Below are 56,631 nucleotides of genomic sequence, written 5' to 3' on the forward strand. Positions count from 1 at the left end.
CGAGACCCAACGAAAACCAATAGTGAATCCTATCTACCCTTTGCGCAGCAGCTCTACCAATGGATCATGGGCGGCATTGATGCTGAATTGCAAAATCGAGGCATTAATACACTGGTTTTTGCCCTTGATCAGGGGTTGCGGAGTGTGCCGATCGCTGCTCTGCACACGGGGTCAAATCTTATTTCCTCGACGGTCAGCGATAGTCCAATCGGTCGTCGTAATGGTCAGTTTCTAGTGGAACGCTATAATCTGGGTCTCATTCCCAGTATCAACTTGGTGGATACCCGCTACCAGCCGTTGCAAAATGCTTCTGTACTGGCAATGGGTGCCTCTCAGTTCACAAAGCAAAGTCCTTTGCCAGCGGTTCCCATCGAGCTGCAAACCATTACGCAACTGGTAGGACGAGGGCAAGTATTCCTCAATGAAGCTTTTACGGTCTCAAACTTGCAAACCCAGCGGCGGCGCAGTCTCTACCCTATCCTACACTTAGCGACCCATGGTGAATTTAATGCGGGTAAGCCACAAAATTCCTATATTCAGTTTTGGGATAGCCAGCTTTCAATGGCTCAAGTGCGGCAGTTGCACTTATTCCGGCCACCCACAGAGCTAATGACGCTGAGTGCCTGTCGTACAGCGGTAGGAGATACCAATGCAGAACTTGGGTTTGCTGGACTGTCACTCCAAGCGGGTGTAAAGAGTTCCGTTGCTAGCCTTTGGTATGTCAGTGATGAAGGGACACTGGCTTTGATGACGGCATTTTATGGACAGTTGAGAACTGCTCCGATTAAAGCAGAGGCCTTGCGACAGGCGCAGCTTGCCCTGATCCATCAGCAGGTTGTGATTGAAGAGAATCACCTGCGCAGTGCTGGGGTGCGGGGAGGGCTTTCAATTCCTTTGCCCCAAGAAGTTCAAACTGGGGGTGGGCGTCAACTTTCCCATCCCTATTTTTGGGCAGGATTTACGATGATTGGCAGCCCTTGGTAGCCCTAGGAAGCAATTTCTGCTTCACCATTTGGATTACCCATCAGCGAGAACGGGGGTACTGGGGCTGAGTTTGGCTGTGGGTGGATTGATGCTGCTGGGCAGGGTTTGCATCAGGTTTGCCATTTCGAGGGCATTGAGGGCATATTCCCAACCTTTATTGCTTTTAATGCCAGCGCGCTCAAGGGCCTGTTGCATCGTGTCGGTGGTAAGAATGCCGTAGATAATGGGCACACCCGTTTGCATAGAGGCCGTGGCAATGCCTTTGGTGACTTCAGCAGCCACATAGTCAAAGTGGGGGGTTTGGCCACGGATGACTGCCCCGAGACAAATAATGGCAGCATAGCGACGACTGGCTGCCAGTTGAGCCGCCACAAGGGGAATTTCAAAGCTACCGGGAACCCAGGCGTAGTCCACCTGAGAACCATGGGGATTGGGATCAACACCATGGCGGCGCAGACAATCTTGGCAGCCCTCTAGCAGCTTGGTGGTAACCAAGTCATTGAAGCGGGAAATCACAATCCCAAAGCGAGGCGTTCCCAGAACGTGATAGGTGCCTTCAAAAACAGCCATAGGTGGAGGTGCCAAATCTTACCCAAAAGAGTATAACCTGCAATGGCCTAGGAGGAGCGATCGCCCTGCTCCACGAGGAAGTCTTGGGACTGCCACTGCTGCACAATACTAGTTAACTTGGTAACAAATGGGTCAGACGCTAAATCAGGGTGAAATTCACTAATTTTTGTATTGGTAGGTGTCTCTGAAAGGCCAGAGGGAGTAGGTTCCGGCACACTAATGGGCAATGACTGGCAGATAATGGCTTCAAACTCACTGTTGAAGTGATAAATCGGTTGCTCACGCCGTTGCCATAGCTCTAAAATTTGCTCTACGGAAATGGCTTTATAGCGCCCCAGATAGAGGGCTTCAATGAGGGCAAGACGAATCCAGCGGGGAGGAAAATGGCGCAACCAGCGATCTAGGATGACCTCAACTGAGGAGCCATCCAAATCAAACCCATATTGACGTAGCAGGCGATCGGCAGCCTGAATGGCGGCATTGTTGCCAATATGTGCCATGCACCAACTGTTGCACTCCCAAGGTTATGGTGCCTCTATGATGCCACAAGTTTTCCAAGGTCGCAGCAGCAGAGAGCGTAACCCTGATATGGTAGAAAGGCAAACTCTAGTGCTGTTCACTTCACAAGTGCATCATGGTGACTGCGCCTCCTCCTGAGCTGCTAATTGAAGATGCCCCGCTAACAATCGCCGGGCGGCAGTTTCGTTCACGCCTGATGACCGGTACGGGCAAGTATCGTTCCATTGCGGATCTCCAGGCCAGTGTTGCCGCGAGTGGCTGTGAAATTGTTACGGTAGCCGTACGTCGCGTTCAAACCAATGCCCCCGGTCACGAAGGCCTCGTGGATGCCCTTGACTGGCGTAAAATCTGGCTGCTGCCCAACACCGCTGGCTGTCAAACCGCTGAAGAGGCGATTCGCGTTGCCCGTTTAGGCCGCGAAATGGCCAAGCTCTTGGGTCAAGAGGACAACAACTTTGTCAAGCTAGAGGTGATTCCCGACCCGAAATACTTGCTGCCCGATCCCTTTGGCACGCTTGCTGCCGCAGAACAACTGGTCAAAGAAGGATTTGCGGTTCTTCCCTACATCAATGCAGATCCCCTGCTGGCCAAACGCCTTGAGGAAGTGGGCTGTGTTACTGTGATGCCGTTGGCCTCCCCCATTGGGTCGGGGCAAGGTCTGCGTAATGCCGCCAATATTCAAATCATTATTGATCAAGCCAGTGTTCCCGTTGTGGTTGATGCGGGCATTGGCACGCCCAGTGAGGCGGCCGCCGCGATGGAGTTAGGGGCAGATGCACTCTTGATTAATACCGCGATCGCCCAAGCGGGCAATGCGCCGGCAATGGCCAAAGCCATGGCGCTGGCAACCACGGCGGGTCGTCTTGCCTACTTAGCGGGTCGGATTCCCGTCAAAGCCTATGCCAGTGCCAGTTCCCCCTTGACGGGGACGATTGCGACAGCACCATGATGGTTGCCCTCATTCTCCTGAGCCTGCTGAGCCTCACGGGAAGCCTGTTCTACATTGTTGCCGCTGCCCTCACCTATCAATTTTTCACCCCCCAGCGGACGACTCGCCTAGAGTCCTTGCCGGCGGTCTCGATCTTGGTTCCTGTCTGCGGCTTAGAAGCAAGGGCTTGGCAAAACTGGTCTTCACTGTGCGAGCAAGATTACCCCGTCTACGAAGTCCTCTTTGGGGTTCAAGACCCCAGTGATCCAGCCATACCGGTGTTAAAGGCCATTTGCCAGACCTATCCCCACCGGGCTCGCTGGTATCTTTGTCAGCGGATTTGCGGGCTGAACCGTAAGGCCAGCAATGTCGCCCAATTGTTTACCCATGCGCGCTATGGGGTAATTGTTGAAACCGATAGTGATGTGCGCGTTAGACCCCATTACTTAGCCACTTTGGTGCAACCCTTGGCGGATCCCCAAGTGGGGGTTGTGACCTGTGGTTACATTGATCACCATCCGCGCCGCTTAGGAGCTGCGTTTCTGGCCATGGGGCGATGCCTTGACTTTATCCCCAGTGTGCTTGTTGCCCGCTTCCTTGATCGCGGGCTGCGCTTTGCCATTGGGCCAACCGTGCTGCTGCGGCGGGAAGTCCTAGAAAAAATTGGTGGTTTTGAGATTGCACTCAATCGCATTGGTGAGGACTACCAACTGGGGTATGCAGCGTGGCGTGCTGGGTATCGCGTGGAGTTATCGTCCTATATTCTTGACAATGACTGCGCTGATGAGTCCTTTTTGAAGGCGGTGCAACGGGAACTGCGCTGGTGTCGCAGCATTCGTGCCAATCGCGGCAATCAGTATTTTGGCATGGTGTTTATGTTTGGCACCGTCTATAGTGCCCTGCTGTGGGGACTATTTCCAACCCCATGGACTCTCAGCGTCTTTCTGGGGGTTCAGGGTCTTCGCTGGTTGCAGGCGATCATGAGCATGGTCTTGATGGGTACCCCTCGGCTACTGTTGTGGCTCTGGCTATTGCCCCTGCGGGATGTGATGAGCTTCCTGATTTGGCTGGGGGGCTGTTTTGGCAATCGCATCTACTGGCGCGGTCGCTGGTTGCGGGTCTATCGCCACGGTCAATTGCAAGAAATTGTTAAGGATTCTCAAGACTCGTAAAGTTCGCTTGTTAGAATAGCTGCACTGTAACGCTGAATTGAGGTTTGTTTCGATGCGCTATACCACCGATGAGGGCGGTCGCCTCAACAACTTTGCTATTGAGCCTAAGGTCTATCAAGCACAGCCTTGGACACCGCAGCAAAAAGTACGGGCAGCCCTGTTGGTTGCGGGCGGATTGCTCTTAGTGGCTGGCTTGGTGGCGATCGCCGTCGGAGTGAGCTAAGCTGCTTTGTCTTGGTTTTGATACCAGCGATGCCACCCTAGTGGCAGGCCTCTATGACTTGGGGGCAGATCAACTGCTGGAGATGAAAACATGGCCCTTGGGTCGAGAACTGGCCAGCCAACTTCACCCTTGCCTTGGGGAACTGATGGGTCGCTACACTTGGGGTGAACTAGGGGCGATCGCTATTGGCTGTGGCCCGGGCAGCTTTACGGGAACGCGCTTGGGGGTCGTGACTGCCCGCATCCTAGCCCAGCAACTGGAAGTTCCCCTTTTGGGTCTGTCTAGCCTTGGCACAATGGCGTGGCACTATCGTGATGAACTCATAGAACAGGATGGGGTGGTGTCGCGTCGTGCCCAACAGGGGCATCAATACCTTGGCATTTACCGTTATCAGGGGGGGAGTCTCAACTCTCTTTGGGGCGATCGCCTGCTGGCAGACCACGAAGCAGAAACGCTTTTGGCCACTTGGCCTCACCCCTACAAATGCCTGAGTCCCCCTAACCCCACCGACTATGGCCGCGCTTTGCTCACATGGGCAGCCCAACAGTGGCACGATACACTAAGGGCAGGGGAGAAACTTCCCCATTGGTCAAGCGTGGTGCCCCTCTATGGCAAATAACTGGGAACTTGGTCGCTTTCTCGATACACTGCGCTTTTTTCAAGCCCTTCCCTTTGTGGGAACCCTAGAACCTCTGCGCCCTGTGCTGTCACCCCTTTTACCGGATCTCTTTAAGCCGCCCGCCTATCGGGGCAGTGGTCTTGTTGTGGTGATGGGGGCAACGGGTCGAACCGGTCAAGCGGTGGTGAAAACCCTCTTGAGTCAAGGCTATGCGGTGCGGGCAGGGGTGCGCGATCGCGCCAAGGCGGAGAGTGTACTTCCCTCAGACCCTTTTTTAGACATTGTTGTTGCCGACGTGACTCAACCCTTGCCTGCCGATCTCTTGCAGGGCAGTCGGGCGGTGATCAACTGTGTTGGGGCAAAGGTACAGCCCAATCCCAACGCGCCACCCCCCGGCCTTGAAATTGTCGGTGCGAGTCCAGAGGCGGTTGAATTTGAGGGCATGCGGCATTTGTTGGAACGTGCCCAACCCTATTTTCAAAGTCAACCCAACACCTATCCCCTCTTTGACTATCGCTATCCCACGCCCCCCCTGAAGGAAGTTTGGGGTGCCCTCGATGATGTGGTCATGGGCGGCGTCAGTGCCAGCCAGTTTTACCTCAAGGATCACAGTGCCCTCTTCACGGGGCTGGTTTCTACGGAAAATTCTGGGGGGTTTGTCTCGATTCGCACCCGCAACCTCACCCCAGCCCTCAATCTCCAAGGCTACACGGGCATTCAACTCCGGGTTCGCGGCGATGGGCAGCGCTATAAATTTTTCCTACGCAGTGACCCCGCTTGGGATGGCGTCGGCTATGCCATGTCCTTTGATACGGTGGCCGATCAGTGGATCACGGTTGAATTGCCCTTTAGCCACTTTATTCCGGTGTTTCGGGCCCGCACCGCCACCAATGCGCCGCCTCTGAATGTGGGGCAAATTTACTCGCTGCAACTGATGCTCAGCAAATTTGAGTATGACGGTGCCCTCAACCCCCACTTCCGCCCCGGCACCCTCAGCCTTGAGATTGAGTCGATTCAAGCCTATGGAGGGTTGCCCTTGCCCCGCATGATTCAGGTGAGTTCTGCGGGGGTGACCCGTCCGCAACAACCCGATCTTGACCTGAAGGAGCAGCCCCTAGCGGTTCAATACAACGACCAATTGGGGGGCATCCTCACTTGGAAACTGGCGGCAGAAAATATGCTGCGCCAAAGTGGCCTCCCCTACACCATTGTCCGTCCCTGTGGTTTGACGGATCAGCCCGGTGGCAAAGAGCTGCGCCTTGATCAGGGCGATCGCCTGACGGGTTCTCTGAGTCGCGAAGATTTAGCGGCGTTTCTGGTCAGCTTACTGAATTTGCCCGTGGCCTGCTATCGCACCGTAGAAGTGGTGGCCACAGATCAAGCCGCCGAGGCCTATCCCAATTGGGCAGCACGCCTTGCCCAAATCCCTAGCGATCGCCCCTAGGAGACAGTGCGAAATGGTGCGTTTTCTCCATGTTGCCGATGTTCACCTTGGCTTCAACAAGTACCGCCAAGAGAATCCCAATCGCACGTTTGATTTTTTCACCGCCTTTGACAGTGCCCTGCAAACCTACGCCATCGAGGCACAGGTGGATTTTGTCCTGATTGCTGGCGATCTCTTTGAGGAGCGGCTGATTACCCCCGGCATTCTCAATCAAGCGGAATACGTCCTCGACAAGGTGCGATCGGCGGGGATTCCCGTGCTGGCGATCGAGGGTAACCACGATAACTGCCCCTACGGTGTCAAGTCCAATTGGCTCCGCTACCTCTGTGAAAAAGACTATCTCTATCTCCTAGAACCTGACGAAAGTGGCCAATTACAGCCGTGGGACGCCGAGGCAGCGCGGGGTGGCTATATGGATCTCCCCTGTGGCGTGCGCGTCATTGGTTCCCAGTGGTATGGTGCCAGTGCCCCCCGTGCCATCCAACAGCTGGCCAGTCAAATTCAGGCACTACCGCCCGCTGCTGGTGCGACGATTTTGCTCTTTCACCACGGCCTTGAGGGGCAAGTCTCCCGCTACCAAGGGGCATTGCGCTACAACGATCTTTTGCCGTTGCGCCGAGCCGGTGTTGATTACTTGGCCTTGGGGCATATTCATCGCCACTACGCCGTTGAGGATTGGATCTTTAATCCTGGCTCCGTTGAGGCCAATTCGATTCAGGAAAATCAGCAGCAAAATCCGCGGGGGGTTCTCTTGGTTACCCTCGATCAGGGGCCACCCCAAGCGGAACTGAAGCGCGACTATTGGCAGCGTCCCATCCATCGCTACACCCTCACCCTCACCCCCAGTGACACCGTGAGCCATGTGGAGAGCCAACTCCAGCAGTTGGTGCAGCGGCATCGCTCAGACATGGCAGAGGCGATTGTTGAAGTCACCCTAAAAGGCGAAGTGGGGTTTGAGCGCGGCGATTTGTCTGTGCGATCGCTCCAAGGGGAATTGCAGGAGGCAGCCAATGCGTTCATTTTTCGATTGGGGTTTGCCGCAACCCCTGTGGCCTATCAAACCTACCGTGATGCGACGGCTGAACCACCCCCCCGCGCCCAGATTGAAGAACAGGTATTTACGGATCTGCTGGCCAGTGTTGCTGAGTATCGCGATCGCGCCGAACCCTTGGCCAAGGTGCTGATGCACATCAAAGAAGATCTGCTGCAACCCAACGCCAATATTCCTGACCTTTACCAGTGGCTGGCAGACCTTTCCCTAGAGAGTTAGGGCTGGGGTGGTAAGGGGATGAGGGGTTGATTCGCCACATTGGCCAACTGGACAGCGGCAGACTGCAACAGGGCTTGCCATTTTTGCTGAAGTTGGGCATTCCCCGGCTGCGCTAGGCGTTGTTTGGCCAGTTGATTGAGGGTGTCGTACCAGTAGCCCGCCATGGCAAAGGCATCCGCCACATCTTTAGCTTGCACGATTCGCTGCTGTTGGCTTGGCGATAAGGGCATCGGTCGAAACCAACTGACGGTTTTGACGGCTGTGGTGCCATTGGTACAGGTGAGGGTGAGTTGCCACTGGTAATCCACACCATTTTTGAGGGCAACATTCTCCACAGGCCAGCCAATAATACCCGCTTCTGTGGGGGCAAGACGCTCTTGGCGATAGACTTCTGTGCCTTGGGGATCCCGCAGCGTCAGGGTTAGGGTTGCCCCCTTGTTGGCGGGAATGAAGCTATAGAGGGTAGGGGTGGGGGTGCTGCTAAGGCCATTGTTATCCTTGGGCACGAGGGCAACCACAGTTTGTTTTGGCTCAGTTAGACAGCTTTCGATGCCACCAGTACTTTCCCGCAGTAGCATGGGACGGGCAATCCGCGTTGCAGCTCCCTCACGGTTACCGGGGCGGCCAATATTAGCGGGTGGACGATAACTTGCCCAAGAGGCATGGGCGATCGCCCCAATCATGACCACTGCCAAACTCAGGGGAACGGCAAGGGGGCGGATCCCAAATTGAATAGCCATATCACTCAATCCTCGCAATTGAACAGGCAATGAACCGGGACTCAGTTCAACAGGTCATTGGAATTCTTTCTAAAAACCAAAAAAGATGTTGCGAATGACGCTGACACCCGTATTGACGGTATTCAAAATTGAATTGATGTTCTCAATGCGATCGCGACTATCGGGTTGACTCGGTGCGGTCACAACCACAGGCGCAGTGCCACTGGCGATCGCCTGATTATCTACTTGCAGAGAGAGAAATACACCCGCCGCTGGCGCACCCGTCAGAAAGGTGTTAATCGGAATCGCGTAATTAAACCCCGGCTTAATCAAGCTGGCAATGCTCGCTGCCGCCTCTGGACTCAAGCCTTGGCGCTCAAGGGAGCGGGGGTCTTCTGTATCACCGAGACCATGAACCCCGACCACACGCCCTGCACTATCCAAAACAGGGCCACCACTCATGCCGCGACGGGTAACATTGGTGTAGATCATTTTATAGCCATCGATGGGTTCAATCAAAAAGCCGGAGATACGGCCATCGGTAAACTGCCGCACTAACTGACCACTGCCCCCCGGCTGCGGCCACCCCGAGATAAAGACCTGCGACCCTTCCTTGGCAAAGTCAGAGTTTGTCAGCGTAGCCACCTGATAGTCTTTTTTCTCGCTTGTGAATTCCACAATAGCTAAATCTGTATTCGGCAAAAATTTAATCTTATTGAAATCAACGGCGTAGGCCTGCTGATCAATGGGAATCACGCGGTAATTATCCTGACGATTGACAACGTGCTTTGCCGTAAGCACATAGTAGGTCGAACCGGAGCGGGAAATAATGGCACCAGAACCGTGGGCATCTTTCCCCACAATCAAGACTGTGATGTTGCGGGCAATCTCGTTAATTTGCTCACCACTCAGGGGTTGGACTTGACCCACTGCGGGTAAAGCCATTGCCACTAACCCCGTTGCTCCGAGCGTCGCACCCCTCACCCATGCGTAGCTCATCATACTTCCTACCTGACGACACCGATAGGACGATTCTAAGGGGCAAATTGTTGCCTTGCCAGTGATGGTGATCAGTGATTTTTTGTGCGTTGGGTCAACTTCCGTACCATTCTGTTTAGGCTGCTAAATGGGATGCGAGAAAGGCAATCACCTGATCTAGCCCAAGGCCAGTTTTCAAGTTCGTCATCACATAGGGGCGATCGCCCCGCATTTTCAGGGTGTCCCGTTTCATTACCTCTAAATCAGCCCCTACATAGCGGGCAAGATCAATTTTATTAATCACCAATAAATCCGACTTGGTAATCCCCGGCCCGCCTTTACGGGGAATTTTATCGCCAGCAGCCACATCAATCGCGTAAATCGTTAAATCCACCAGCTCTGGGCTAAAGGTCGTAGCCAAGCGGTGTGGGGACATCCCCCCGTTTCAACACTGAGAATTCGCTCGGGGGGAAGGGCTTGGGAACGCACCAAAAACTGGGCATCCACAAGGGTGGTTTTACCTGACCCCACAGGCCCTGCCACACCCACTCGCAATGCTGTCTCCATCGGCTTAATCCTTCTCAATGCGATAGCCCAGCTCCGCCAAGCGCAACCGATCCTGTCGCCAGCGGGGGCGTACCTTGACAAACAGTTCTAAGTAAATCTTGCCACCAATGAGAGTTTGAATTTCTTGGCGGGCAGCGGTGCCCATTTGTTTGAGCAACTGACCCCCTTGGCCGATAATAATCGCCTTTTGGGTTGGACGCTCCACATAAATCACGGCGTGGACACGAGTCAGGTTGCGATCTTGCTGCACCTGTTCAATCGTCACGGCCACCGAATGGGGGACTTCCTCGCGGGTGTGATGCAAAATTTGCTCACGGATCAATTCCGCCATGATGAAGCGCTCCGGCTGATCGGTGACCATCTCTGGCGGATAGTAATAGGGGCCAAGGGGCAACTGCGCTTCAATCGCCGATTGCAATACACCAACTCCCTCTCCCGTGAGCGCCGAGCAGGGATAGGCTGGCCAAGGGCCAAGGGTTTGATAGTCCTGTTGCCGCTGTGGACGCTCCCCTGCCGGCAAGAGGTCAATTTTATTGATGGCCAAAAGCACAGGGGATCTTACTTTAGCCAGTAATTCTGCTACGTAGCGATCGCCCCCACCGGGGGCACTTGCCGCATCCACCACAAAGACAATGGCATCCACCCGATTGAGAACGCCCTTGGCATTATGCACCAGCACTTCCCCAAGGCGATGGTGAGGCTTATGGATGCCGGGGGTATCCACAAAGATCAATTGCGCCGTTGCCGTTGTCAGGATGCCCCGTAAGCGGTTGCGGGTGGTTTGCGCTACGGGAGAGGTAATGGCCACCTTTTGCCCCAGCAGATGGTTAAAGAGGGTGGACTTGCCTACATTGGGGCGACCCACTAAGGCGACAAAGCCAGAGCGAAAGCCGTCCGGGGCAACAGGAATACTGGAAATGGGTTCCACCGTAACTGCCTATGGATTCGAAGGCGTGGGTTGATCGTTGGCTGGTGGCGAGGGGAGAGGGTTAGGGCGGGTCTGTGTACTCAGCACCGGTTGTTCGACGGGTTGCGTGGCCAAGGCCACACGATTGCCCCCGAGCGATCGCAGGAGATCCAAGACTTGGATGACTTCGTTGTAGCTCACCACCTGTGATGCCCGTAAAATCACCATTCCTTGGGGATTCGTTTTCAAGTAGGTGGCCAAGCGTTCATAGAGTTCACTGCGGTTGACGGGGTCTTTATCCACAAAAAGTTGCCCCGCCGGATCAATGCTCACCACCAGCATCTTTTGCGACTGCGCTTGACTGGTGCTGGCTTGGGGCAAATTCAAGGTAATCGCCTGCTGCCGCGTCAGACTCACCGCCGCCAAAATAAAGAACGTGAGGATACAAAAGACCACATCAATCAGCGGCAGCATTTCAATGCGAGCATTTTCACTCTCACTGGGCAAATGAATCTTCACGGCCATTCCTCAACCACGCTGCCTTAATGATAAAACTCTGAGCAAACAGAGTAGGATCAAAAAGTTTCCCACCCGTGCAGTTATGACCAGTGCAACCCCCCAGCCCGGACAACTCATTGTGATTACTGGCCCTAGTGGGGTCGGCAAAGGGACGCTTCTACGGCAACTGCGACAGCGACATCCCGAACTGGCACTTTCGGTTTCGGCAACGACCCGTCCGCCACGCCCCACGGAGGTTGAAGGGGTGGATTACTATTTTGTCTCTGTAGAAGAATTTAAGGGAATGATTGCTGCTGGGCAACTCTTGGAATGGGCAGAGTTTGCCGGCCACTACTACGGCACCCCACGCGATCCGTTGCTGCAACTCATTGCCCAAGGAAAAACCGTCATCCTTGAAATTGAACTGCAAGGGGCACGCCAAGTTCGCCAGTCCTATCCTCAAGCGCGTCACATTTTTATTCTGCCGCCATCTTTAGCGGAACTTGAACACCGTCTGCGTAGCCGTGGCCAAGATAGTGAGGAGGCCATTGCCCGCCGTTTAGCTCAAGCGGAAACCGAAATTGCTGCGGCCCCAGAATTTGATGTTCAAATTGTCAATGATGATTTGGAAAAAAGCCTGATTGCTCTTGAAACAGCAATTTTTAGCCCTGTGCCCTAAGGCTCTGCCTGCACAATTCCGAGGTAGAGTTCCCCCACTTTAGGGTCATTGAGTAGTTCGCTGCCCAATCCCTCATAGCGATCTTTGCCCATTTCTAAGACATACCCGCGATCGCTCATGGCAAGGGCTTTGCGGGCATTTTGCTCCACCAGAATAATAGCGGTGCCTTGGGCATTAATTTCCTTGATTTTGGCAAAGACATCATTGACAAGAGCTGGGGAGAGAGCCGCGGAGGGTTCATCCAAGACCATAATTTGCGGGTCTAGCATCATGGCGCGTCCCATGGCCAGCATTTGCCGTTCTCCCCCGGAAAGTGTGCCTGCCCGTTGCTGTCGGCGCTCAGCCAAGCGGGGAAAGGTGTCATAGACCCGCTCTTTGAGGGCCTTGAGGTTGCCGCTTTTCGTAAAGGCACCCATCTCCAGATTTTCTTCAACCGTCAGGGTACGAAAGACATTGGCAATTTGCGGCACGTAGCCAATTCCCTTTTTGACAATTTGGTTGGGACGCAAGTAGGTAATATCTTCGCCAGCGAGGGTAATTGTGCCGAGGCGGGGCGTCAGTAACCCAGCGATCGTTTTTGCCAAGGTTGATTTTCCCGCTCCATTGGGGCCAATGACCGCCACTAGCTCGCCGGCTTCGAGACGAAAATTAACGCCCCGTAGAATATCCACATCGGGAATATAGCCAGCATAGACATCAGCAACGTGGAGCAAGCTCATGGTGCAAAGGACATCGCCAGAGGTTCAACATCCTCAGTATAGAGGTTTCGCGCTGTGTCCCTAATTTTGCTCCTGAAGGCAAAAGATTGCTGTTGTGAATTGAGATCCTTGAGGACTTGATCAAGCACCTCTGGACAAAAATATCCTCTCAGCTCGGCAATTTTCTCAAACCCAGTCTCCACAACGCTTTGAGCAATTTCTAACAGATTTGGAGGTGCTTGAATTTTCCCGAAATTCAGTTCCAGAGTGACTTTCACGTCCTGTGACCCTACGGATCTAAAAATTTTACAAAAACAAAAAAATGATCTCGTCTAGGTGCTTGAAAATGACCTGTGCTATAGTAGTCGTAGAGCACCTTCTAGGAGGGTGCCGTGCTGGGATTCTTTCCCAGCCGAATTAATGGAAACGAATTGAATTTAGCGATCGTATATTCTTGCTTGTTGAAGGTGCTGGGATTCTTTCCCAGCCGAATTAATGGAAACTTCGTTTGCAATTTTAGAAATAAGGGTGTTGGGATCCATGTGCTGGGATTCTTTCCCAGCCGAATTAATGGAAACTAGGCATAAACCCCATTGTGCCGCATCCTTTAGCCGTGCTGGGATTCTTTCCCAGCCGAATTAATGGAAACTTGATTAAAAATGCCGATTGAATTGCTTTTTTGAGTTGTGCTGGGATTCTTTCCCAGCCGAATTAATGGAAACTAATGGGCAGACGTAGAATAATAGTATGTTTTTTATGTGCTGGGATTCTTTCCCAGCCGAATTAATGGAAACATACACGCGGAAAAATAGATTCAATAGGCTGGGGAAGTGCTGGGATTCTTTCCCAGCCGAATTAATGGAAACAGACGAATATCTACTAATGTTAGGTTTGTTTCATGTGCTGGGATTCTTTCCCAGCCGAATTAATGGAAACTTTCCACGTGGTACACGCGGAAAAACAGGTTTAATAAGTGCTGGGATTCTTTCCCAGCCGAATTAATGGAAACTTATCAGAATCAGAGCTAGCGTGCCGCCCATAAAGTGCTGGGATTCTTTCCCAGCCGAATTAATGGAAACTGGTTATTAACCTGATCTGCAAGTTCTAGAGCTATGTGCTGGGATTCTTTCCCAGCCGAATTAATGGAAACTCTACTAATGCCAAGTTTAATTCATCGGCAATTTGCCGGTGCTGGGATTCTTTCCCAGCCGAATTAATGGAAACGTGCGGCCGTCTGTAGCTGCAATGAAGTTGTTGTGTGCTGGGATTCTTTCCCAGCCGAATTAATGGAAACCCCCTATAGTAGATCTCCATCTCTAATGGAAGATTGTGCTGGGATTCTTTCCCAGCCGAATTAATGGAAACACTTTGTCTCGATAGCAGATTTCCAGCGTAGGATGAGGTGCTGGGATTCTTTCCCAGCCGAATTAATGGAAACCTCCCGTTGGGGCTTCGTTAACACAGTCCATTTCTCGTGCTGGGATTCTTTCCCAGCCGAATTAATGGAAACCTGGCGACGTTCTAAAGCAAGTTCTTCTCGTCGGTGCTGGGATTCTTTCCCAGCCGAATTAATGGAAACACCGCTTGCTTCGCGCGCAAACGAGTGGCCAGTTTGTGCTGGGATTCTTTCCCAGCCGAATTAATGGAAACACTTCCTCCTAAAAGGGGGCTTCAGGGGGGGAGATCAGTGCCTGAACCTGAGGTGGCAAGCAAGGTCGCGGAACCAGTAACAAGCATCCCTGACCTTTAGGGCGGGCAGTGTGTCAAAATTGGTGTTAAGTCGTGCACCCAGCGGAGTCAACGGAAACGCAGCAACAATGAAAGCCGTTGCCATCACAGAATTTGGTGACCCCGATGTTTTAGCGCTGCGGGAGATGCCTGAGCCGCAGATTCAAGCTGCCAATGAGGTGAAAATTCAACTGCGGGCGGCCAGTGTGAACCCCATTGATACAAAGCTGCGACAGCGGGGAACATTTTTTCCCGATCGCCGGCCCGCCATTCTCGGCTGTGATGGCGCAGGGGTGGTCGTGGCTGTGGGTGCAGCGGTGCAGCGGTTTCGCGTAGGGGATGAAGTTTATTTTTGCTATGGGGGCTTGGGCGATCGCGGCGGCTGCTATGCCGAATACACCGTTGTTCCTGAAGTTGCCGTTGCCCACAAGCCCAAAACCCTTTCCTTTACTCAGGCCGCTGCCTTGCCCCTAGCAGTGATTACGGCTTGGGAAGCCTTGGGCGATCGCGGGGCAGTCCCGCCTTTGAATGTCCTCTCCACCGCAAAAACCGTTCTCATCCATGCCGGGGCGGGCGGGGTGGGGCATCTCGCCATTCAACTGGCGCGGCGATCGGGGGCAACAGTTGCCACAACGATTAGTTCCGCAGCCAAAGCCCGTTTTGCTGAACGTCTCGGAGCCACCCTTGCCATTAACTACACCACCAGTGATTGGGTACAGGCAGTCTTGGACTGGACAGAGGGCAAAGGAGTTGATTTTGCCCTTGATACCGTTGGTGGTACCACCTTTAGCGACACCTTCAAAGCGGTGCGTCCCTATGGCACCCTCACCACCCTCTTGGAACCCGCCGCCGATACGCCGTGGAAAATTGCCCGCCAACGCAACCTCTTGATCCAACTCACACTGATGCTGACGCCGCAACTCATGGGGTTGAGTGATGCCCTTGCCCATCAGGGAAAAATCCTTGAGCAGGTGGCCACCCTCGTGGATCGCGGCGAACTAGAGGTTGTTGTCGATAAAACCTTTCCCCTCGGTGCAGCGGCGGATGCCCATCGCTATCTCAGCCAACGCTTGGTGCAGGGTAAGGTGGTACTCGTCCCATAATTGGGGATTTTCTGATGGTTGCTCAGATTCTTGCCGCCCTTCTCATCGGGCTGGAACAGGCTCAAGGGGTGCCGACATGGCTCAGCCAAACGCCCCGCAGTGATGTTTATCGGGTTTGCCGCATTTTTAACGGACGCCTTAGCTATTGTGGCCGTTGGTTCACAGGGGAAACGGTGCTGTTGCAGAACAACTTCTATCGCACCTGCCGCATCTTTAATGGACGCCTCAGTTATTGTGGCTGTTGGTTCACAGGGGAAACGGTGCTGTTGCAGAACAACTTCTATCGCACCTGCCGCATCTTTAATGGGCGCCTCAGTGACTGCGGTCGGTGGTTCACGGGGGAAGCAGTACTGTCGGAGCCTCGACGCTAACTTATTCTGGCTGCGAAGAGGGATACAATTCTGGTGGCATTGGCTCCGGTTGCAGGCTCACGGTTTGCCGGCGATCGCCCCGTTGAATCTCTAAGGTAATGGTCTGCCCTAGCTTTGTTTGCTCAACCACGCTTTGCACCTGTTGCGGGGTGGGTTGATTGAGATCGTTAATTTTGGCAATCCAATCTCCCACTTGCAGACCCGCTTTAGCCGCCGGCGAATTGGGGGCAATACCAACGATTAGCGTCCCTTGGGTTTGATTCAGTGTCCAGTTGGGCTGATCTTGACGGATTTGGGCAGCCACTTCTGGCGTCAATTGCACCATGCGAATCCCCAGATAGAGGTGCTGGGCGCGCCCCGTAGTAATAATCTGTTCAGCAATGCGATAGGCCGTATTGATGGGAATGGCAAAACCCAGGCCCTGCGCTTGGGAAATCACGGCGGTATTGACGCCCACCACTTGACCAGCAGCATTCAGAAGAGGGCCCCCGGAATTGCCCGGATTAATCGCCGCATCCGTTTGAATGAAGTTCACCCGCTTATCGGCAGCGCCAATTTCATTACTGGCACGCCCCGTTGCACTAATAATGCCGGCGGTTACGGTGTTACTTAGCCCCAAGGGGTTACCGATGGCGATCGCCCACTCGCCCGGGACAAGGGTATCCGAATTCCCCAGCTGTACGGTGGGTAAATTTTCGGCATCAATTTGAATAACAGCCACATCCGTCAGGGAATCAGCACCCACCACCTTGCCGTCATATTGGCGACCATCGGGGAGCGTGACTCGCACGGCAGTAGCCCCCTCCACCACATGGGCATTGGTCATAATCTTGCCATCGGGGGTAAATATAAACCCAGAGCCTTGACCTTGGCGCAGCGGCACATCTGGTATTGGAAAAGGATTGAGAAAACTATCCTCTTGACTGCGGGGCAGTCGTAGGGTATCAATGCTCACCACCGCTGGCCCTGCCTCAGCAACCACCTTGGCAATGAAATTCTCCCCCGCATTGGGTCGCTCCGTGGGGGCAAGGGGAGGCAGAGACGCCTCCGTATTAGGGGTGGGGGAGTTGCGATCGGGCAAACGCAATGGACAGCCCGTCAGTGCCACAAGGGCGATCGCCATCCCAACGAGACTCAAGCGCGTGCGAACCATACTCAACTCAACTCGGCAGCAGATCCACTCTAGCCTTATCCTGAAAATAGTGAGTTTGTCGAACCTCTGCTGGCATGCTGACTGTGATTAGCTACCTCGAACAGCCCATGACCTTTGATAGTTTCTTTGGACCTGTGACCCTGCAGCCCGGTCGCAATGAAAATGTCGATGAGCGGCGCTGGCGCAACTGCAAAACCCACAATGCTGACCTGCAAGCGCTGCTCAAAAAGGGGCTTATTGTGGTCGAAGACGTGGGGGTCAGCTCATAGGCCATGACGGATGCAGTCACTGCCCTCTTTCAGCAAGGGCAACAGGCCTTCGAGCGGGGAAACTACCAACAATCGATTGCTCTTTTGGGACAGGCGGCGGCGCTGGCGGAGGGAAATGCGGTGCGATCGGGGGAAATTAGCCTCTGGTTAGTCACGGCCTATAGTGCTGCTGGCGATCAAGGGGCTGCCGTCAGCCTCTGCCGTCAACTCCAACGACACCCAGATCATCACACGCGGCAGGAAAGTCGTCGCTTGCTGGCGATTTTGGAGGCTCCCCAACTCAAACGCCGTCCGGAATGGTACAGCGAAATTCCCGACCTATCCCATGTGGGCGATCGCGCCTACACGTCCCCCTACAGCCGTTCCCCGAAAAAGCCATCGGCTGCCACCCCAAAACCCCAAGAACCACCGCCCCCTGCTACGCCTTTACCGAATGCCTTCATCTGGCTTGCCCTCACGGGCTTGGGCGTGGTCACACTCTTGGCAGCTTGGCTATAGTAAACTTCCCACCGACTAAAGTCGGGGGCTTTCAGTATCGGAATCTAGGAACACATGGGTAGAGAGCCACGGCAAGGAAACGCTGGTGTCTATCGATGAGAGGGGGTTTGACTCTCGAGTGGAGTGTGAGTATGGGTGGTCAGCGCAAGGCCAACGAATTGATGGAGAGCGAGCGGGGAAGCGTCAGAAAAGAGAGAGTTGAGTCGCAGGACGGTATAGACACCAGAAAGACTTCATCGCCCCAATCCTGTTTTCAGGATATTTGAATGCGGTAGGGTTTGTGAGCTGGCTGAGTCAGTACTGTTTGCCGGCATTAAAGAGACCTTCGTTGTTGATGATGGATAATGCACCAATTCATCCAAAAGGGGCGATTCAGGCAGTGGTGAAAGCGGCGGGTCACGAGGTGTTATTTTTACCGAAATACTCTCCTGATTTGAATGTGATTAAGCACGACTTCAGTGCGTTGAAGCGATCGCGGATGTATGCAGGGTCAAACAGTTCGATTGATGAGGTGATTGGCAATTGTTGTGCTGGATAATGTCTTATTCTTTATTGGAATAACTATATTTGCCCACTTGTGCATCAGTGGAACCAACAACGTGTCTTTTCATCCGCCTAAAGTCACTAAAGAGGGGTATCAGCGCAGACCGGCCTAGGCGATCGCGCGCTGCAGATGATTTTGCAAGGTTTGAGTGGGCAGGCCACTCTGGAGATGCTGCCACGGTAAGATCGTCTCCTCTGGCCAATGGGCAGTGACGTAGGCTTCAAAGTCGGGCAACTGGCCTTGCAGTTCCTTAAATGCCCGCCGATAACTGCCCAAGGAAGTGCCGTAGTGGCGTACCTGCTCAAGCAGGGGAGCAAGCCGGCGATCGCCCCGCGAAATTAAAGCTTGAATCAGCGAGTCATTATAGGATTCAGGACGAAACTCAATCCCCAATTTGGCCAATTCTTTTTTCAGGAACTTCAGGCGTTTTTCGGCCACGGGTTGCACGCCCCACCACTGAAAAGGAGTATGGGCCTTGGGCACAAAGGTACTACAGCCAAGGGTGAGTCGCAGGCGCGGCGCTGTTTTTTTCAATTGGCGAAAGAGATCCACCGTAGCTGCAACATCGGCATCGGTTTCTGTGGGCAGTCCCACCATGCCATAAAACTTTAGCCCCTTGAGGCCGCCGGCTTGGGCATGGCTGGCAGCGGCAAGAATCTCCTCAGTCTCAAGCTTTTTGTTGATCACTTGGCGCAGCCGCTCAGACCCCGTTTCGATGGCGATCGTCAGGGATTGACTGCCCCGTTGACTCAAGAGTTGGGCAAGGGATTCAGTGACCGTATTTGTGCGCACAGACGCTAAACTCACCCGCACATGGTCAAATTGTGGTTGGCCTAGATGCTCAATCAAGGCGGGAAATTCGGGATGCTGGGTAATTGAGGCACCCAAAAGCCCTAGGCGATCGGTGACCGCTAGCCCCCGCTCAATGGCAGGAATCAGTGTTTCGAGACTGGGCGTGCGAAAGGGCAAGGTCAAATAACTGGCCAAACAAAAGCGACATAGCTCTGGACAACTACGCACCACCTCCACCATGTAAATCTTTTCCCAAGCGGCGAGGGGGGTGACCACCGTTGAGGCAGCAAGGGTATTGCCGCGATGGACTTGTTTGGTCACTGTGGCGGGTACCGTGGGCTTTCGGGGTTCAATTCCTTGAATCGGGCCTGTGGCACTGGCATAACTGACGGCATAAAGACTGGGGACATAGAGGCCGGGCACTTGGGCAAGGGCTTCCAACTGTTGCGATCGCGGGGCAGCGCGCACCTGTGCCATGGTCGTCAAAAACGGCTCAAGGAGGGGTTCGGCATCCCCCAGTAAAATCACATCGAAAAAGTCGGCAAAGGGTTCGGGATTGGCCGTCAGCACTGGACCACCGCCAAAGACCAAAGGATGGCGATCGTGGCGATCGCGCTGCCAAATGGGAATGCCCAACTGCTCCAAGAGGGCCAATAGATTGCCGTAGTCCAACTCCCACGAGAAGGAAAAGCCCACCAACTGCGGATCCCGAGGCAGTGGCTCCTGCACATCGGTAAAGAGGCGACTCACGGCCACATCAGGACGGCTGGCCAGTTGTGCCCACACTAGTTGATACCCTAAGCTGGTAATGCCAACGCTGTAGGTATTGGGAAAGCCGTAGATGACCCGCAGTGCCTCTGGCCGCGGGCGGGATCGCTCAAAAAGGAGGGTTTCAGCAGTAAAGGGGGAATTCACCTAGGTTTCCGTTGACTTACGGCGGCTGGTTTTTGCGGTCTTGGTGGCCGTCTTTGTACTGGTCTTTTTGGTGGTTGATTTTGGTTTCGGGGCAGTGGCTGTTGCGCTGCGGCGGGTTTTCTTCGGTGCTTTCTCCGCCAAGAGGGGCAGGGCTTGCTCAAGGGTCATGGTCTCTGGACTCACCCCCTCCGGTAGTGAGGCATTCACCTTACCGTGGTTGACATAAAGACCATAGGGACCATCAAAGACTTGCACTGGCTCGCCATCCTCTGGGTGAGTCCCCAACACCGCGAGCACCTGCTTCTTGGCACGGCCACGACTGGATTTTGGGGTTGCCAGTAGCTCTAGGGCACGCTCTAGGGTAATCGTATAGACATCATCCTCCCCCTTGAGGGAACGATAGTCCTTCTCACCGTCAGGGTCATGGACAATGTAGGGGCCAAAGCGACCTTGATTGGCCTGAATCAGCTTGCCCGTTTCGGGATGAACTCCCAATGTGCGGGGCAGCGACAACAGCGTAATCGCCAAGTCTAGGGTAACTTCGTCGGGACTGACCCCCTTGGGTAGAGAAGCTCGTTTGGGTTTTGGATTGGCCGCTGTGGCTTCCCCCAACTGTACATAGGGGCCAAAGCGTCCCGTGAGTAAGAAGATCGGTTCCCCGGTCTCAGGATGCACGCCCAGCTTGTCGGGACCCTCTAGTTTTTGGCGAATTAATTGCTCCACTTGTTCGCGGGTGAGGCTACCGGGAGTGGCATCTTGGGGCAAGGAGGCTTTAATGGGTTCGCTGCCATTGCCATTTTGATAGACGACAAAAGGACCAAAGCGACCCACCACCACTTCGGCATTCAGTTCTGGCAGGGCGATCGCCCGGGCTTCTGTGGACTCAATTGTGCGCTCCCGCTCTTTGACCTGCTGCTCAAGGCCATTTTCACCCAAGTAGAAGGATTCAAGGTAGGGCTGCCACTGCACCTCCCCCGTGGAAATATCATCAAGGGTTTGCTCCATCCGCGCCGTGAAGTTAATGTCCACTAAGTCGGGGAAGTATTTCTCCAGCAGTGCCGTAACCGCAAAGGCAGTAAAGGTGGGTTCAAGGGCATTGCCCCGCCGAATGGCATACTCGCGGTCTTGGATCGTGCTGATGATCGTGGCGTAGGTGCTGGGACGCCCAATGCCGGCTTGCTCGAGGGCTTTGACCAGGCTGGCTTCGGTGTAGCGTGGCGGCGGCTGGGTTTCGTGACCGACACTTTCAAGGGCTTGGCAGCGGAGAATATCCCCCACCTGCATCAGGGGCAGCATCACCTCTTGGCTTTCAAGGGCGGCATCGGGATCATCCGACCCTTCCACATAGGCACGGAAAAAGCCGGGAAAATCAATGCGTTTACCGTGGGCACGGAAGAGGGCATCCCCTGCCGTAATCGAGACCGTTAGCAGGGTGACGCGGGCATCGGCCATTTGTGAGGCCACTGTGCGCTTCCAGATCAGGTCGTAGAGTTCCAGTTCCCGATCCTTAAGGCCAGTTTCTTGGGGGGTACGAAACTGACTACCCGCAGGGCGAATCGCTTCGTGGGCTTCTTGGGCGCCCTTGGTTTTGGTGGTGTACTGCCGCGGCTGGGGCGACAAAAAGGCTTTGCCATACATGGCTTCCACACAACTGCGAGCGGCAGCGATCGCCTGTTCCGACAGATGCACCGAGTCCGTGCGCATATAGGTGATATAGCCCTCTTCATAGAGCTTTTGGGCAATGCGCATCGTCTCTTGGGCGGAGAGGTGCAGTTTGCGGTTGGCTTCCTGTTGCAGCGTCGAGGTGGTAAAGGGGGGAGCCGGTTTGCGGGTTTGTTGGCGCTCCTCCTGTTCAGTGACCGTCCATGTTTCCGTCAGCAGGCGATCGCGCAGGGCATTGGCCGCCGCCTCATCCAAAAGCAAGACCGCCTCAGGGTTGCGCACCTGTCCTGTAGCAGGATCAAAATCATTGCCCGTGGCCAAGCGTTGACCGCCGACACTCACCAAACGGGCTGGAAAGAGGGTTCCCCGTTGATCCAGCGTGGCCTTGAGATCCCAAAATTGCCCCTTGCGGAAGGCCAGCCGTTCCCGCTCCCGTTGCACCAATAGACGCACTGCCACCGACTGCACCCGCCCCGCCGACAGATGGGGAGCAATTTTCCGCCACAGCAGGGGCGACAGGGTATAGCCCACTAGGCGATCGAGGATACGCCGCGTTTCTTGGGCACGCACGAGTTGTTGATTGACATCGCGGCAATTGCGCAGGGCTTCTTGGATGGCCTCTTCCGTAATTTCATGGAAGACCATGCGCCGCACGGGCACCTTTGGCTCCAACAGTTGCAGCAAGTGCCAACTAATACTTTCGCCTTCGCGGTCTTCATCGGTCGCAAGCAGGAGTTCATCAGCAGTTTTCAGGGCCGTTTTCAGGTCTTTGACAACTTTTTGCTTGTCTTTGGGGACAATGTAGAGGGGTTCAAAGCCAGCAGCGACATTCACCCCTAGGGTTGCCCACTCCTCCCCCTTGAGTTCAGGGGGCACATCAGCAGCGCTGCGGGGCAGATCACGGACATGACCCATCGAGGCTTCAACGCGATAGTCCGGGGGCAGAAATTTGCGAATGGTACGGGCTTTTGTCGGGGATTCAACGATGACAAGGGTGGACATAGCAGATGCTGCGGGATGGGTTTTTCGGCACTCTCAAGTTTAGCGATCGATCATAGAATTGTGTTCTCCCACCGTATCATGGGGAGCAAGGAGAAGCACTTCTTATATTGATAACCCTAGCCTAACCAATAGGCGATGCGGAGAATCTGTTTAGTCAGCATAACGGTTTTTTTGCCCGTGAAGTCTCTTGCCGCGTCGTCTTTCTTGCCGATGGCCAAATTATTGAGGAAGGATCGCCCCAAGAACTGTTTCGTCGTCCGCAACAGGAGCGAACCCGCCTCTTTTTAGAGCCTGTGCTGGTAAGATACTAGCCCTTGTAGGCCTTGATGCATTTTTCAACAAGGGGCTGCACCGCATCCACATCCTGCCAGCCAAGAATTTCAGTCACTTTCTTTTGCAGATTCTTGTAGGTACGGAAGAACTCAGCGATTTCTTCGAGGCGGTGGGGCGCAATGTCCTTGAGGGACGTCACCTCAGCATAGCGAGGATCATCAACAGGCACACAGAGAATTTTCTCGTCGCGATCGCCACTGTCAATCATCTCCAGCATGCCAATGGGACGGGCAGGAATCACACATCCCGGAAACGTCGGCTCATCCATAATCACTAGACCATCGAGGGGATCGCCATCATCCGCCAGTGTATTGGGAATGAACCCATAATCATAGGGATAGGTCACCGCCGAATAGAGCACGCGATCGAGGGCAAAGACGTTCATTTCCTTGTCAAACTCATATTTATTCCGACTGCCCCCCGCAATTTCCACCAGCACATTGACAACACCCGGCTTGGGTTGGGCAGGAATACGGCTCAGATCAATACCCATAGAATCATGTCCACGCAACAAGTCTCCATTTAATCGAGATCGGGACATTGAAGCAAGCACCCAATCAAGAACAGCCCTAAAGCGCTTGTAGCTATAGATTGACATACTCCCCCGCCTAAAATCGAGGGATTCTTGATACTTCAACGGCGCGATCGCTCCTCCATGTCCCGATGCCCCATCCCGACGATAGCCTTTGTTTGGTCAGAGTGTTGGACTAGATATGATGTTCTTCGGTTAGCAGTGGCCATAGTCCCCAAAGGGCAAAGAAAAGGAACATGAGGCCATAACGATGAGATAGGAAACTGAAGTCTAGATGCTGATTCAGTATACTGATCAGAAAAACGCCACACCCCATAGGAAGGGCTTGGATCACTGCAGCGTAGATCATGAAGGAACGGAGTAAATTTGTTCTGGGAACCTTGATCAACTGCAGTGAGAGTAAAACAGCGATCAATAATGTCAGAGCAATAACTCCAGTGCTGGCAAATGGCATGGAAACATTCAGTTCATTTAACTTGTTCCCAGCAAAAAACGGTGGAAATGAATCAGGTAGAATAAGGTAAAATGGCATCACTATAAAGATGAGCGTTAGTATAGAGAGAGATAAGTAAGTCAACGCTACTCGCCTGGCAGCAATCCGCCAAAAAAGAACCAGTAATGGGGGCAGTAGTGTTAGAAAATTGCTTCTTGAAGCCAAGGCAATGCCTGTAAAAATACTCGTACTAACCTTTGCGATGACTGAATTAGATGACAAAGCTTTTATTTGCAGAAAGATTGCTATTAAAATATAAATACTATTAGCAATCAAATCACCACCCGAAATATATTCATGCTGAAATGCAGGTGATAAAACTGCTAGAAATATAAACATTACAATGGCTGAAACATGACTTTCTAGATATATTGTTGTTAAACAAAGAAATACTGCTATCCAAAATAGATTTTGATAGGCGCTGTTGCCCATTAGGATAAATGGTGCAGCAATGAGTATAGCACCGGGTAGCGGCGTGATCTGTCCACCGAGATGAGTGGTTGCAAAATAGGGGTATCGTCCCTGTATAAGTTCCCAAAAAGCAATATTCAATGCTTCGTCGCGATCGCTCCCACGTCCTAGAAGACCTGCTGTTTCTAGTGGATACAGAATCCAAAAAGAGGTGATACCAAAAACAATAGTGATCGCAAGGACACCAAAATAAAATCTGGAAACAAAAGCGAAAATCTTAGTCTTAAATTTTAGCAGAAATAAGAATACCAGTGTAACAATTAAAATATAGCTAGAAACGCCGATTAAACCGAAATATTTTTGAATCAGTGCCGTTGATGGCAATGAAAAAAGCAACAAAAAAGCAACTAACAAATAAACCTTATAGCAATTACCTTTCACCATATTGAGATTAAACCTAAGTATTTTTACAGGAATATTAAAACCGCATTTGCACTACGGCTAGCCAGTTAATGGCGAGAGCCATCTCTTTTTACAATCATAGGGTGGAGTTAGCAATACCGAGCATTTGAGCTAAAGACCTGTCAATCACTAGCCATGCAACAGCTCCTAGCAAAAGGACTAGATTGATCCCTTGGGTCGCTTTCCGCTAAGGTTTTGGGGAGTCCCTTGTCAGCTTTGCCCTATGTCTCTAAAGCGGTTGGTGCTTGCAGCCCTCAGTGTCGTGGTCGCTGCCCTCATGACGGTGTCGTTGCTGGGCAGTTATTTAGAACCCCAAGCCCAAGGGCAAATTAACCTATTTCAGACCAATTTGTCACTACAAGCCCGAGAATGGCAGGGTCTGGGAGATGCCACAACCCGCGATCGCCTTGTGGGGAATGTGGAAAGCGCAATCAAAGCCTATGAAGAGGTACTGGCCACACCCACACCACAAAACCAACCGCTGCGTCTTCAATTGGGACTGCTCTATGCCGATGCCGGCCAGCGCGATCGCGCCCTCAACACATGGCAACTCCTCATTAATGAGGCTCAAGGGACAACCCGCAGTACCGCAGAAGTGCTGATGGGATTGTGGACCGATCCCCCACAATTGCTGCCAGATGCCGAACCATTGATTAAAAATACACTCCAAGGCTGGTTTCGCGATCGCGCCCTCGAACGCCTCTATGAACTGCAACAGCGATCCGACGCCCTGATGACCTTGACCCGTGCAGAACAGCAGCGCGCCCAAGCAGCCTTCTATCGCCTTGCCCTGATTGGCACAACTCCTCTGCTAGGAAGTTTGATTGGGATTGTTCTTTGGATTGTCTGGATCTATCAACACCTGCGCCGCCGCCAGCACGGGAACACTCTGCCACCCCTGACCCCCGTGACATGGGGCTGGGAAACCCTCTGGGAAGGCATGGTAATCTGGTTTACTCTCTTTTTTGCCATTAGCTTGGTGCTCATGCCCTTGGTGCGCTCCCTGATTGGCATGGGACTGCCGCTGCGCTCTGCGATGGCTCAAACGCTGTATGCCTTAGTGAGCTACGGGATGATGATGGTTGCTGGCTTGGGCTGGCTGTGGTACTTTCTGCGTCCCTTTGGTAAGCGCCCTGCGGATTGGTTATGTTGGCAAGGGGGGTTAGGGGGTGCCTTGCGTTGGGGGGTCGGCGGTTATTTGGCGGCACTGCCCTTAGTCGTGGTCAGTTCGCTGATTAGTCAAGCCCTGCTGAAAAATCAAGGGGGCGGCAATCCTTTACTGGAAATTATTTTACAAAGCCGCGATTACACCACCTTTGCCCTACTCTATGTCATGGTGGCAGTGATGGCGCCCTTCTTTGAGGAGATTCTCTTTCGGGGATTCTTCTTTCGTTCGGTGCAATCCTATTTGCCCCTCGGCACTGCCATGGGGGTGACGGGACTCCTCTTTGCCATTGCCCACCTGAATTTAGCCGATCTATTGCCCTTGACAGTTTTGGGAACCGTGCTCAGCTACATCTACTGGCGATCGCAAAATATCGGTGCAGCCATGATTCTCCACAGCATCTGGAACAGTGGCTCCTTTTTGGGCTTGCTCCTATTGAGCGGCGGGACGGAAGCGGGGTTCTAACTGCTGCACCAACCACTGGCGGGGCACCAACCGACCAGCAAGGGCAAGGAAGCGATTGGCGGGCTGACCGGGAATGACCGTGGCCACATCGGTTTGCAACGCCGCAAGGGTTTCGGCAACCACCTGTTCGGGAGTGTCCTGCCGGGCAATGAGAGCCGGGTTGCGGGTCATATCGGCACGCTCAAAGAAGTTGGTGGCAGTGGGTCCGGGACAGACGGCAAGTACCCGAATACCCAAGGGTTTGACTTCTGCCCACAGGGCTTCGCTGAAGTGGCGAACAAAGGCTTTGCTGGCGGCATAGACGGCGAGATAGGGCAGGGGCTGAAAGGCAGCAATGGAGCTAACGTTGATAATCGTGCCTTGACGACGGGGGCGCATTTCTTGGAGCACGAGATGGGTGAGTTCTACTAGCGCTGTGATGTTCACTTGGAGCATGGCCGTCAATTGCTGGCGATCGCGCTCGTCAAAGGCCCCATAATCGCCAAAACCAGCATTATTGACTAATACATCCACCGTTAGTCCTAGGGATTGAATCTGTTCATAGAGGCGGAGCGCCGCATTGGGTTCGCTAAGGTCTTGGGGAATACCTACAACCGGTACTTGGGTGCTGAGCTGCGTCTTTAGCTTTTCTAGGGTGTCGAGGTGGCGACCAGTGAGAATCAAAGCGTGCTGGCGATCGGCCAAGGCTTGGGCAAAGGCCTGCCCTAATCCCCCCGTTGCCCCCGTAATCAGTGCGGTTGCCATAAAATAAAATTGTTACGAAACTTAAAGATCGCTATTCTAAAAGTAATACATTTCGGGAATGGGCAGAATGACCTCTACGCTTTCAGCCACCGCAGCTTTTCCCACCGCAGATTGGACTTGGCGTGGCCATCACATTCGCTACAGCGTCAATGGCAGTGGTGCCCCAGTGGTGTTGGTTCATGGTTTTGGTGCCTCTATTGGTCACTGGCGCAAAAATATCCCTGCCCTCACCGCCGCAGGTTACCGTGTTTATGCCCTTGATTTACTGGGTTTTGGTGCTTCGGCAAAGCCGGATTTAACCTACAGTTTGGATCTGTGGACCGAGCTACTGGCGGACTTTTGGCAAGCCCACATTGGGGAACCCGTGGTTTGGGTAGGGAATTCCATTGGTGGTCTGCTGTGTCTGATGATGGCGGCTCGCTATGGCCACACCTGCCGTGCGGTGAGTGTTCTCAACTGTGCCGGGGGACTCAACCACCGTCCCAATGAACTGAATTGGATGCAAAGCCTCTTTACGGCCATCTTTCGCACCTTGGTTGCCTCTCCCGGCATTGGTCATTTGATCTTTAACCAGATTCGGCAGCCGGAGCGCATCCGCAAAACCCTGACCCAAGTCTATGCCAATCCCGACGCCATTACCGATGAATTGGTGGAACTACTGCATCGACCCGCCATGGATGCCGGCGCCAAGGAAGTGTTTGCCCGTGTGATTTCAGCACCGCCGGGACCGAAAATTGTGGATTTGCTGCCAGAGATTCAAGTGCCGATTCTGGTGCTCTGGGGTGAGGTGGATCCTTGGACGCCGGTGTCGGGGACTCAGCACTTTGCAGCCCATCAAGATCGCTTGCCGATTCGCATTGAGCGACTGCCCAATACTGGCCACTGCCCCCATGACGATCGCCCGGAGCTGGTGAACCCGATCCTCATTGAGTGGTTGCAACAGTTGGGACACGCCTAACTCAAGAGGCAAGCAAGGGCATCGAGGCTTTCTGGCAACTGGGGCAAGAGAATGCGATCGCCGACCATGGCAGCACACAGCAGCATCATATAGAGAATCGAGAACTTAAAGAGGCTGCGTGCCTGTTCTTTGTCCTCTGGGGCTTGGGTCAACTGCCACGCGCGGTAAATAAACCAACTACCAAGGGCGATCGCCACCACACCATAGCCCCAGCCCACGACACCGCAAGGGTAGATTAACAGCAGACTGGTGGGCACCAGTGCCAAGGTGTAGAGAAAAATTTGCCGTGCCGTGACGCGATCGCCATCAACAACGGGCAACATCGGCACCCGCACACGGGCATAGTCCTCTTGAATCAGCATCGCCAACGGCCAAAAATGGGGCGGCGTCCAGATAAAGATAATGGCAAACAGCACCCAAGCTGCCCAACTCAGTTCTCCCGTCACCGCTGCCCAACCCACCAAGGGGGGAATCGCCCCAGCCGCACCGCCAATCACGATATTTTGCGGCGAAGACCGCTTCAGCCAGTGGGTATAGACTCCCACATACACCGCAATTCCGGCCATAGCAAGGCAGGCACTCAGGAGATTGGCAAAGACCGCCAAGAGGCTAAAGGCCGTTGTTGCCAAGAGCACTGCTAGAAACACCGCTTCCCAAGGAGCCACCCGACCCGCTGGCAAAGGGCGATGGCGCGTCCGCTCCATAATGGCATCAATATCGCGGTCATAGAGACAGTTGATCGTATTCGCTGCCGCCGCTGCACAGGCACCACTGACAAGGGTTATCAGGAGCAATTGGGGAGCCACCCGACCTTGGCTTGCTACTTCCATTGCTGCTGCAGTTGTAATCAAAAAGAGCAGAATTAAGCGCGGTTTGGTGAGTTGGACATAGTCCACTAATTTTGTCGAGAGATCCCCCGTTGAGGAGGAAAGTCTGGCTAGGAATGTCATGCGAGCCTCAAGATCGTTCAAAATTCATGCTTCAGGGAACCAGCTTGGCGATCGCGCCATGCCAATGTGGAAATGGCAACCAACACCCCCAAAAGGGTGGCGCCAACCATTTGATGGGCAACGGTGAGTGCCGGCACCTGTAGCTTTAGTTGTAGGGTGCTCCAGCCCAAGGCCACTTGCAGAGCCACCACCGGCAGAAGCGAGAAACTCAGTTGCCGCAAGAGGGGAGCCGAGGCTGGGCTACGCCACGCAACAATCACCACCCCTAAAACGCTCAGGGTGGCTGGGACAACACCGATCAGATGGCTATTGAGGACTACACACAGGCGATCGCCATAGAGGCACTGCTGCACTGCCCACTGCGAAGACACCAAGCCCCCTAACAAACTTTGGCCATAGACACATAGCGCGGCAATCACTGCGGCAATCCGCAACCAACGGGCGCTCCCCGTACCCCGAAAGGGAGCTAAACCAACGGTGATGGCTGCCAAAAGGCAAAAGAAGAGCAGTCCTGTGCCCAGGTGAGCGGTAACAATTTCAAAGCGCAGCAACTCAGTCACCGTCAGGCCACCGAGAATCCCCTGCACAATCACAAGGCACAATGCCGCCGCAGCAGCAGAGGGCACCCAAGGGGGCAGAGCTTGCCGCCAAGCCACACTCAATCCTACAAAGGCGATCGCCATCAGCCCTAAACTGGTGGCCAGCAGGCGGTGGAACCACTCTAGGAAGATCTGCAAATCCATTTGCGGTACCAGCGTGCCAAAGCACAACGGCCAATCGGGACAGGCTAAACCGGCATCCATCACCCGTGTGGCACTGCCCACCGCCATCAAAAAGAGGGTAAAGACCGTCATCAGCAGCACGAGGCGAAAAATCCACTGGCGACGGGCACTGGGATCACTGCCTAGGGTCAAGGGTGAGACATGAAAAGGCCCCAGCACGGATTTTTCCTCGACAGCAACAACTTCTTCATGGTAAAGAAGCTAAGGGGGAGATCAGGGCTGGCGTGAAAATCTATAGCTTTTCTTTAAGTTTTCGCTAGAGTATAAATTTTTCTTGCATTTGATTGCCGAGTTTGAAGGTCTAAAACGATGGCTCTCCGGCACTGGGTTGACGCTGCAAAAAGTGGAGAAAATCCAAGAGTTCTTCATCGCTCAGTTGCTGGCGCGATCGCTTGCCATAGCGTTGCAGCAAACAAGCCCGCCCTTGGGCTTCTGTCCATCCCAAGCGTTTCATTTCCACGGTAGTTTGGGCAATTTCATCCGCTAAATCCACGGGTTCGCGCTTAGGGGGGGGCTTCTCGCTAGCCGGTTTGACCGCTGGCTTACTGCGGCGGGAATTGGCAGGAGTGGTGGGTTCCAAGAGCAGATCAGTATTGCTGGCCTCTGACCAAGGAGCTGCCTCGAGGACTGCGGGGGTGCGGGGAATCAGTTCCGCCTCCGTTTGCACAGGGAGGTGAATACCGAGAAGTTGCAGGGCACGCTGGCGAGCACTATCTTCCGCCTGTTCTAGGGTGGGGGCAGCAGCCATCCCCGTGGCTAGAATCGTGTCGCCCACAAGGAGGGTGGTTTTGACAATAAAGAGGCCGTCATGGATTTGCAATAAATCACTGACAATGCTGCCGGTGGGATAGCGGCGGTGGAATTCGCTCATGGGGTTGCCGCAATAAAACGACGCATCGAGTTGATCTTATCCTATCCTTGCTGAAGGGCTGGCCTAGAGGAGATTCAGTACTGCCTTGTGAACCGCAGCCGATTGCAGGTAGGGTTGATAGTCGGGCACGGGGGCTGTGAAGGTGTGTTGCCATTGGTGGATCAAGGCAGTGGGGTCAGGGGGCAATGCTGCTAGTTCAACCCCCGCCATACCCGTATCGGCCATGAGGTAACTCACCTTGGGATCATAACTGAGGGCAAAACAGCGACAACCCACACTAGCCGCCATGATCAGGGCATGGAGGCGCATGGCGATCGCCCCCGCCGTTGTCGCCAACAGTCCCTTCATCTCGCGGGGATCCTCACAGGACACGAGTTGCGTCTGCTCAGGGACTAATGCCCCATAGAGATCCTCAGCCAAGGGCAAATCCTGTTGGGGCTGAAAGGGCAACAGCAAAAGCGGTACCCCCGTCTCTGCCTGCCACTGCCGCAAGGCCATTTTCAGAAGCTGCCAGCGATCGCCCGTGAGGTGTCGATGGGGACGTAAACACACAGCAATGGGCGCCTTGTCCTTGGGAGGTAGCACAGGACGGGCTGACATCAGCCACACGGGATCGGCACCCTGTTGATGGGGAATGCCCCACTGCCGCAAGAGAGCCGCTGACCCAGAATCGCGCACCGTGACTGCAAGACAACGCCGCAGAAGGGCCCGTGTCCACCAACGATAGAAAGGCGATCGCAGAGGGCCAATCCCCTGTGCCCAAGCAATAGTGCGACAGCCAAAGCGCTGTGCAAGGGTCATCAAACCAAGGTAATAGAGGGGGCTGCGCCAACTGGTGACATCCTGAATGAGGCTCCCACCACCCCAAATGAAGGCTTGGCTCTGTTGTAGGGTGCGCAGCACCTTTGGCCACTGGCGGCGATCGCAGGTAGCAACGCCATAGCGGGCTGCTGTGGCTGTAGGATTGCCGCTGAGGACAACCGGTGAAACGTGGGGCGGCAACTGTTCGAGGAGCGTTGCCAAGAGGGCTTCATCCCCGGCATTGCCATAGCCGTAGTAGCCACAGAGAAAGACTTGACTCATGCGACAGGCTCCACTAGCGGCACTGCCTGAAGAATGTCTTGAAGAACGTTGATCAAGGCGGAGGTAGGTTGAATGGCTGGCACCAAGGAAACAGCGTGGTGGGGATACCTGACTTGCAATGTCGCCAGTTGGCTGTGAACCTGATCAACGGTTTTACCGCCAAAGAGAAAGTAGCCATAAATTTTGCTACTGGTATACCCCTGAGCCATCCGCCTCTCAATGGCATGGTCTAAACTTCCCACTTCGGTCAGCAGCGCTGGACGCACACCACAGGTCTGACACAGTTCCTCAAACCAAGGGTGAACTTCAGGCCGACGACTGCCGTGGCCAAGGAGAATATCGGCGGCTGCATCGGCGATCGCCTGCCGTAACCACGCTTGAAACAGGGGTTGCCCCCCTAAGAAGGTCAATAGTTCTAAAGGTAAAGGCGAGTCAGTACTCGCGATCGCCTGTGGCAGATCCACCACCACATGGTTGCCCGGTAGTAAAAACAGGGGTAGGATGACTACCCGCTGAGCGCCTTGACGTTGCGCTTGGCCACTGAATTCCTGAATCTTGTTAGGTAGTGGTTCTTCCTCAAGGGTGCCCCAGCCCACCATTCCTAGGCGGGTGAGTTGCTGACACAAAAAGGCCATTGCCGCCTGTGGCTCAGGGGCAGGACTGCCGTGGCTAATGAGAAAATAGGCCATCATGATGGGGCAGAAAAGCGCGATCGCCAAGTTTCGCTCAACAGTTCCTGTTGCGGTACCAAGACCTGTTCCCCAGAGGCCAGCCACTTCAGCTGTACTGTGCCATCGGCCGCTTCGCTCTCGCCAATCACCAAACAAACGGTGGCACCGACGCGATCGGCGCGTTTGACCTGTTTACCAAAGGCACTGCCGCTGAGATCCATTTCTACGGTATAGCCTTGATGCCGCAATTGCTGTGCCAAAATCAGGCCTTGGCGTTCGGCAGCTTTGCCACGGGTCACCATATAAAGGTAGGGTTGATCACGCGGCGGCAACGGGCGATCGCGCAGGAGTAAAATCAACCGTTCCAGTCCCATCGCCCAACCAATGGCGGGGGTGGCAGGTCCCCCTAATTCCTCGACAAGGTGATCGTAGCGCCCCCCTCCACAGACGGTTCCCTCGTTGCCCAAACGCAAATCCTGAAATTCAAAGGCGGTATGGGTATAGTAGTCGAGGCCGCGCACAAGGGCAGGATTTATCTGGTAGCGGATACCCAGATCCTGCAAGAGGGATTGCACCTGCTCAAAATGGTCGCGCGATCGCGGACTGAGATAGTCCAACAGCCGCGGCGCTTCCTTCACAATCGCTTGGGTGTGAGGGTCTTTGCTATCGAGAATGCGCAGGGGGTTGCGGTGCAGACGCTCTTGGGAATCGGGGTCTAACTCTGCTTTGTAGGGGGTGAGGTAATCCACCAAGGCCTGGCGATAGGCACTGCGATCCTCGCGATCGCCCACGGAGTTGAGCATCAGGGTTAACTCCTTCAGTCCCAAGGCCTGCAAAATATCTAAAGCCACAGCAATGACTTCGGCATCGGCACGGGGATCGGCACTGCCTAAAACTTCCACCCCCAACTGGTGAAACTGGCGATAGCGACCGGACTGTGGCCGCTCGTAGCGAAACATGGGCCCTAGGTACCACAGGCGTTGGACGCCCCCTTGGCTGTGCAAACCATGTTCAATATAGGCGCGCACCACCCCCGCCGTGCCCTCTGGCCGCAGCGTCAGCGACCGTTGAGCGCGATCGCTAAAGGTGTACATTTCCTTACTGACAATATCGGTGGCTTCGCCAATGCCCCGCTCAAACAGAGGGGTTTGCTCAAAAATGGGAGTGCAAATTTCGCGGTAGGCAGCGCGATCTAAAATCTGGCGAGCAATGGTTTCTAAATACTGCCAATAGACCCGCTCAGCGGGCAAAATATCGCGAGTTCCCCGTGGTGCTTGCAAACCCATGTGTGGTCAATGCGCAAATGAAACAGACGTATTATACCTGCCTAGCTTCCTAGTAACTTCTCCACCCGCTCTAGAACCTCGCGAATGTGCTTTAATTCCCCGAGAATTTCCTTGAGGAGATCATCTGTCGGATTGGGGGGCGTGGTTTTTAATTCCACTTGGAGGGTGGTAATGCCCATCACGTCACGGGCAAAACGAGCCACTTCATTGGGGTGAAACAGCAGCGGTTCACGACGGCTTTTGCGATGCTCTGGATTGAGGCGTTGGGGATCAAAGGGGGGATTCATGGTTTCATGATTGGTGTTGACATAACGATAAATAGACGCACGGGAGCGGCGGAGAGTTTGCTGCACTTGATCAATGGTCATTAACTCATCCCCCCCGGCAGGATAGGAAGAACGCTGCATTGAGAACGGCCAAACGGTAATGTTGCTATCAAACTTATTTTACTGTAAGGATATGGACATCAAATGGTTAGGTTTTCATGCTAATTCCTTTGGCGTTAGGCGGAAAGGGGCGTTGTTGCTGTGCCAATAGGCCACTGGCAAATGACAGTGCCATTGCCGAGCGATCGCCCCCCGCTAAATCCGCAAGGGCTTGGACACGTGCCTCACTGGTTAAGTATTGCACACGAATTACCGTTGTGGCGGTACTGGGATCAATGTCCTTTTGCACCAAATAGTGATGATCAGCCGCTGCCGCAATCAAGGATTGATGGGTAACGCACAACACCTGATGGGTTTGCCCCAATCGGCTTAAACTCTCGGCGATCGCCCCCGCGACGCGGCCAGAGACCCCGACATCAATTTCATCAAAAATTAGCGTTTTCGGTGTTTGCTGTGTCGTCAAGCAGGTCTCCAACGCCAGTAAAAATCGGCTCATTTCACCGCCAGAGGCCACCTCCCCAAGGGGTTGCAGGGGTTGACCGGGGTTGGCGCTCCAGAGAAAGGTAATCTCATCACTGCCGCTACTACTGGCTTCTGTGGTCGTCAACTGCACAGTAAAACGGGCTTGGGGAAGTCCAAGGGGGCAAAGGTGGGTAAGGAGGTCTTGTTCGAGGCGTTCTGCCGCCCTTAGTCGTAATTCGTGAAGTTCAGCACTGGCTTGTTCAAGGGCCTGCCGCAGTTGGGCAACTTCTGCCGCTAGGCGCTCTTGGCTGATGGATTGTTGACTCAGGGCTGCTAATTCTGCTTGGATGCGATCGCGATAGGCAATAACACTGGCCAAATCAGGGCCATACTTGCGACACAGGCGTTGTAATTGGTGAATGCGCTGACCTAGGGCATCGAGCGTAGCTGGATCCGCATCGAGGCGATCAGCATAACTGCGCAGTTGGCGGGCGGCTTCTTCGGTGTGGGCGATCGCCCCCTCTAACAATTCGCTCATCGGCTGAAGCGCTGGATCCCAGTCGGCAATGGATTGCAGTGCCCCTTGGGCTTGCGCCAGCAACGTCACCACACTGGGTTCCCCTTCGTAGAGGAGGTGATAGGCCTGTTGGCTTTGGCTTTGCAGTTCCTGCACATGGCTGAGGCGTTGGTAATCCTGTTGCAATTGGGTCAGTTCTTCAGGGTCGTCTAGGGCAGCCGGCAGCAGTTCTTGCAGTTGAAAGTGCAGTAAGTCGAGTCGCTGGAGCCGTTGCTGTTCCTGAGCGGCAAAATTCTGCAATTCCCGTTGCCGTTGTTGCCATACTCGGTAGGCGTCTGCCACCCGCTGCCGCTGGCTCATTAAGGCCTCGCCCCCATAGCGATCGAGCCAATCCCGCTGTTGAGAAGCGCTGGCCAGTTGCACTGCCTGTCCTTGAGCTGTCAGGCGCACAAGGTGCCGCCGCAATTCCTGAAGTTGCTGGCGATTCACTAGCACACCATTGACCCGGCTGCGACTGCGAAAGGTTTCCCCCTTGAGACTAAACTCGCGGCTACAGATCACCTCATCCCCTTCAGCATCAATTTCTAGGGTGGCCAGCCAGTCTCTCACTGGGGGGGTCAGGGTGAAAATAGCTTCGATACAGCCCTGCTCTGTCCCCGATCGCAATTGCCGCGCCGAGAGCTTCCCCCCAAGGAGAGCATCAATGGCATCGAGGAGAATCGACTTGCCTGCCCCCGTTTCCCCCGTGAGGACATTCAACCCCCGCTGAAAGGTCACCTCTAGCTCCGCAACGAGGGCAAAGTTCTGAATCCGCAGCGTTTGTAGCATTGTGGCTCCACTAGAGCAACGGTTCTAGGGCCATCCTTGAGCAAAGGGCGGTGACCCACTTTTGGGATCGTGCGACTTGATTTTGTACCGCTGATTAGCCTACATAGTATGAAGGTAACATTTTGCAACAATGTGAGGAGCGACCGCGCGGATGATCACGGAGGCAGCGATCCCGGCCACGGTTCCCAAGGAATTTTTAGGTCCACCAGTGGGCTTTAATCCCACTTTAGTGATGTTTTTTGCCGCATTTGCGATCGCCATTCTATCCACTTGGGGCTACTTTCAGGGTCACTGGCCGGGCTGGGTCTCATTTGTGGCCAATATGCTGGCCTTGCACCTCATGGGCACAGTAATCCACGATGCCTCCCACAATGTTGCCCACAGTAACCGCATCATGAATGCAATTATGGGTCATGGCAGTGCCCTGATGTTGGGCTTTGTTTTCCCTGTCTTTACGCGGGTGCACATGCAGCACCATGCCCATGTCAATGATCCCGAAAACGATCCCGACCATTATGTTTCCAAAGGGGGTCCCCTGTGGCTAATCGCGCCCCGCTTTTTCTACCACGAGGTTTTCTTTTTTAAGCGGCAGCTTTGGCGGAAGTACGAACTCCTAGAGTGGTTTCTCAGTCGCTTGACGCTGGTGGGCATTGTCACCTTTGCGGCGCTTAATGGCTATTTAGACTACGTGCTCAACTATTGGTTTTTGCCCGCTGGGGTGGTGGGTCTGATGTTGGGGCTATTTTTTGACTATTTTCCCCATCGTCCCCATACCGAGCGCGATCGCTGGCACAATGCGCGGGTCTATCCCAGTCGCCTCCTGAACATTCTCATTTTTGGCCAAAACTATCACCTCATCCATCACCTCTGGCCGAATATTCCTTGGTACAAAGTGCAGCCGGCCTACTACGCCGTTAAACCGCTTCTCGATGCCCACGGCTGCAAACAAACCCTTGGTATATTGGAACCAGGGAATTTCTTGCCCTTTCTCTATGATGCTTTGGTGGGTTTGCATTTCCATCGCCCTCGTTCTTCCTGAGGTGAATCTCCGATATGCTGGCTGACGCTGCGGGCGATCGCCCCCCTGTGGTGGCGGTTGAGAACTTACAAAAGTCCTACCGTAGCGGATTTTGGCTGCGGACGGTGCTCACGCCCCTCAAGTCTGTCTCGCTGCAAGTGCACCAAGGGGAAACCTTTGGCCTGCTGGGACCCAATGGTGCCGGTAAAACCACCCTGCTGAAGATTCTCTTGGGGCTAGTGCAACCCAGTGCAGGGCAGGGTACGCTGCTGGGACATCCCTTGGGCGATCGCGCTGTGCGACAGCGGATTGGCTACCTGCCGGAAAATCCCTACTTTTACGACTATTTAACCGCTTGGGAGTTTCTAGAGTTTACGGCGGGACTCTTTGGCCTCAGTGCTGCCACCCGCAAGGAACGCATTCCTCTGCTGTTGGAAATGGTGGGCCTCAACCTCAAGGATGCCCGCAAAAAGCAAATGCGCCGCTACTCGAAGGGGATGGTGCAGCGGGTAGGATTGGCGCAAGCCCTGATTAACGATCCCGAAGTGGTCTTTTTGGACGAACCCATGTCGGGTCTCGACCCCCTTGGCCGCTACCAAATTCGCGAGATCATTCTTTCTTTAAAACAGCAGGGTAAGACTATCTTCTTTAATAGCCATGTGCTGGCGGATGTCGAGGCCATTTGCGATCGCATTGGTATTTTGGCGCAAGGGCAATTGATTTGCGCAGGCGGTGTGGATGAACTCCTTGGCAGTAGCGAAGCTTATCACGTGGTGGGCAAAGGCGGTCATGTGGATGGCCTTCAGGAATGGCTCTATTCCTTAGAAATTCAGGGCGATCGCTGGCAAGGCGTGATCAAAATTCCCCTCCAACGCTTCCTCACCCTCGTTGAAGAGATGGGCGGCAACATCCTCCAACTGCGCCTTGCGCGCCCCACCCTCGAAGAGTTTTTTGTCGAACAACTGCGTCAACAGGGGATTCAAGTGACCCATTAGGGAGCTTAGGATAGCGACAATCCGTCTGAAGCTCTAGTGATCTAAGGATTGATTCATGCTGAACTGGCGCCGTTTTCTCTGGTTGAGTTGCTTGGCCGCTCTTTTAGTGGTTGCCTGTGGTACCTCTGCCTCTTCTGTGGCCACTGATGCCCTCAGCCAGCAAATTGAGCAATTGCGACAGGCGCCCCTCACCGTCGTTGTTGAGAATGGCCAAGGCCGTCCGATTCCCCATGCCCGCATCCAACTGCTGCAGCAAAGCCATGCCTTTCCCTTTGGCGTTGCCCTTGACACCGAGATGTTTCGCCCCTCCCCACCCGCGGCTGCGCCTTGGTACAAACAAACGGCTCAGGCAAACTTCAATGCGGCGGTTCATGAAAATGCCCTCAAGTGGTATCAATTGGAGCCAGAGCAGGGCAAGCTGGACTTTACCATGGCTGACACCATTTTCAGCTGGGTGCAGGCCCAAGGCTGGCCAATGCGGGGGCATACCCTTTTTTGGGAAGTGGAGCAGTTTAATCCCCCATGGCTGAAAACACTGCCACCAGAGCAATTGCGCGCAGCGGTGAAAAACCATGCCATTGCCGTGTGTCGCCACTATCGCGGTCGGATCAACGAATTTGATGTCAACAATGAGATGCTCCATGGCAATTTTTTCCGCAGTCGCTTGGGTGAGGGCATTGTCAAAGAGATGTTTGCATGGTGCCGTGAGGGCAATCCCGATGCGATTCTCTATGTCAACGACTACGGCATCATTGAGGGCGATCGCCTGAATGACTATGTTGAGCAGATTCGTCGTCTCTTGGCGCAAGGGGTTCCCCTTGGCGGGATCGGTATTCAAGCCCATCTGGAATATCCCTTGGATGAGGCCAAAATGCAGCGTGCCCTCGATACCCTCGCCCAGTTCAATCTGCCCTTGAAAATTACGGAAGTGAGTGTGAGTTTGGCGGACGAACAACAGCAGGCCCAGACCCTGCGCCAAATTTACCGCATTGGTTTTGCCCACCCCGCAGTCAAGGAAATTTTGCTTTGGGGCTTTTGGGCGGGGAACCATTGGCGTCCCCAAGCCGGACTCTATCGCCAAGACTTTTCCGCCAAGCCAGCGGCGATCGCCTACCGCAAACTCCTTTTTGAGGACTGGTGGACAAGGGTGACGGGTCAAACCAATGCCCAAGGCCAATGGCAAGGACGCGGCTATCTTGGTCGCTATCGCCTAACAGTGACAGCCCAAGGCCAAACCCGCACACAGGAGTTGACACTGCCTCAAGGGGGGAAAACCGTCACCGTTCGGCTATGAGCCTAGCCCCGCATCGCCGCCATCAAGAGGGACAGCCAACCCAAGGGATTGCCGCCAGCGTAAATGTCCATGACCGCCTGCGCCAGTTGGGGTAGGCTGCGATGGCCATAGAACCAAGGGGGCGTGACCGGTAACTGGAAGGGAACACGAACCACGGCTTTTTCGGGATAGTCAAACAGAAAGCTATTGTGAACCACGCCCACCCCAGAACCAATGGCCGCTGGTGTATGTCCAGGAAAGGCTCCCCAAGGGGTACAGCCCAACCCATAGGCCAAGGAAACCCATGCATTGATGGCAATAGAACCATAGCGCAATTGGGCGATCGCCTGTTCCAGCACGTCTGCATAGCTGGCCTCAGTACGCGGATCAACGATTAGACTACAGCCGAGGGTACCCCAGAGCCGCTCATTGACAAAGGGCACGGCAGTGGTGAGGTAGGCGGCGGCATCGCTAACGGGCAATTGCACCTCTGCCAACAGACCACAGAAGACCTCCTCTTGGAAAATGCGGGGATTGGCCGTGGGGGTGAGGCCTTCAATCAGGGTCCAGGGAATCGTGCCTTCGACAGCGGGACTCAGCACTGTGGCTTGGGGATAATCCGCCAGAAACGACTCATAGCGGGCGATCGCCCCCGGATAATAGGCAGGGCGAGGGGGAATCGCTTGCAGTTGTGCCTTCAGGGTGTTGAGGAATGCCTCTCGCTGCGGCCATCCCGCAGCCGTGACGAGGATTTGCGCCCCAATGCAGTTAAAGCTGGCGTTATGGACAAGGGCACTGGCCACTTGGCGGGCTTGGTAGGTCAGTTCTGCTGCTGTCCATTCGCCGGGAACGATCAACAGGGGAGTGACATTTCCCAATTCTGCTGTCACGGGTTTGGTCAGCTTCCGTTGTTGGCGAGCTTTGCGAATGGCCTGTTCTGCAGCGGTTTCCCCCCAAACTAGACGATTGTAGGTGTGGTGGGACCCAGTAATATGAATGTGCTGCGTCAATGGATGATGGCAGAGGGCTTCCCCTAGGGCGGCATCTCCTTCCACAATCTCAAGGAAACCCGCCTCAATTAAGGGCGCACAAATCTTGCGAAAACACTCCGTCAAGGGCGCCAAGAGGGGATTCATCTTCAGTAGTGCCACTCGATTGGCCGCCACCAGTTGATAGAGGACATCCGCCAAGCACAATGATGTGATATTGCCCGCCCCCAGCACCACAGCGACCCCCGGCGGCGGTGGGTTACGGTAAGCACTGCCCTGACTTGGGGGTTGATCGGGTTGGAGCCAAACTTCGGCTTTCACCCCAAACCAAAGTAAACGCTCTTGCCAATTGCGCGGCAGAATGTCAGCGATCGCCTGACCACTGGGGGCAGTTCGCCAGCGCGGCACTGGAGGAGTTGCCTCGTGACGCAGGGCATGGAGATAGTGATCGAGCTTGAGAATTAAGCCCAAAGGGCCTGTTGTCCATTCTTCCCCTGCCCAAACCCCCTGGGGGTCAATACCTTTGATTTGACAGGCCAAGGTCACCCATTCTGGAGCATGGCGATGGGCAAGGGTCTTCATGGCTTGAAGATAGCCCATGCGCTCTCGCGGTGCGAGGCATTGCCAGCGGCTGGCCTGCTGATGGAGGCGTTCCAGTTCGGGAATGGTGGTTGTTGAGAGTGTCATAAAAGGTGGTTGATTTTCTCCTGTGGGCATGGTTTGACAGCGGTGCCGGTGTACTGTTGTCGTCAATACTCCTCTGCCAAGAAACTCAATCGCGATCGCCAGCCTGCTGCGCTACATTAAAAAATTATGAACGATGCAAGGGAGGTAAGGCGTGATTCGTCCCGACAGCGAAGTCATTTTAGAGGTGCGTGATCTCACGGCCAGTGTGGAGGACACCCCCATTCTCAAAGGCCTGAACTTGACGATTCGCGCTGGGGAAATTCACGCCATCATGGGTCCCAATGGCTCCGGCAAAAGCACCTTCTCAAAAATTCTCGCGGGTCATCCCGACTACACCGTAACTGGTGGCGAAGTGCTCTACAAAGGCAAGAATCTCTTGGACTTGCCCCCTGAAGAGCGTGCCCGTGAAGGCGTCTTTTTGGCGTTTCAATACCCCCTTGAAATTCCGGGGGTGAGCAATCTCGACTTTTTGCGGGTGGCCTACAACGCCAAGCGCAAGCATCAAGGTCTCGAGGAACTGGATGCCTTTGACTTTGATGATCTGGTGCGAGAGAAAATTGAACTGGTGAAGTTGGATGAAGGCTTCCTCAATCGCGGGGTGAATGAGGGTTTCTCCGGCGGCGAGAAAAAGCGCAACGAAATTCTGCAAATGGCTCTGCTGGAGCCGACTCTAGCCATTCTCGATGAAACCGACTCTGGGCTTGATATTGATGCCCTGCGCATTGTCGCCAATGGCGTCAACCAACTGACTCGTCCCGATAACTGCATTCTCCTGATTACCCACTATCAACGGCTGCTGGACTACATCCTGCCTGACTATGTCCATGTGATGGAGGGGGGTCGGATTATCCTCACAGGGTCGAAGGAACTGGCCCTAGAACTGGAAGCACGGGGCTATGACTGGGTTCGCGAAGAGGAGGGGGCTGTATCATGACCATTACAGTCAACGCCAATTCCGATCAAGCGGATCTGCCCAAGGCCAGTCGCACGAATGAACTCAATGATCTATTAAACTGCGCACCGCCCCCGCGCCATGCTGAGTTAGAATCCCTGCGGCAAGCGGCCCGCGATCGCCTCCATGAGCAAACCTTGCCCACCCCCCGCGATGAGGATTGGCGCTTTACGGATTTATCGGCTTTACGGACGCGATCCTTCCAAGCCCCCATTGCCCCCCTCAATCCAGAAATTGTTGCCGAAGTGCGGCATCTGCTGTGTGAGCGCAGCTTTCCAACCGTTGCCCAAATTGTTCTGATTGATGGCTATTTTTGCGGAGAACTCTCCCGTGTGAATGCCGCTGGGGTTGAGCTATTGCCCCCTTCCCTACCAGCGATCGCGCCGCCAGAGGTCTTTAGCGATCTCAATGCCGCCATGCTTGCGGATCGGGTTTGTCTGCGTCTATCGGGGACTCTCCCTGAACCTGTGGAGGTGTTCTGTGTCAGTAGTCGGCAGCAGCAGAGTGTGGTGTCACCGCGTCTGACGGTTCAAGTTGCTGCCCAAGGTGAAGCTACCCTGATTGAACGCTTTTTGTCCCTCACGGGCGATCAACAGTTCACCAACAGTGTCACGGAACTCTCCCTAGGCGCCAGTGCCCGCCTGCGCCATGTGCGGATTCAACACCAATCACCAACGGCGATTCACATTGGCTGTACAGCGGTGTGCCAAGCCCAAGACAGTGACTACGAGGGGCACGCCGTTGATTTGGGGGGATGCTTGAGCCGCCACAATTGGCAGGTGCAGATCCAAGGCAGTGGCAGCCAGACAATCCTGAAGGGACTGGCGATCGCCATGGATAGCCAAATTATGGACACCCACTCGGCAGTGTTCTTTAATGCTCCCCATAGCGGCAGTGAACAGATTCACAAGTGCATTCTTGGCGATCGCGCCCACGGCATTTTTAATGGCCGTATTGTTGTGCCACAGGTTGCCCAACTAACCGATGCCAGTCAACTGAACCGCACCCTGCTGCTTTCGGACAAAGCGCGTATTGATACCAAGCCTCAATTGGAGATTGTTGCCGACAACGTCAAGTGCTCCCATGGTGCCACGGTGAGTCAACTGGCCAGCGAGGATCTGTTCTATCTGCGCAGTCGGGGTCTAGAGGTGAGCCAAGCGCAGGATTTGCTGGTCAAGGCCTTTGCCCTTGAACAACTGACGGATCTTCAACCCGAGCCCCTGCAGCAGGAAGTGGAAGCGGCGCTCTTGGCTAAGCTACACTAACCCCTGTTCTTTGGGCAGCATGAATCTTGGCCAAGAAGAATCAGGTGGCGATCGCGCCCCCAGCGGAGCTGCTGTTGCTGACGCAGTTGGTGGAGCAAGCGGGTTACGGTTACCCGAGTAATGCCTGTGTAGCGGGACAGTTGGGCATGGGTGAGCCGCACAGGGAGGCGAACACCCGCGGGGGTGCTGACCCCAATCATTTGCCCCAAAACCACTAAAACTTCATACAATCGCTGCACAGCAGTGGGATAATGACCGGCCTTCAGTAACAGATCACTGTAGTACTGCCGATACTGTTGCCCCTCGCAAATGAGGCGTGGCAAGTGGGCAGATGCGTGTACCTCAGCGGCCGTAAATGAGAGGAGGCGACTTGGGCTCAGCGCCTGTATTTCATAGCAAAGATCAGGGGAGCCACAAACGGCCATTCCCGCCGTCCCTAACCCAATAAAACAGAGGTTGCCGTCGCTGTCGACGAGGTTGATCTCAATAATCCCTGTTTGAATCAGCCAAACACGCTCCCGCAGCACGAGGGATGCGTTGCGGCCTAGTTCAGAAGCTGGGTAGGCTTTCGCCACAGTTGTGGCTGGATCAATAGGTGTATAGAGGGGGACGGACATCATTCCCATACCCAAAAACGGAATGATTACTATTATCAAAATTCAAAAGAGAGGCAACCCCGCATTCACTGAGTTGCCCCAAAACCGTCTAGAGACCAAACTCTTGCTTGAGTTGTGCGACCCACTGCTGAACGCGTTGATCCGTAAGATCGGACTGGTTGTCTTCATCAATGAGTAAACCCACAAACCGATCTCCCCGCAGCGCTTGGGAGGCATTGAATTCATACCCCGCCGTCGACCAGTATCCTACCGTCTCACCACCCCGTTCACTAATTTTTGCCTCAAGAATACCAATGGCATCGCCAAAGTTGTCAGCGTAGCCCACTTGATCTCCTGCGCCAAAGTAGGCCACTTTTTTGCCAGTGAAATCAATGCTGTCTAGCTCCTCGTAAAAGCCCTCCCAGTCGGCTTGAAGTTCGCCCACATTCCACGTTGGACAGCCGATAATCAGACGATCGTAGGCCTCAAAGTCAGAGGGACTTGCTGATGCTATATCATGCAGTTCTACCACCGCAGCATTGGCAAAGGCGGACTGGATTTTCTCTGCAATCATCTGGGTGTTGCCAGTTTGGGTTCCATAAAATAAGCCAATTGTTGCCATCGATAACATCCTCGTAAATTTTTGCTGGCGTTCTCCTAGGATGTTCTGGGGCGATCGGCAGGATTGGGGAGCCTGTGAACACTGTCGTGCTCCCCTATTTATTATTGCAAATTTATTTCAACTGGAAACCTGTTTTAGAAGACTCGCTGTTGATCGTCCAAAAATTTCGAGCCTCTGTTCAGCACCGATTGTGCCCTCAATGGAGTCGTCGTAGTTGGCAATCAAAGCTCCCTTGTACTGAAGCAGCTATGGTCAAGAGGCCAACCAAGGGCAGAAGGTTCTTAGGAATCTGAGTAAGCGATCCCCACCATCTAGGCGGTGCTGCTGGCGAGATCACCCGAAGCGCTTACCGCGCATTTTCCAGCCCGTTAAAAACATCAGGAGCAAGACGCCACTGAGCGCCAAGATGTAGAGAGGCTTGAAGGCAACACCCAAATAGGCTCCTTCATGGATCTGGAGTAAGACAGCCAGCTGCTGTTTTGGCAAATGCAGCCACTGTTGACTCAAGTGGTAAGCAACTCCTGTGATGGCACTCACCAAAAGCGGCAGCAAGACAACAATAGCTCCATACTGATGGATGAGTCTCAGGCTGCTGCTTGGCTGAGCCAGCCGGTGGTACTGCTTGAGTCGTCTGGGATTGATTAACCTAAAACCACTGACGGTCAGTACGACCACCCCTAAGCCCAAGCAGAGCACATAGAGCAAACTGAAGGACTCCCCCAAAAAGGCGCCCGTATGGATTGTCATCATCAATTTGCCAAAGTCTTTGGATAGTCCTAACCAACTGCGACCCAACCGATAGGCCAATCCGGTACACATCGTTAACCCCAAGGGCAGCCACAGCGCGATCGCGACTTGACGATGCAGTTGACGTATTTTCATTCTCGCCCGTCTCCATTCAACTCAGTAGATTCCTGAAAGGAATACCTTGGCTTAAACATCTGCCCATTTGCGCAGTAAATTGGCGTGCACCTTGCAAAGCAGGTCAAACTCAATGGTTTTTCCCTGTTTTTCAAAAATGCTGCGACGAACAGTATCCAGTTCAAACAGCAGTTCTCGTTCCAAGGGATCTCGAACTAAACTTTGCACCCATGTGACTGCTACAAGGCGAACACCCTGACTCAGTGGTTCCACTCGATGCAAAAAGATGGCTGGATACGCAATCATTGAGCCCGCAGACAACCTAAAGGACTGTTCGCCCAAACTGGTATCGAGAACCAAGGCTCCCCCTTCATAGGTACAAGGATCACTCAGAAAGAGGGTGAGGGACACATCAGAGCGACTCAACTGCTCACCGCTACCCATTAGGGCATTATCCATATGGGTGCCATAGACCATGCCGGGTTCGTAGCGGCTAAAAAGGATGGGACGGATGACCTTAGGTTGTACATAGGCTTGGAAGAGATGATTCCTTGTTAAGGCTGCAAGCACGATTTCTGAAGCCAGCGCATACGCTTCACTGTCTTGCGCCAATTGTTGATTGTCTTTAACCGTTCTTGCATAGAGCCCGGCAGTCAATTTGCCATCTACAAAGACCCCTGACTCAAGGATGGCATTTAGGCGATGCAGTTCTTCAGAGGTTAAGACTTGATGGACTTGCAGTAGCATTGGCTCGCTTTCCTAGGGGCTGACCCATAAAGACAACAACTTGGGGGGAGGAAAAACAAGGTTGACATCCTCCCCGGCCTGAAGGTTGTAGATTCCTCACCTCGGAATTCGGACTTCCTGCTCTAACTTTACGAATGGGAATAGGACCACCAGCGTCGGCGTCGATAACGACCCTCTCCACCTTCCTCGCCTTCGCCCCATTCACCTCCTTCGGCCATCAGGTAAATGCTGGAGCCAATGGTTCGGTTTTTCGTAGCAGCGACAGCAGAAGCGCTGGCAGCCGGCGCTGGAAACTCATAGGAGACCCCTCCCTCTTCATTACCGGCACTGAGATTGCTGCAACTCGCCATTGTGCTTGCCAATCCTAGGGAGACAAATAGGCAGAGGGCTTTTGAACCGTAACTATTCATAGGTTGCTCCTTGTTCAATGGGCTTTTACTCTATGATTGTGCTCAAGAAAAGTAACAATCTAGGGAAGGTTGCTGTACTTAGGAGCGGGCGAGGAGCTTGACTGTAAAGGTGGTTCCCTGATGCCGCTGACTCTGGACGTCTACCGTGCCCCCATAGTGCTCAACCAGCGCCTTCACCACTGCTAAACCTAACCCTGAGCCTTGGGCATGGTACAACTGTGCCTCCTGAGAACGCCAAAAGCGATTAAACACTTGGCAGATGTCTTCGGGAGGAATACCGATGCCAGTATCCTGAACCTCAACAATCGCAAACGCCCCCCTTTTTTTGAGGTTAATGGTTACAGCCCCATGGCTAGGGGTATAGTGAAGCGCATTATCCAAAAGATTGCTAAAAATCTCATAAATTTGTTCAGGATTGCCATAGACATAGGCATTGGTATCACAGTGATAGGTCAGATGAATCTGTTTTTTCTTAGCGCGATCGTACTGTAGCTCAACGAGTGACTCCAATAGCTCATCCAAGTCAACATTGACCCATTGACTCTGATCAAGTTTATGATGATCCATACGCGCTAGGAGCAATAGCTGATTGATCAAGGTATTCATCTGGTAACAGGCGGATAAAATTACTTTGAATTTATTTGATTGGGATGGTTCAAGATTCTTGGAGTATTGCTCTAGCAAGGAAATCGAAGATTGAATTGCCGTTAGGGGATGTCGCAATTGATGGGAGGCATCTGCAGTGAATTGTTTTAATTGATTGAGTGAAATGAGAATCGGTTGAAGACTTTGATTAGTTAACCAAAATGCTGCCAAAAGCGTAATCATACTAATGCCGAGGATATTCAATAGAAAGATAGATTTTAAGTATTCTAGCTCCCGATCTAACTCAGCGGTTGATTCTATGACACAGACATAGCCAATGGCTTGGCGATGAGGCTCCATTTTGTTTGCTCTGGCATATACCGGCAGAAAGAAATAGCGATATTGATCTTCTTTGACAATTGTTCCAGCGTCAGAAAGATGATTCGGTATACTCACTTTGTCCATCCTTCTGCCTTCATAAACAATTAATTTCTTATCCTTGTCATACCATTGAACACTCTGAGAAAAATGACTGGGGAAGTTTGTCATGACTTCATAGACAGACTCAAAATAATACTTGCCCATTAATTGAGAAACTGTAATTGGTTGCAAGTCTCCTGAAACATTTTTAGGAACATACCCTTTATATTTTGGTTCTTTCTTTAACTCTTCATACTCGTGCTGCAGGATTTCCAAGATATTTGCAGACTGGGTGCCTACTTCTTTTAGATGATCGTCGAGTTGATTGTAGCGGTGATAAACAATCAGAGAGTAAATTGAGAATGAAGAGATAGATAAAATTCCAGTAATCACCAAAAAGTATATAAAAAACAGGCGATGCCGCAGATTGCTAACTTGGCGATTCAAAGTTGGGATTAAGCCGATAGCCAAAACCATAGACAGTTTCAATAAAATTAGGAGGAGCCCCGCCTGCGTTTAGTTTGTGCCGCAGTCTCTTTAAGTGTACTTTAACGGCTTCTTCCCCTGGCACTTCCTCTAATGACCACGCATGATCGATAATTGCTGAGCGGCTAAGGATGCGACTGCCGTTACGCAACAACACCTCCAAAATGGCATACTCTTTGGGGGTCAGCTGGAGCTCTTGGTTGTTATAGGTGACTTTGGCTTTGTCTAGATACAGGGTGAGGGCGCCCCACCTAAGAACAGAGGAAAATGGTAACGACTGACGCCTCAGTAGGGCACGTACCCTGGCCAACAGTTCAGCCAGATCAAAGGGCTTGACTAGGTAGTCATCGGCGCCGGCATCAAGACCCATGACTTTGTCAGTACTGGTGTCTCGAGCCGTTAGGATCAAAATAGGCAGCTGGTAGGCTCTCTGGCGAAGGATTTGGCACAGTCTTAGGCCGTCCATGCGCGGTAAGCCCAGATCTAAAATCAGTAGGTCAAAGGCAGTGGCCTCTAAATACTCAAGAGCTGATTCGGCATCATGTACCACTTCAGGGGTGTAGCGCTGATGGGCTAGGGATTCGGCAATTAAGTTGGCGATGGTTTGATCGTCTTCAACAATTAAAATTTTCATTAAGGCCGGCGGCGTGGGGACACCCCTGTGTTCGTTGCCCAGCTGTAGGACTAGGTGGTGTACTCGGCATTAATTTTAACGTAATCATAGCTGAGATCACAGCCCCAAGCGACACCTCGACCACTGCCATGACCAATACTGACTTCAATCACCACCGGCTGTTCGAGGGACTGCTGGCCACTGGGATCGCTACTAGCGGCGGCTTGATTGACTAAGTAGGCATTGGCAGCGGCGCGATCGAAGGGTAAGGGTTGACCTTGGCGCATCATGGCAATTCCCCCAAGGGAAATGGCCAGATTACTGGCATCAAAGGGCACCCCAGCGCGGCCAGCAGCGGCGGCAATGCGTCCCCAGTTGGGATCCCGTCCATAGATGGCTGATTTGACGAGCATTGAACCCGCAATGGTTCTGGCCACTTGACGGGCAGCGGCATCATCACTGGCACCACTCACCTGAACTTCAATGAGACAGGTCGCCCCCTCGCCATCACGGGCGATCGCCTTGGCTAAATGGACACAGACCGCCGTTAACATTTCCTCAAGGCGGCTGGCTGCTGCGCCCGGCGCCGTAATCGCAGGGGTGCGCGATTGTCCATTGGCCAAAGCAATCACACTGTCATTGGTGCTGGTATCGCCATCAACGGTAATTTGATTGAAGGAGCGATCGCAGGCACGTTGCAGCATCTCCTGCCACAGAGGGGGCGACACAGCAGCATCACAGGTAATAAAAGCCAGCATCGTCGCCAGATTCGGGTGAATCATCCCTGACCCCTTGGCCATGCCACCAATGCGAATGGGCTGCCCCTCCCACTCGGCTTCGAGGGCAATTTGCTTGGGCACCAAGTCTGTGGTCATAATTGCCCGCGCCGCGGCATCTCCACCTGCATCACTCAAGTTCGCTGTCAGTGTCGGTAGAGCTTGGCGCATTTTCTCAAGAGGAATGGGTTGACCAATGACCCCCGTCGAAGCCACGAGCACCATCTCTGGACTTACCCCCAAGGCCGTTGCCACCATATCTGCTTGGGCGAAAACCGCCTGCCAGCCCTGTTCTCCCGTAGCCGCATTGGCCTGACCGGAATTACACAAAATCGCCTGCGCTGTTCCCTTCGTTTGTAACCGTTGACGACAGTAGGTGACAGGTGCCGCACACATGTGGTTCGTCGTAAATACCCCAGCGGCGATCGCCGGCACATCGGAAACAATCAAGGCCAAATCCAGTGCCCCCGAAGCCTTCAGTCCTGCCGCAATGCCCGCAGCTCGATAGCCTTTGGCGGCAGTCACACCACCCGTAATCTGTTGCCAGTGGCTCATAGCGTCGTCAATAAGAGAATCGTTGCGATTATATCAAGGGTCTTTCCCAAAACAGCCACTATTAACGGTTTTTGCAGAAGTCTAGGGGAAAATACGACTCAAGGGGAGCCGTTGTTCAGTGATCGGCAGGGCGATCGCTCCCGTCGCGGGCACAATTCGCCGATTCAAATACCCAAAGGTTGTCGGTGTAATTTGCGCTGGTTCACTATAGGCTTCGAGAGTGCGATCCACCAAGTTAAAAAGCCAGTAGTGGGGAATCCCTGCCTCGGCATAGAGCATCAATTTCACAGTGCGATCGTACTCTAGGGAAGAGTCCGCCACCTCAATTAGCAATTGCACTGCCGCTGCTGTCGGATGCGCCGTGGCGTAATCATCCTCCCGATTGTCAACAAGGGTAATGTCTGGCTCAGGTTCACTGTGATCTGCAATTACAATCGGCGATTGACAGCGTAGGGTTGCCCGCTCACCCACCATTGGCATTAAGACCCGCAGGAGTCGGGTGATACAGGTTTCGTGGGCTGTCCCCTTAGCCGCCATCTTAATCAGTTCCCCCCGCACTAATTCGATGGGATCATCCTCGCCCAAAAAGCCGAGTTCAGCTAAACGGTGATAGTCCTCAATGCGGAAGTGCAGCGGGGATGGTGTTAATGTGCGAGTCGTCGGGTTCATGATTGTTTAGCCCGTATTGCGCATACCTGCCGCCACACCATTGATCGTCAAGAGAGCGCCCCGCAGCAACTCACCCCGGCCATAGCGGGAGCGGAGAATCGCCCCAGAGGTGGTTTGGCTGTTGTGCTGGCGTAGCCGTTTCAGGAGAGATACTTGCAGGAACCCCAAGGGAACAATGGTGCGATTGCGCAGTTGCACCGATCGCTGGAGCGCCGGATCGCCATCGAGCAGCCGCTCATGGCCAGTAATCGTGAGCACCAGTTCCGTGGTCAGGCGATGTTCCTGAGCAATCTGATCGTAGAGGCGGAAAAAGGCTTCACGGTTTTGGGGTTGGCTGAGTTCTTGGACATAGTAGCGGGCAATCTCTAGATCCACTTTGGCAAGGGTCATCTCAACTTTGGAGATCACCATGCGGAAAAAGGGCCATTTGTAGTAGAAGTAGCGCAACAGGGAGAGATGCTCAGCGGGTTTTTCCTCAAGGAATTCCTTCAGGGCAGTGCCCACACCATACCAAGCCGGCAGTAGGAAACGGGTTTGCGTCCAACTAAAGACCCAAGGAATTGCCCGCAAACTCTCAAGGGTTTTCTTACCTCCCCGCCGCGTGGGTCGGGAGCTAATTTGCAGTTGGCTAATTTCTTGAATCGGAGTAACTTCGTTAAAGAACTCAATGAATTCTGGCTGCTCATAGATGAGATGACGATAGCATTGGCGCGATCGCGTGGCCAACTCCTCCATAATCTCGTGCCAAGGCTCAATTTCATCAATACTACTGCGCAGCAAACTCGCTTGGATCACCGCTGTCGCCACTGTTTCGAGGTTAAAGAGCGCCAATTCCGGCAACGAGTATTTAGAAGCCAGCACCTCGCCCTGCTCCGTAATCTTGATTCGTCCTTTGATCGTTTGCTCTGGCTGTGCCAAAATGGCTGCGTAGGCAGGCCCACCCCCCCGTCCCACAGAGCCACCCCGGCCGTGGAAAATCCGCAGTTGGAAGCCAAAGTTTTCAGCAATTTTTTGTAGCCGTTGCTGTGCTTTATAAATTTCCCAGTTGCTGCTGAGGAAGCCCGAATCTTTGTTGCTGTCGGAATACCCCAGCATCACTTCCTGTAAAAAGGGAGTGCTATGACTGCCTAGATAGCTGTGGCAAAAGGGGAGAGAAAATAATTCCGTCAACACCGCTGGGGCGTGCTTGAGATCCTCAACGGTTTCAAACAAGGGAATGGCCTGAAGGGTACTTGTCCCGGTGGCTGGGTCGAATAGCCCCGCCTCCTTGGCAAAGAGGAGCACCTCCAACAGATCGCTGACCTCGTGGCTCATGCTGATGATGTAGGTATTGCACAAATCCGTGCCAAACTCTTGCTGAAGTTGCCGCACCATGCGGAACGTTTCAATGATTTCATTGGTGCGATCGCTAAAGGGGAGTTCCCCCGGAATCAAGGGGCGACGGGTTGAGAGTTCACTGAGGAGCCAGCGAGTGCGCTCCGTTTCCGACAATTCCGTATAGGGACAGGGGAGAATGCCCAAATAGGCGGTAATTTCATTAAGCGCCTCAGCGTGACAGGTGCTTTCTTGGCGAATATCCAAGGCTGCCAAATTAAAGCCAAAAACCTCGACTTGGCAAATCAAATCATCCAGTTCGCGGCAGGCCAGTCCCGTTTCCTTGAGGTTGCGCTGAATTAGCAGCAGCTCCGCTAAAAAATCTTGACCATGGCGATAAAATTGACCGCTGTTGAGATCTTCGGCCTCATGGCGGCGAATACAGTAGGTTTGCAGCGCTCGGTTGCGATCGCGGGTATTTTGCAGCCGTTTGAGCACATAGGTGAGTTTCAGACGGTAGGGTTCCTGCCGATAGCGCACGGCATACTGGTCATAGACGCTAGGGAGTTGCCGTTGATCCTGCTCAAGGGAATCCAGTAAATCCGGCAGCACATCACACCAGTGCAGGGACAAACTCAGCAGATTGATCAACCGCTCAACGGACTTAATATATTCCTCAAGAACTAGGTTGCGCTGATAGCAGGCGGTTTGCCACGTTACTTCTGGTTTGACGTAGGGATTGCCATCGCGATCGCCCCCCACCCAAGAGCCAAAGCGACAGAAGCTGCAGCGGGGTGGCTGTAGCTGGGGAAAGGTTTCCTGTAGGGCTTGCCCAAGGCGGCGATAGAGCTTGGGAATAACAGCAAAAATCACCTCCTTAAAGTAGTGCAGGGTGTATTCCACCTCGTCGAGCACTTCGGGCTTAAATTGGTGCAGCTCATCGGTGCGCCACCAGAGGCGAATTTCCTCCATCAGTTGTGCCCGCAGGGTTTGGGCATCCCAATCCGTCAGGTGGGGAGAGGCTCCCTCTAGCACATCCAGTTGCTCGAGTAAGCGGGCAACCCGCCGCTGCTTATCACGAATCGTTTGCCGCACAATCTCTGTCGGGTGAGCGGTGAAGACCAGCTTAATGTCCAGTTGATCCAGCAGCTTTTGAATATGGCGCGGCGGTACATTCAGTGTATGCAGCCGCGGAAAAAGCCAAGCAAAGGAACCATACTGCTGAGTGGCGGGAATGGCTTCGTAGAGACTATGCTCTAGGCGTTCACTCGGTCCACTGCGCACATCCGTTGCATTGGCAGCATGATGGGGCAAGGGAAAGCCTTCACCACTGACACCGGAAATCGGTTCACTCATGACACTGCGGCGGCACAGTCCCTCTTGGGCAGCTCGTTCGCGATTGTATTGTTGCTCGTAGTGCTGCTCGACAATGTTGATAATTTGAAAGTAGAGGTTAAAAGCACGCGCTGCTCTGATCGCTTGATTAAGTTCGAGGGATTCAATGACCTTCAGCAGTTCCCCTTCTGGGGCATGGAGCGCATGGCCTTCTGGCGAAGAGAGAGCACCCAAGCGCCGCAATAGATCAACCAATTCTTGACCGGATTCTGCCGCCAAGACATCTACCAAGACCTCTTCCACCAGTCGCAAACGTGCCTGTAGGGTGCGGGCTGCTAAACTTTCACTTTCAATCAAGCGATCGCGATTGGTCGCATCGAGGACTGATGTCATATTTACCCCAGTCTGCAAACATAATACTCCCTACTTTACCCAATCCTGAGCCAGGGCAGTACAACAATTGATAACAGGCGTATTAAGGATTTGTTAACAGTTCTAATCTTTTTTGCTGCTGAGAATCAGTTCTAGGTGTTGCAAGCGATCGCGCACGCCATAATTCACCAAAGTCATGCTTTGCAGACGTTCCAGCCAGCCGGCACTGATGCCATTGAGATACTGAAGTAGCGGCCAACGCTGGCTCAAGGGAGCAAATAGCTCTGGCCAACGGGCATAGACCAACCCACGAATCCCTTGCCGCTGTCGCAGGAGGTTCTCCGGCAGCCAAGACACCTTTTTATGCTGGCTAGGGAACAGTACCGATAGGGAGGAGGCCAAGATCAGGCGATCGCCCCGTTGCTCATAGGCCGCGGCCACATCAGAGACCAAGCCTTCACTGGTCTGCGGGTCAAGAATTAATTTCACCCAAGCAGTGACGGGTTCTTTATTCAAGACCAAGCGATTCACCTCATAGCCATTGGCGCGGGCAAGATCATCCAATTGTTGCAGCACAGTTGCCGCCTCTGGGGTATTGCGCGTCTGCCACCACCATTGCCACTGTTCATCGCCTTGGTGCCAAAGGGCAAGGCTAAAGCGATCGCTGGCCAAGGGAAAAATTTGCCTCGTCACGTCCAAGGGTATCTCTCCTGTCAAATCCCGCAGCAGTTGGCTGGCAATCTCATCCCCTTGGGGCGTTCTGCCAAAGCGGTAGTCTGCCAAAGCCTTGGTGAGTTGGCTATAGCCCTCTGGCAAGTGGGAACCCGCAACCACCACCGTCGGCAGCGGTTCTTGGGCACGGCGGAACTCAAGGTCAAGGGGATCAGCAGCTAGTGTCGGATCACTGGTGCGGTGCAGCAGCGTTTCCAGATGCAGCTCGTTGTTTTGCGCCTTCACGGCCAACAGCAGGCGATCGTAGGTGGGTGCCAGTTCACGATCCTCACGACTTAGGGATTGCAGGTTGGCATAGTAGAGGGCCGTAGGTTGAGCGTCTAATTGAGATCGCGCCGCTTGATAAAAGCTCAAACCCGCCAGATTGCCATCCCCAGTCACCGCTGACCCCAAGCTAGCGATCATGGTCTCCACATCGGCAGCGAGGAGCAGGCGATCGCCCAGTCGTGCCGTCACCAAGTCCTTACCCACTTGGAGGGGGATATTTTGATAGACTTGCGCCTCAAAAGGATGGCTTTGCCAGTAGGTCTCTAAGAAAGCCGTTGCTGCATCTGGCCGCTTCAGGGGCAGAACCCACAACTGCCGCGGGGATGGACACACTTCAGAACAGGGGAACTGGGCAACCGTCACCCCTTCTCCCACCCAAGTACTAACCTCAGACCACGACCAACCCCAATGAGCCAGTTGGGATACCCCAAAACGCTCCCACAAAAAACGCAGCGGATCGCTACTGGGACGTTGATTGAGCTTGAGGACACTCTGGGCTTGGCGGGGGACAAAGATCAGGTCATCGCTATCGGCAGCGAAGGCTGGCTGGCCACAGGTGAGAACCAACCAGCAGAGGATAAAGACCAAAAACGATGACCATAGCGATCGATGGTGCGGTTGCATCAGTGCCCTCAATGTGGCAGGCCAAATTAGCGGTTGGTGACAGTGGCCACATCCCGCGAGGTCAAGCGCTCATAGGTCGCCCGCATTTTCAGCCCCGTCAGCACTTGGAACAGACCCGAACCATTATCGGAACCCGGATAGTCACGGTGCTTCAGCAGCAGTTCCGTCATTTCACCATAGTGCTTGGTGGAGGTGTTGCTCAGGTGGCTTTCGATGTAGATCAGTTCATCGAGTTTTTCAAAGCGACCGTCCACTTCTAACACCGAAACGGGGTGACCATAGTATTCATCAGGCCCGTAGCTGAGGCGGATGCCCGGATAAGAGCAGGTGAGCTTACGACCGCAGGGAATCCAAGTAATCGTGGAGCCTTCATCAAAAAGATAGACTGGCTCAAAGCCGGGGATGCCTTCCCGTTGCAGCATCCGTACCCGCAGGATATTGCCGACTTTTTCCTCTTTGACCAACTGGGTCGGCAGAATTTGCAAGACCACGTCAGCGTACTGCTTTTGGGGATCGATATAGGCCATGAAGTCGGGTCGACGGGCATTGATGGAGGCAATCACGTCTTCGTAGCTGTGACCCCGCTCGGCCATGTCGCGCTTGATCTTCCAAGCAATTTTTACATCGTCGCTGATGTCGAGATAGACACTAAAGTCAATCAGCGATCGCACCCGTTCATCGTAAAGGGGATGCAGCCCTTCAATCACAATCACGTGGTTAGGATCAACCCTCTCTGGCGGGTCAATCGTCCCCGTTTCGTGGTTGTAGATGGGTTTCATGATTGATTCGCCATTTTTGAGAGCCTTGATCTGCTCATACATCAGATCAAAGTTGTTGGCACGGGGATCAAGAGCCGTAATCCCCGTTTCTTTCCGCTGCTTGCGATCCAGACTGTGATAGTCATCCAAGCAAATCACAGTCATAAACTCTTCGCCAAACAGATCGGCCAGTCGGCGCAAAAACGTTGATTTACCACAGCCGGAGTCTCCAGCAACGCCGATGAGAACCACACGGTCTGGCTTACTGCTCATAGCTGACGATTCCCTTTGCTCGTAGAAGTGGACATCCCCTGATGGGGTGGTTCAGTATTCCCTTACTGATATTACAAGGGTGGTGTCCCTCTGTGATAGTTTTTTGGTCAAAAAGAGGAACATTGCCCTCCATAGGGGGGAGCGGTGGTTGCCCTAGGGAAGCGTTTGGGATACACTAGTAGATTGCGAAAGTTAGTCCTAGGGATCATCATGGCCTGCCCCAAGA

At 53.7% G+C, this 56,631-nt stretch carries 56 protein-coding genes, 1 pseudogene and 1 CRISPR repeat array (2 of these 58 cut by a window edge); of the genes and pseudogenes, 21 read left to right on the top strand and 36 right to left on the bottom strand.

Translation table 11 applies throughout. The annotated features are described in order from the left end of the window. Nucleotides 1-984, top strand: the 3' portion of a protein-coding gene (locus RHH81_RS06310) for a CHAT domain-containing protein (RefSeq protein ID WP_310743532.1). Its footprint begins 3,963 nt before the window's first position; the window shows 984 of its 4,947 coding nt (coding positions 3,964-4,947); the start codon falls outside the window, past its left edge; the stop codon is at nt 982-984. 33 nt (nt 985-1,017) lie between these two features. Here the strand turns inward: RHH81_RS06310 and ribH are convergent, their stop codons facing one another. Both ribH and RHH81_RS06320 read right to left on the bottom strand, forming a co-directional pair. Beyond that, on the bottom strand, nt 1,018-1,554 hold the full coding sequence (gene ribH, locus RHH81_RS06315; protein ID WP_206201529.1) for a 6,7-dimethyl-8-ribityllumazine synthase: 537 nt from the start codon (nt 1,552-1,554) through the stop codon (nt 1,018-1,020). A 47-nt stretch (nt 1,555-1,601) separates the two neighbouring features. Then, on the bottom strand, nt 1,602-2,054 hold the full coding sequence (locus tag RHH81_RS06320) for a hypothetical protein (RefSeq protein WP_302679121.1): 453 nt from the start codon (nt 2,052-2,054) through the stop codon (nt 1,602-1,604). 134 nt (nt 2,055-2,188) lie between these two features. Between RHH81_RS06320 and RHH81_RS06325 the strand changes: the two genes are divergently transcribed. From RHH81_RS06325 to RHH81_RS06350, 6 genes are read left to right on the top strand one after another with little or no spacing between them, the layout of a single operon-like run. Beyond that, entirely contained in the window at nt 2,189-3,022 is an 834-nt protein-coding gene (locus RHH81_RS06325; protein WP_206201531.1) for a thiazole synthase, read from the top strand. Continuing rightward, nucleotides 3,019-4,173: a bacteriohopanetetrol glucosamine biosynthesis glycosyltransferase HpnI gene (hpnI, locus tag RHH81_RS06330; RefSeq protein ID WP_206201532.1), complete on the top strand. Its 1,155-nt coding sequence runs from the start codon at nt 3,019-3,021 to the stop codon at nt 4,171-4,173. The genes RHH81_RS06325 and hpnI overlap by 4 nt, the downstream gene beginning before the upstream one ends. 52 nt (nt 4,174-4,225) lie before the next feature. Continuing rightward, the gene (psb34, locus tag RHH81_RS06335) at nt 4,226-4,396 is read left to right on the top strand and encodes a photosystem II assembly protein Psb34 (protein ID WP_206201533.1); all 171 of its coding nucleotides are present in this window, start codon (nt 4,226-4,228) and stop codon (nt 4,394-4,396) included. Nucleotides 4,397-4,436: 40 nt separating this feature from the next. Continuing rightward, entirely contained in the window at nt 4,437-5,015 is a 579-nt protein-coding gene (gene tsaB / locus RHH81_RS06340; protein WP_206201534.1) for a tRNA (adenosine(37)-N6)-threonylcarbamoyltransferase complex dimerization subunit type 1 TsaB, read from the top strand. Further along, nucleotides 5,005-6,459 carry a CIA30 family protein gene (locus tag RHH81_RS06345; protein ID WP_310743533.1) on the top strand — a complete coding sequence of 485 codons (1,455 nt, stop codon included), beginning with the start codon at nt 5,005-5,007 and terminating at the stop codon, nt 6,457-6,459. Before tsaB ends, RHH81_RS06345 begins: the two co-directional genes overlap by 11 nt. A gap of 13 nt (nt 6,460-6,472) precedes the next feature. Further along, a complete protein-coding gene (locus tag RHH81_RS06350; protein WP_206201536.1) occupies nt 6,473-7,729 on the top strand; it encodes a DNA repair exonuclease in 1,257 nt (418 codons plus the stop codon). On the opposite strand, the gene RHH81_RS06355 is transcribed toward RHH81_RS06350, so the two are convergent. The 5 genes and pseudogenes from RHH81_RS06355 to RHH81_RS06375 form a co-directional block, all read right to left on the bottom strand. Further along, the gene (locus tag RHH81_RS06355; RefSeq protein ID WP_310743535.1) at nt 7,726-8,469 is read right to left on the bottom strand and encodes a DUF928 domain-containing protein; all 744 of its coding nucleotides are present in this window, start codon (nt 8,467-8,469) and stop codon (nt 7,726-7,728) included. The two genes, RHH81_RS06350 and RHH81_RS06355, sit on opposite strands and share 4 nt — an antisense overlap. Before the next feature lie 69 nt (nt 8,470-8,538). Then, entirely contained in the window at nt 8,539-9,450 is a 912-nt protein-coding gene (locus RHH81_RS06360) for a serine protease (protein ID WP_310742777.1), read from the bottom strand. Between the two features lie 112 nt (nt 9,451-9,562). After that, nucleotides 9,563-9,993: pseudogene (locus tag RHH81_RS06365) on the bottom strand (GTP-binding protein). A gap of 4 nt (nt 9,994-9,997) precedes the next feature. Further along, a complete protein-coding gene (era, locus tag RHH81_RS06370; RefSeq protein ID WP_310438362.1) occupies nt 9,998-10,921 on the bottom strand; it encodes a GTPase Era in 924 nt (307 codons plus the stop codon). A 9-nt stretch (nt 10,922-10,930) separates the two neighbouring features. Continuing rightward, nucleotides 10,931-11,425, bottom strand: a complete 495-nt coding sequence (locus tag RHH81_RS06375; RefSeq protein ID WP_206201539.1) for a biopolymer transporter ExbD — start codon at nt 11,423-11,425, stop codon at nt 10,931-10,933. Between the two features lie 76 nt (nt 11,426-11,501). Here RHH81_RS06375 and gmk point away from each other — a divergent pair, with 76 nt between their 5' ends. Further along, on the top strand, nt 11,502-12,077 hold the full coding sequence (gmk, locus tag RHH81_RS06380) for a guanylate kinase (protein WP_149817966.1): 576 nt from the start codon (nt 11,502-11,504) through the stop codon (nt 12,075-12,077). Here the strand turns inward: gmk and RHH81_RS06385 are convergent. Then, a complete protein-coding gene (locus tag RHH81_RS06385; protein WP_310742778.1) occupies nt 12,074-12,796 on the bottom strand; it encodes an ABC transporter ATP-binding protein in 723 nt (240 codons plus the stop codon). The two genes, gmk and RHH81_RS06385, sit on opposite strands and share 4 nt — an antisense overlap. Next, nucleotides 12,793-13,053, bottom strand: a complete 261-nt coding sequence (locus tag RHH81_RS06390; RefSeq protein ID WP_206201541.1) for a hypothetical protein — start codon at nt 13,051-13,053, stop codon at nt 12,793-12,795. The genes RHH81_RS06385 and RHH81_RS06390 overlap by 4 nt, the downstream gene beginning before the upstream one ends. A 114-nt stretch (nt 13,054-13,167) precedes the next feature. Continuing rightward, nucleotides 13,168-14,425: direct repeats of the CRISPR family, unit length 36 nt; unit sequence GTGCTGGGATTCTTTCCCAGCCGAATTAATGGAAAC. Nucleotides 14,426-14,592: 167 nt separating this feature from the next. Between RHH81_RS06390 and RHH81_RS06395 the strand changes: the two genes are divergently transcribed. Beyond that, complete coding sequence (locus tag RHH81_RS06395; RefSeq protein WP_206201542.1) at nt 14,593-15,606, top strand: zinc-dependent alcohol dehydrogenase family protein; 1,014 nt, start codon at nt 14,593-14,595, stop codon at nt 15,604-15,606. 14 nt (nt 15,607-15,620) lie between these two features. Next, nucleotides 15,621-15,977, top strand: a complete 357-nt coding sequence (locus RHH81_RS06400) for a hypothetical protein (RefSeq protein ID WP_206201543.1) — start codon at nt 15,621-15,623, stop codon at nt 15,975-15,977. 1 nt (nt 15,978) lies between these two features. Here the strand turns inward: RHH81_RS06400 and RHH81_RS06405 are convergent, their stop codons facing one another. After that, entirely contained in the window at nt 15,979-17,130 is a 1,152-nt protein-coding gene (locus RHH81_RS06405; RefSeq protein ID WP_225901678.1) for a trypsin-like peptidase domain-containing protein, read from the bottom strand. A 74-nt stretch (nt 17,131-17,204) separates the two neighbouring features. On the opposite strand from RHH81_RS06405, the gene RHH81_RS06410 reads away from it, so the two are divergent. From RHH81_RS06410 to RHH81_RS06420, 3 genes are all read left to right on the top strand, one after another. Continuing rightward, nucleotides 17,205-17,399, top strand: coding sequence for a hypothetical protein (locus RHH81_RS06410; protein ID WP_149817974.1), 195 nt, complete (start codon nt 17,205-17,207; stop codon nt 17,397-17,399). A gap of 3 nt (nt 17,400-17,402) precedes the next feature. Further along, a complete protein-coding gene (locus tag RHH81_RS06415; RefSeq protein WP_310742779.1) occupies nt 17,403-17,897 on the top strand; it encodes a hypothetical protein in 495 nt (164 codons plus the stop codon). A 262-nt stretch (nt 17,898-18,159) separates the two neighbouring features. Next, a complete protein-coding gene (locus RHH81_RS06420; RefSeq protein WP_304941097.1) occupies nt 18,160-18,435 on the top strand; it encodes a transposase in 276 nt (91 codons plus the stop codon). 114 nt (nt 18,436-18,549) lie between these two features. Here RHH81_RS06420 and RHH81_RS06425 read toward each other — a convergent pair whose 3' ends face one another. From RHH81_RS06425 to RHH81_RS06440, 4 genes are all read right to left on the bottom strand, one after another. Further along, complete coding sequence (locus RHH81_RS06425) at nt 18,550-20,148, bottom strand: radical SAM protein (RefSeq protein WP_310742780.1); 1,599 nt, start codon at nt 20,146-20,148, stop codon at nt 18,550-18,552. Beyond that, nucleotides 20,149-22,812 (bottom strand): type I DNA topoisomerase, encoded by a 2,664-nt coding sequence (gene topA, locus RHH81_RS06430; RefSeq protein WP_310742781.1) that lies wholly within the window; start codon nt 22,810-22,812, stop codon nt 20,149-20,151. It lies immediately after the preceding gene. A gap of 307 nt (nt 22,813-23,119) precedes the next feature. Further along, complete coding sequence (locus tag RHH81_RS06435; protein ID WP_149821614.1) at nt 23,120-23,632, bottom strand: inorganic diphosphatase; 513 nt, start codon at nt 23,630-23,632, stop codon at nt 23,120-23,122. 220 nt (nt 23,633-23,852) lie between these two features. After that, nucleotides 23,853-25,025, bottom strand: a complete 1,173-nt coding sequence (locus RHH81_RS06440; protein WP_310742782.1) for a hypothetical protein — start codon at nt 25,023-25,025, stop codon at nt 23,853-23,855. A 241-nt stretch (nt 25,026-25,266) separates the two neighbouring features. On the opposite strand from RHH81_RS06440, the gene RHH81_RS06445 reads away from it, so the two are divergent. After that, entirely contained in the window at nt 25,267-26,673 is a 1,407-nt protein-coding gene (locus RHH81_RS06445) for a type II CAAX prenyl endopeptidase Rce1 family protein (RefSeq protein WP_310742783.1), read from the top strand. On the opposite strand, the gene RHH81_RS06450 is transcribed toward RHH81_RS06445, so the two are convergent. Next, a complete protein-coding gene (locus tag RHH81_RS06450; protein WP_206199464.1) occupies nt 26,641-27,417 on the bottom strand; it encodes an SDR family oxidoreductase in 777 nt (258 codons plus the stop codon). The two genes, RHH81_RS06445 and RHH81_RS06450, sit on opposite strands and share 33 nt — an antisense overlap. Before the next feature lie 67 nt (nt 27,418-27,484). Between RHH81_RS06450 and RHH81_RS06455 the strand changes: the two genes are divergently transcribed. Next, nucleotides 27,485-28,375 (top strand): alpha/beta fold hydrolase, encoded by an 891-nt coding sequence (locus RHH81_RS06455; protein WP_206199465.1) that lies wholly within the window; start codon nt 27,485-27,487, stop codon nt 28,373-28,375. Here RHH81_RS06455 and RHH81_RS06460 read toward each other — a convergent pair. From RHH81_RS06460 to recN, 8 genes are all read right to left on the bottom strand, one after another. Then, nucleotides 28,372-29,325, bottom strand: a complete 954-nt coding sequence (locus tag RHH81_RS06460) for a heme o synthase (RefSeq protein ID WP_206201640.1) — start codon at nt 29,323-29,325, stop codon at nt 28,372-28,374. The genes RHH81_RS06455 and RHH81_RS06460 overlap by 4 nt on opposite strands. A 17-nt stretch (nt 29,326-29,342) precedes the next feature. After that, entirely contained in the window at nt 29,343-30,263 is a 921-nt protein-coding gene (locus RHH81_RS06465) for a heme A synthase (RefSeq protein ID WP_399378991.1), read from the bottom strand. Nucleotides 30,264-30,408: 145 nt separating this feature from the next. Beyond that, nucleotides 30,409-30,978, bottom strand: a complete 570-nt coding sequence (locus tag RHH81_RS06470; RefSeq protein WP_206199467.1) for a hypothetical protein — start codon at nt 30,976-30,978, stop codon at nt 30,409-30,411. A gap of 63 nt (nt 30,979-31,041) precedes the next feature. Continuing rightward, a complete protein-coding gene (gene csaB / locus RHH81_RS06475; protein ID WP_302677841.1) occupies nt 31,042-32,061 on the bottom strand; it encodes a polysaccharide pyruvyl transferase CsaB in 1,020 nt (339 codons plus the stop codon). Continuing rightward, nucleotides 32,058-32,753, bottom strand: a complete 696-nt coding sequence (locus tag RHH81_RS06480; protein WP_302677842.1) for a sirohydrochlorin chelatase — start codon at nt 32,751-32,753, stop codon at nt 32,058-32,060. The genes csaB and RHH81_RS06480 overlap by 4 nt, the downstream gene beginning before the upstream one ends. Beyond that, entirely contained in the window at nt 32,750-34,018 is a 1,269-nt protein-coding gene (gene hisS / locus RHH81_RS06485) for a histidine--tRNA ligase (protein ID WP_206199470.1), read from the bottom strand. Before hisS ends, RHH81_RS06480 begins: the two co-directional genes overlap by 4 nt. A gap of 41 nt (nt 34,019-34,059) precedes the next feature. Further along, on the bottom strand, nt 34,060-34,425 hold the full coding sequence (locus RHH81_RS06490) for a resolvase (RefSeq protein WP_206199471.1): 366 nt from the start codon (nt 34,423-34,425) through the stop codon (nt 34,060-34,062). A gap of 67 nt (nt 34,426-34,492) precedes the next feature. Then, nucleotides 34,493-36,211, bottom strand: coding sequence for a DNA repair protein RecN (gene recN, locus RHH81_RS06495; protein WP_310742786.1), 1,719 nt, complete (start codon nt 36,209-36,211; stop codon nt 34,493-34,495). 154 nt (nt 36,212-36,365) lie between these two features. On the opposite strand from recN, the gene crtR reads away from it, so the two are divergent. The 3 genes from crtR to RHH81_RS06510 are packed head-to-tail and all read left to right on the top strand — an operon-like array spanning nt 36,366 to nt 39,518. Beyond that, nucleotides 36,366-37,250, top strand: a complete 885-nt coding sequence (gene crtR / locus RHH81_RS06500) for a beta-carotene hydroxylase (RefSeq protein ID WP_399364977.1) — start codon at nt 36,366-36,368, stop codon at nt 37,248-37,250. Nucleotides 37,251-37,264: 14 nt separating this feature from the next. Further along, nucleotides 37,265-38,224, top strand: a complete 960-nt coding sequence (locus tag RHH81_RS06505) for an ABC transporter ATP-binding protein (RefSeq protein ID WP_206199474.1) — start codon at nt 37,265-37,267, stop codon at nt 38,222-38,224. Nucleotides 38,225-38,279: 55 nt separating this feature from the next. Continuing rightward, a complete protein-coding gene (locus tag RHH81_RS06510) occupies nt 38,280-39,518 on the top strand; it encodes an endo-1,4-beta-xylanase (protein WP_225901509.1) in 1,239 nt (412 codons plus the stop codon). 2 nt (nt 39,519-39,520) lie between these two features. Here the strand turns inward: RHH81_RS06510 and RHH81_RS06515 are convergent, their stop codons facing one another. After that, nucleotides 39,521-41,173 carry an aldehyde dehydrogenase family protein gene (locus RHH81_RS06515; RefSeq protein ID WP_310742787.1) on the bottom strand — a complete coding sequence of 551 codons (1,653 nt, stop codon included), beginning with the start codon at nt 41,171-41,173 and terminating at the stop codon, nt 39,521-39,523. 151 nt (nt 41,174-41,324) lie between these two features. Between RHH81_RS06515 and sufC the strand changes: the two genes are divergently transcribed. Further along, nucleotides 41,325-42,107: a Fe-S cluster assembly ATPase SufC gene (gene sufC, locus RHH81_RS06520; protein ID WP_206199476.1), complete on the top strand. Its 783-nt coding sequence runs from the start codon at nt 41,325-41,327 to the stop codon at nt 42,105-42,107. Next, nucleotides 42,104-43,390 carry a Fe-S cluster assembly protein SufD gene (sufD, locus tag RHH81_RS06525; RefSeq protein ID WP_310742788.1) on the top strand — a complete coding sequence of 429 codons (1,287 nt, stop codon included), beginning with the start codon at nt 42,104-42,106 and terminating at the stop codon, nt 43,388-43,390. Before sufC ends, sufD begins: the two co-directional genes overlap by 4 nt. Here the strand turns inward: sufD and RHH81_RS06530 are convergent. The 12 genes from RHH81_RS06530 to RHH81_RS06585 all read right to left on the bottom strand — a co-directional run bounded on the left by RHH81_RS06530 (nt 43,387) and on the right by RHH81_RS06585 (nt 56,405). Beyond that, complete coding sequence (locus tag RHH81_RS06530; protein ID WP_206199478.1) at nt 43,387-44,010, bottom strand: Crp/Fnr family transcriptional regulator; 624 nt, start codon at nt 44,008-44,010, stop codon at nt 43,387-43,389. The two genes, sufD and RHH81_RS06530, sit on opposite strands and share 4 nt — an antisense overlap. A gap of 85 nt (nt 44,011-44,095) precedes the next feature. Then, nucleotides 44,096-44,608, bottom strand: a complete 513-nt coding sequence (gene fldA, locus RHH81_RS06535) for a flavodoxin FldA (RefSeq protein WP_302677848.1) — start codon at nt 44,606-44,608, stop codon at nt 44,096-44,098. 333 nt (nt 44,609-44,941) lie between these two features. Further along, complete coding sequence (locus RHH81_RS06540) at nt 44,942-45,490, bottom strand: PepSY domain-containing protein (protein ID WP_310742789.1); 549 nt, start codon at nt 45,488-45,490, stop codon at nt 44,942-44,944. 51 nt (nt 45,491-45,541) lie between these two features. Beyond that, nucleotides 45,542-46,216: a Fe2+-dependent dioxygenase gene (locus RHH81_RS06545; protein WP_310742790.1), complete on the bottom strand. Its 675-nt coding sequence runs from the start codon at nt 46,214-46,216 to the stop codon at nt 45,542-45,544. Nucleotides 46,217-46,344: 128 nt separating this feature from the next. Further along, on the bottom strand, nt 46,345-46,566 hold the full coding sequence (locus RHH81_RS06550) for a hypothetical protein (RefSeq protein WP_206199482.1): 222 nt from the start codon (nt 46,564-46,566) through the stop codon (nt 46,345-46,347). 138 nt (nt 46,567-46,704) lie between these two features. Next, the gene (locus RHH81_RS06555; RefSeq protein ID WP_310438347.1) at nt 46,705-48,108 is read right to left on the bottom strand and encodes a HAMP domain-containing sensor histidine kinase; all 1,404 of its coding nucleotides are present in this window, start codon (nt 48,106-48,108) and stop codon (nt 46,705-46,707) included. Continuing rightward, entirely contained in the window at nt 48,062-48,751 is a 690-nt protein-coding gene (locus RHH81_RS06560; protein WP_149818035.1) for a response regulator transcription factor, read from the bottom strand. The genes RHH81_RS06555 and RHH81_RS06560 overlap by 47 nt, the downstream gene beginning before the upstream one ends. 50 nt (nt 48,752-48,801) lie before the next feature. Further along, nucleotides 48,802-50,061: a bifunctional glutamate N-acetyltransferase/amino-acid acetyltransferase ArgJ gene (gene argJ, locus RHH81_RS06565; RefSeq protein WP_206199484.1), complete on the bottom strand. Its 1,260-nt coding sequence runs from the start codon at nt 50,059-50,061 to the stop codon at nt 48,802-48,804. Nucleotides 50,062-50,142: 81 nt separating this feature from the next. Beyond that, the gene (locus RHH81_RS06570) at nt 50,143-50,730 is read right to left on the bottom strand and encodes a Uma2 family endonuclease (protein ID WP_206199485.1); all 588 of its coding nucleotides are present in this window, start codon (nt 50,728-50,730) and stop codon (nt 50,143-50,145) included. A gap of 6 nt (nt 50,731-50,736) precedes the next feature. Then, entirely contained in the window at nt 50,737-53,772 is a 3,036-nt protein-coding gene (ppc, locus tag RHH81_RS06575; protein WP_310742791.1) for a phosphoenolpyruvate carboxylase, read from the bottom strand. Nucleotides 53,773-53,874: 102 nt separating this feature from the next. Next, nucleotides 53,875-55,374 carry a DUF3352 domain-containing protein gene (locus RHH81_RS06580; protein ID WP_206199487.1) on the bottom strand — a complete coding sequence of 500 codons (1,500 nt, stop codon included), beginning with the start codon at nt 55,372-55,374 and terminating at the stop codon, nt 53,875-53,877. A 26-nt stretch (nt 55,375-55,400) separates the two neighbouring features. Beyond that, on the bottom strand, nt 55,401-56,405 hold the full coding sequence (locus RHH81_RS06585; protein WP_149818046.1) for a phosphoribulokinase: 1,005 nt from the start codon (nt 56,403-56,405) through the stop codon (nt 55,401-55,403). A gap of 210 nt (nt 56,406-56,615) precedes the next feature. Here RHH81_RS06585 and RHH81_RS06590 point away from each other — a divergent pair, with 210 nt between their 5' ends. Continuing rightward, nucleotides 56,616-56,631 carry the beginning of a 50S ribosomal protein L32 gene (locus tag RHH81_RS06590; RefSeq protein ID WP_024124949.1) on the top strand. The gene runs 167 nt beyond the window's last position, so 16 of the gene's 183 nt are visible here — the first part of the coding sequence; it begins with the start codon at nt 56,616-56,618; its stop codon lies beyond the right edge, outside the window.

This window comes from Thermosynechococcus sp. PKX95 (genome assembly GCF_031583295.1).
Taxonomy (GTDB): Bacteria; Cyanobacteriota; Cyanobacteriia; order Thermosynechococcales; family Thermosynechococcaceae; genus Thermosynechococcus.

Excerpts from the sequence above, each read along its gene's own strand:
- RHH81_RS06350 (WP_206201536.1), top strand. The coding sequence starts at position 6,473 with ATGGTGCGTTTTCTCCATGTTGCCGATGTTCACCTTGGCTTCAACAAG.
- RHH81_RS06490 (WP_206199471.1), bottom strand. The coding sequence starts at position 34,425 with ATGCAGCGTTCTTCCTATCCTGCCGGGGGGGATGAGTTAATGACCATT.
- argJ (WP_206199484.1), bottom strand. The coding sequence starts at position 50,061 with ATGAGCCACTGGCAACAGATTACGGGTGGTGTGACTGCCGCCAAAGGC.
- RHH81_RS06585 (WP_149818046.1), bottom strand. The coding sequence starts at position 56,405 with ATGAGCAGTAAGCCAGACCGTGTGGTTCTCATCGGCGTTGCTGGAGAC.
- sufD (WP_310742788.1), top strand. The coding sequence starts at position 42,104 with ATGACCATTACAGTCAACGCCAATTCCGATCAAGCGGATCTGCCCAAG.
- gmk (WP_149817966.1), top strand. The coding sequence starts at position 11,502 with ATGACCAGTGCAACCCCCCAGCCCGGACAACTCATTGTGATTACTGGC.
- RHH81_RS06515 (WP_310742787.1), bottom strand. The coding sequence starts at position 41,173 with ATGACACTCTCAACAACCACCATTCCCGAACTGGAACGCCTCCATCAG.
- RHH81_RS06550 (WP_206199482.1), bottom strand. The coding sequence starts at position 46,566 with ATGGCGAGTTGCAGCAATCTCAGTGCCGGTAATGAAGAGGGAGGGGTC.
- recN (WP_310742786.1), bottom strand. The coding sequence starts at position 36,211 with ATGCTACAAACGCTGCGGATTCAGAACTTTGCCCTCGTTGCGGAGCTA.
- RHH81_RS06375 (WP_206201539.1), bottom strand. The coding sequence starts at position 11,425 with ATGGCCGTGAAGATTCATTTGCCCAGTGAGAGTGAAAATGCTCGCATT.
- RHH81_RS06385 (WP_310742778.1), bottom strand. The coding sequence starts at position 12,796 with ATGAGCTTGCTCCACGTTGCTGATGTCTATGCTGGCTATATTCCCGAT.
- RHH81_RS06505 (WP_206199474.1), top strand. The coding sequence starts at position 37,265 with ATGCTGGCTGACGCTGCGGGCGATCGCCCCCCTGTGGTGGCGGTTGAG.
- topA (WP_310742781.1), bottom strand. The coding sequence starts at position 22,812 with ATGTCCACCCTTGTCATCGTTGAATCCCCGACAAAAGCCCGTACCATT.
- RHH81_RS06405 (WP_225901678.1), bottom strand. The coding sequence starts at position 17,130 with ATGGTTCGCACGCGCTTGAGTCTCGTTGGGATGGCGATCGCCCTTGTG.
- RHH81_RS06415 (WP_310742779.1), top strand. The coding sequence starts at position 17,403 with ATGACGGATGCAGTCACTGCCCTCTTTCAGCAAGGGCAACAGGCCTTC.
- RHH81_RS06545 (WP_310742790.1), bottom strand. The coding sequence starts at position 46,216 with ATGCTACTGCAAGTCCATCAAGTCTTAACCTCTGAAGAACTGCATCGC.
- RHH81_RS06580 (WP_206199487.1), bottom strand. The coding sequence starts at position 55,374 with ATGCAACCGCACCATCGATCGCTATGGTCATCGTTTTTGGTCTTTATC.
- RHH81_RS06450 (WP_206199464.1), bottom strand. The coding sequence starts at position 27,417 with ATGGCAACCGCACTGATTACGGGGGCAACGGGGGGATTAGGGCAGGCC.
- RHH81_RS06470 (WP_206199467.1), bottom strand. The coding sequence starts at position 30,978 with ATGAGCGAATTCCACCGCCGCTATCCCACCGGCAGCATTGTCAGTGAT.
- hisS (WP_206199470.1), bottom strand. The coding sequence starts at position 34,018 with ATGGGTTTGCAAGCACCACGGGGAACTCGCGATATTTTGCCCGCTGAG.
- ribH (WP_206201529.1), bottom strand. The coding sequence starts at position 1,554 with ATGGCTGTTTTTGAAGGCACCTATCACGTTCTGGGAACGCCTCGCTTT.
- RHH81_RS06455 (WP_206199465.1), top strand. The coding sequence starts at position 27,485 with ATGACCTCTACGCTTTCAGCCACCGCAGCTTTTCCCACCGCAGATTGG.
- RHH81_RS06480 (WP_302677842.1), bottom strand. The coding sequence starts at position 32,753 with ATGATGGCCTATTTTCTCATTAGCCACGGCAGTCCTGCCCCTGAGCCA.
- RHH81_RS06540 (WP_310742789.1), bottom strand. The coding sequence starts at position 45,490 with ATGAAAATACGTCAACTGCATCGTCAAGTCGCGATCGCGCTGTGGCTG.
- ppc (WP_310742791.1), bottom strand. The coding sequence starts at position 53,772 with ATGACATCAGTCCTCGATGCGACCAATCGCGATCGCTTGATTGAAAGT.
- RHH81_RS06445 (WP_310742783.1), top strand. The coding sequence starts at position 25,267 with ATGTCTCTAAAGCGGTTGGTGCTTGCAGCCCTCAGTGTCGTGGTCGCT.
- RHH81_RS06555 (WP_310438347.1), bottom strand. The coding sequence starts at position 48,108 with ATGGTTTTGGCTATCGGCTTAATCCCAACTTTGAATCGCCAAGTTAGC.
- RHH81_RS06345 (WP_310743533.1), top strand. The coding sequence starts at position 5,005 with ATGGCAAATAACTGGGAACTTGGTCGCTTTCTCGATACACTGCGCTTT.
- RHH81_RS06355 (WP_310743535.1), bottom strand. The coding sequence starts at position 8,469 with ATGGCTATTCAATTTGGGATCCGCCCCCTTGCCGTTCCCCTGAGTTTG.
- RHH81_RS06440 (WP_310742782.1), bottom strand. The coding sequence starts at position 25,025 with ATGGTGAAAGGTAATTGCTATAAGGTTTATTTGTTAGTTGCTTTTTTG.
- RHH81_RS06395 (WP_206201542.1), top strand. The coding sequence starts at position 14,593 with ATGAAAGCCGTTGCCATCACAGAATTTGGTGACCCCGATGTTTTAGCG.
- RHH81_RS06320 (WP_302679121.1), bottom strand. The coding sequence starts at position 2,054 with ATGGCACATATTGGCAACAATGCCGCCATTCAGGCTGCCGATCGCCTG.
- hpnI (WP_206201532.1), top strand. The coding sequence starts at position 3,019 with ATGATGGTTGCCCTCATTCTCCTGAGCCTGCTGAGCCTCACGGGAAGC.
- csaB (WP_302677841.1), bottom strand. The coding sequence starts at position 32,061 with ATGAGTCAAGTCTTTCTCTGTGGCTACTACGGCTATGGCAATGCCGGG.
- RHH81_RS06530 (WP_206199478.1), bottom strand. The coding sequence starts at position 44,010 with ATGATGTCCGTCCCCCTCTATACACCTATTGATCCAGCCACAACTGTG.
- RHH81_RS06360 (WP_310742777.1), bottom strand. The coding sequence starts at position 9,450 with ATGATGAGCTACGCATGGGTGAGGGGTGCGACGCTCGGAGCAACGGGG.
- RHH81_RS06460 (WP_206201640.1), bottom strand. The coding sequence starts at position 29,325 with ATGACATTCCTAGCCAGACTTTCCTCCTCAACGGGGGATCTCTCGACA.
- RHH81_RS06400 (WP_206201543.1), top strand. The coding sequence starts at position 15,621 with ATGGTTGCTCAGATTCTTGCCGCCCTTCTCATCGGGCTGGAACAGGCT.
- RHH81_RS06410 (WP_149817974.1), top strand. The coding sequence starts at position 17,205 with ATGCTGACTGTGATTAGCTACCTCGAACAGCCCATGACCTTTGATAGT.
- RHH81_RS06325 (WP_206201531.1), top strand. The coding sequence starts at position 2,189 with ATGGTGACTGCGCCTCCTCCTGAGCTGCTAATTGAAGATGCCCCGCTA.
- psb34 (WP_206201533.1), top strand. The coding sequence starts at position 4,226 with ATGCGCTATACCACCGATGAGGGCGGTCGCCTCAACAACTTTGCTATT.
- fldA (WP_302677848.1), bottom strand. The coding sequence starts at position 44,608 with ATGGCAACAATTGGCTTATTTTATGGAACCCAAACTGGCAACACCCAG.
- RHH81_RS06570 (WP_206199485.1), bottom strand. The coding sequence starts at position 50,730 with ATGAACCCGACGACTCGCACATTAACACCATCCCCGCTGCACTTCCGC.
- RHH81_RS06560 (WP_149818035.1), bottom strand. The coding sequence starts at position 48,751 with ATGAAAATTTTAATTGTTGAAGACGATCAAACCATCGCCAACTTAATT.
- RHH81_RS06510 (WP_225901509.1), top strand. The coding sequence starts at position 38,280 with ATGCTGAACTGGCGCCGTTTTCTCTGGTTGAGTTGCTTGGCCGCTCTT.